The 55619-nt window shown below is 73.5% G+C and carries 52 protein-coding genes, 1 tRNA gene and 1 pseudogene (2 of these 54 only partly in view); 23 read left to right on the top strand and 31 right to left on the bottom strand.

Features of this window, described 5'->3' with window-relative positions; genetic code table 11:
* Positions 1–424, bottom strand: the start of a protein-coding gene (locus tag ACGFMM_RS10060; protein ID WP_393644973.1) for a thioredoxin-like domain-containing protein. 1394 nt of this gene lie to the left of the window's left edge; 424 of the gene's 1818 nt are visible here — the first part of the coding sequence; the start codon lies at positions 422–424; its stop codon lies beyond the left edge, outside the window.
* A 150-nt stretch (positions 425–574) separates the two neighbouring features.
* Between ACGFMM_RS10060 and ACGFMM_RS10055 the strand changes: the two genes are divergently transcribed.
* Genes ACGFMM_RS10055 through ACGFMM_RS10045 form a run of 3 tightly spaced genes read left to right on the top strand, consistent with a single transcriptional unit; the run spans position 575 to position 2662 of the window.
* Entirely contained in the window at positions 575–2014 is a 1440-nt protein-coding gene (locus tag ACGFMM_RS10055) for a hypothetical protein (protein WP_393644971.1), read from the top strand.
* Between the two features lie 22 nt (positions 2015–2036).
* Entirely contained in the window at positions 2037–2174 is a 138-nt protein-coding gene (locus ACGFMM_RS10050; protein WP_393644969.1) for a hypothetical protein, read from the top strand.
* The gene (locus ACGFMM_RS10045; RefSeq protein WP_393644968.1) at positions 2171–2662 is read left to right on the top strand and encodes an LURP-one-related/scramblase family protein; all 492 of its coding nucleotides are present in this window, start codon (positions 2171–2173) and stop codon (positions 2660–2662) included. Before ACGFMM_RS10050 ends, ACGFMM_RS10045 begins: the two co-directional genes overlap by 4 nt.
* A 41-nt stretch (positions 2663–2703) precedes the next feature.
* Here the strand turns inward: ACGFMM_RS10045 and ACGFMM_RS10040 are convergent, their stop codons facing one another.
* The gene (locus ACGFMM_RS10040) at positions 2704–3921 is read right to left on the bottom strand and encodes a trans-sulfuration enzyme family protein (RefSeq protein ID WP_393644966.1); all 1218 of its coding nucleotides are present in this window, start codon (positions 3919–3921) and stop codon (positions 2704–2706) included.
* Positions 3922–3985: 64 nt separating this feature from the next.
* Here ACGFMM_RS10040 and ACGFMM_RS10035 point away from each other — a divergent pair, with 64 nt between their 5' ends.
* Positions 3986–5500: a PLP-dependent aminotransferase family protein gene (locus ACGFMM_RS10035; RefSeq protein WP_393644964.1), complete on the top strand. Its 1515-nt coding sequence runs from the start codon at positions 3986–3988 to the stop codon at positions 5498–5500.
* A 44-nt stretch (positions 5501–5544) separates the two neighbouring features.
* Here ACGFMM_RS10035 and ACGFMM_RS10030 read toward each other — a convergent pair whose 3' ends face one another.
* Positions 5545–6240: a hypothetical protein gene (locus ACGFMM_RS10030; RefSeq protein WP_393644963.1), complete on the bottom strand. Its 696-nt coding sequence runs from the start codon at positions 6238–6240 to the stop codon at positions 5545–5547.
* Between the two features lie 244 nt (positions 6241–6484).
* A complete protein-coding gene (locus ACGFMM_RS10025; RefSeq protein ID WP_393644961.1) occupies positions 6485–7564 on the bottom strand; it encodes a hypothetical protein in 1080 nt (359 codons plus the stop codon).
* A 156-nt stretch (positions 7565–7720) separates the two neighbouring features.
* Between ACGFMM_RS10025 and ACGFMM_RS10020 the strand changes: the two genes are divergently transcribed.
* Complete coding sequence (locus ACGFMM_RS10020; protein ID WP_393644960.1) at positions 7721–8761, top strand: C40 family peptidase; 1041 nt, start codon at positions 7721–7723, stop codon at positions 8759–8761.
* Positions 8762–8790: 29 nt separating this feature from the next.
* Here ACGFMM_RS10020 and ACGFMM_RS10015 read toward each other — a convergent pair whose 3' ends face one another.
* Entirely contained in the window at positions 8791–9582 is a 792-nt protein-coding gene (locus ACGFMM_RS10015; RefSeq protein WP_393644958.1) for a carbon-nitrogen family hydrolase, read from the bottom strand.
* Between the two features lie 156 nt (positions 9583–9738).
* On the opposite strand from ACGFMM_RS10015, the gene ACGFMM_RS10010 reads away from it, so the two are divergent.
* Entirely contained in the window at positions 9739–10563 is an 825-nt protein-coding gene (locus ACGFMM_RS10010) for a maleylpyruvate isomerase family mycothiol-dependent enzyme (protein WP_393644957.1), read from the top strand.
* 31 nt (positions 10564–10594) lie between these two features.
* Here the strand turns inward: ACGFMM_RS10010 and ACGFMM_RS10005 are convergent, their stop codons facing one another.
* From ACGFMM_RS10005 to pdhA (ACGFMM_RS09985), 5 genes are all read right to left on the bottom strand, one after another.
* Positions 10595–11896, bottom strand: coding sequence for a nitrate/nitrite transporter (locus tag ACGFMM_RS10005; protein ID WP_393644955.1), 1302 nt, complete (start codon positions 11894–11896; stop codon positions 10595–10597).
* Positions 11893–12555, bottom strand: a complete 663-nt coding sequence (locus tag ACGFMM_RS10000) for a GntR family transcriptional regulator (RefSeq protein ID WP_393644953.1) — start codon at positions 12553–12555, stop codon at positions 11893–11895. Before ACGFMM_RS10000 ends, ACGFMM_RS10005 begins: the two co-directional genes overlap by 4 nt.
* 137 nt (positions 12556–12692) lie before the next feature.
* Positions 12693–14072 carry a dihydrolipoamide acetyltransferase family protein gene (locus ACGFMM_RS09995; RefSeq protein ID WP_393645505.1) on the bottom strand — a complete coding sequence of 460 codons (1380 nt, stop codon included), beginning with the start codon at positions 14070–14072 and terminating at the stop codon, positions 12693–12695.
* Positions 14073–14103: 31 nt separating this feature from the next.
* Positions 14104–15084 (bottom strand): alpha-ketoacid dehydrogenase subunit beta, encoded by a 981-nt coding sequence (locus ACGFMM_RS09990; RefSeq protein WP_393644951.1) that lies wholly within the window; start codon positions 15082–15084, stop codon positions 14104–14106.
* 2 nt (positions 15085–15086) lie between these two features.
* Positions 15087–16262, bottom strand: a complete 1176-nt coding sequence (gene pdhA / locus ACGFMM_RS09985; protein WP_393644950.1) for a pyruvate dehydrogenase (acetyl-transferring) E1 component subunit alpha — start codon at positions 16260–16262, stop codon at positions 15087–15089.
* Between the two features lie 315 nt (positions 16263–16577).
* On the opposite strand from pdhA (ACGFMM_RS09985), the gene ACGFMM_RS09980 reads away from it, so the two are divergent.
* The 3 genes from ACGFMM_RS09980 to ACGFMM_RS09970 all read left to right on the top strand — a co-directional run bounded on the left by ACGFMM_RS09980 (position 16578) and on the right by ACGFMM_RS09970 (position 18870).
* Entirely contained in the window at positions 16578–17237 is a 660-nt protein-coding gene (locus tag ACGFMM_RS09980) for a response regulator (RefSeq protein ID WP_393644948.1), read from the top strand.
* An 87-nt stretch (positions 17238–17324) separates the two neighbouring features.
* Positions 17325–17843: a pyridoxamine 5'-phosphate oxidase family protein gene (locus tag ACGFMM_RS09975; RefSeq protein ID WP_393644946.1), complete on the top strand. Its 519-nt coding sequence runs from the start codon at positions 17325–17327 to the stop codon at positions 17841–17843.
* Between the two features lie 10 nt (positions 17844–17853).
* Positions 17854–18870, top strand: a complete 1017-nt coding sequence (locus tag ACGFMM_RS09970) for a phosphotransferase (RefSeq protein ID WP_393644944.1) — start codon at positions 17854–17856, stop codon at positions 18868–18870.
* A gap of 55 nt (positions 18871–18925) precedes the next feature.
* Here ACGFMM_RS09970 and ACGFMM_RS09965 read toward each other — a convergent pair whose 3' ends face one another.
* The gene (locus tag ACGFMM_RS09965; RefSeq protein ID WP_393644942.1) at positions 18926–20527 is read right to left on the bottom strand and encodes a protein kinase; all 1602 of its coding nucleotides are present in this window, start codon (positions 20525–20527) and stop codon (positions 18926–18928) included.
* Between the two features lie 281 nt (positions 20528–20808).
* Between ACGFMM_RS09965 and ACGFMM_RS09960 the strand changes: the two genes are divergently transcribed.
* Positions 20809–22443, top strand: a complete 1635-nt coding sequence (locus ACGFMM_RS09960) for a protein kinase (RefSeq protein WP_393644940.1) — start codon at positions 20809–20811, stop codon at positions 22441–22443.
* A gap of 336 nt (positions 22444–22779) precedes the next feature.
* Here ACGFMM_RS09960 and ACGFMM_RS09955 read toward each other — a convergent pair whose 3' ends face one another.
* Positions 22780–23082, bottom strand: a complete 303-nt coding sequence (locus ACGFMM_RS09955; protein ID WP_393644939.1) for a hypothetical protein — start codon at positions 23080–23082, stop codon at positions 22780–22782.
* Positions 23083–23366: 284 nt separating this feature from the next.
* Here ACGFMM_RS09955 and ACGFMM_RS09950 point away from each other — a divergent pair, with 284 nt between their 5' ends.
* From ACGFMM_RS09950 to ACGFMM_RS09935, 4 genes are all read left to right on the top strand, one after another.
* Positions 23367–24020 (top strand): PadR family transcriptional regulator, encoded by a 654-nt coding sequence (locus ACGFMM_RS09950; protein WP_393644937.1) that lies wholly within the window; start codon positions 23367–23369, stop codon positions 24018–24020.
* 230 nt (positions 24021–24250) lie between these two features.
* On the top strand, positions 24251–25009 hold the full coding sequence (locus ACGFMM_RS09945) for an ABC transporter ATP-binding protein (protein WP_393644935.1): 759 nt from the start codon (positions 24251–24253) through the stop codon (positions 25007–25009).
* Positions 25006–27882, top strand: coding sequence for an ABC transporter permease (locus ACGFMM_RS09940; RefSeq protein WP_393644933.1), 2877 nt, complete (start codon positions 25006–25008; stop codon positions 27880–27882). Before ACGFMM_RS09945 ends, ACGFMM_RS09940 begins: the two co-directional genes overlap by 4 nt.
* Positions 27883–28043: 161 nt before the next feature.
* On the top strand, positions 28044–28580 hold the full coding sequence (locus ACGFMM_RS09935) for a bacterial proteasome activator family protein (protein WP_393644931.1): 537 nt from the start codon (positions 28044–28046) through the stop codon (positions 28578–28580).
* Between the two features lie 81 nt (positions 28581–28661).
* Here the strand turns inward: ACGFMM_RS09935 and ACGFMM_RS09930 are convergent, their stop codons facing one another.
* The 7 genes from ACGFMM_RS09930 to pdhA (ACGFMM_RS09900) all read right to left on the bottom strand — a co-directional run bounded on the left by ACGFMM_RS09930 (position 28662) and on the right by pdhA (ACGFMM_RS09900) (position 36752).
* Complete coding sequence (locus tag ACGFMM_RS09930; RefSeq protein ID WP_393644930.1) at positions 28662–29651, bottom strand: NAD(P)H-quinone oxidoreductase; 990 nt, start codon at positions 29649–29651, stop codon at positions 28662–28664.
* Between the two features lie 10 nt (positions 29652–29661).
* A complete protein-coding gene (locus ACGFMM_RS09925) occupies positions 29662–30714 on the bottom strand; it encodes a potassium channel family protein (RefSeq protein WP_393645504.1) in 1053 nt (350 codons plus the stop codon).
* A gap of 20 nt (positions 30715–30734) precedes the next feature.
* Complete coding sequence (locus ACGFMM_RS09920) at positions 30735–32195, bottom strand: molybdopterin molybdotransferase MoeA (protein ID WP_393644928.1); 1461 nt, start codon at positions 32193–32195, stop codon at positions 30735–30737.
* Complete coding sequence (locus ACGFMM_RS09915; protein ID WP_393644927.1) at positions 32192–33106, bottom strand: DUF6457 domain-containing protein; 915 nt, start codon at positions 33104–33106, stop codon at positions 32192–32194. The genes ACGFMM_RS09920 and ACGFMM_RS09915 overlap by 4 nt, the downstream gene beginning before the upstream one ends.
* An 84-nt stretch (positions 33107–33190) precedes the next feature.
* Positions 33191–34564 carry a dihydrolipoamide acetyltransferase family protein gene (locus ACGFMM_RS09910; RefSeq protein ID WP_393644925.1) on the bottom strand — a complete coding sequence of 458 codons (1374 nt, stop codon included), beginning with the start codon at positions 34562–34564 and terminating at the stop codon, positions 33191–33193.
* A complete protein-coding gene (locus ACGFMM_RS09905) occupies positions 34564–35595 on the bottom strand; it encodes an alpha-ketoacid dehydrogenase subunit beta (RefSeq protein ID WP_393644923.1) in 1032 nt (343 codons plus the stop codon). The genes ACGFMM_RS09910 and ACGFMM_RS09905 overlap by 1 nt, the downstream gene beginning before the upstream one ends.
* The gene (gene pdhA, locus ACGFMM_RS09900; protein WP_393644921.1) at positions 35595–36752 is read right to left on the bottom strand and encodes a pyruvate dehydrogenase (acetyl-transferring) E1 component subunit alpha; all 1158 of its coding nucleotides are present in this window, start codon (positions 36750–36752) and stop codon (positions 35595–35597) included. The genes ACGFMM_RS09905 and pdhA (ACGFMM_RS09900) overlap by 1 nt, the downstream gene beginning before the upstream one ends.
* A gap of 192 nt (positions 36753–36944) precedes the next feature.
* Between pdhA (ACGFMM_RS09900) and ACGFMM_RS09895 the strand changes: the two genes are divergently transcribed.
* The gene (locus ACGFMM_RS09895; protein WP_393645503.1) at positions 36945–37424 is read left to right on the top strand and encodes an Lrp/AsnC family transcriptional regulator; all 480 of its coding nucleotides are present in this window, start codon (positions 36945–36947) and stop codon (positions 37422–37424) included.
* Positions 37425–37511: 87 nt separating this feature from the next.
* Here ACGFMM_RS09895 and ACGFMM_RS09890 read toward each other — a convergent pair whose 3' ends face one another.
* On the bottom strand, positions 37512–38111 hold the full coding sequence (locus ACGFMM_RS09890) for a TetR/AcrR family transcriptional regulator (RefSeq protein WP_393644919.1): 600 nt from the start codon (positions 38109–38111) through the stop codon (positions 37512–37514).
* 2 nt (positions 38112–38113) lie between these two features.
* Positions 38114–39616, bottom strand: a complete 1503-nt coding sequence (locus ACGFMM_RS09885; protein WP_393644917.1) for a 3-hydroxyacyl-CoA dehydrogenase — start codon at positions 39614–39616, stop codon at positions 38114–38116.
* Between the two features lie 178 nt (positions 39617–39794).
* Between ACGFMM_RS09885 and paaN the strand changes: the two genes are divergently transcribed.
* Positions 39795–41492, top strand: a complete 1698-nt coding sequence (paaN, locus tag ACGFMM_RS09880; RefSeq protein WP_393644915.1) for a phenylacetic acid degradation protein PaaN — start codon at positions 39795–39797, stop codon at positions 41490–41492.
* A 94-nt stretch (positions 41493–41586) separates the two neighbouring features.
* Here the strand turns inward: paaN and ACGFMM_RS09875 are convergent, their stop codons facing one another.
* From ACGFMM_RS09875 to ACGFMM_RS09865, 3 genes are read right to left on the bottom strand one after another with little or no spacing between them, the layout of a single operon-like run.
* Positions 41587–42273: a TrmH family RNA methyltransferase gene (locus tag ACGFMM_RS09875; protein ID WP_393644913.1), complete on the bottom strand. Its 687-nt coding sequence runs from the start codon at positions 42271–42273 to the stop codon at positions 41587–41589.
* The gene (locus tag ACGFMM_RS09870) at positions 42270–43469 is read right to left on the bottom strand and encodes an HTTM domain-containing protein (protein WP_393644912.1); all 1200 of its coding nucleotides are present in this window, start codon (positions 43467–43469) and stop codon (positions 42270–42272) included. Before ACGFMM_RS09870 ends, ACGFMM_RS09875 begins: the two co-directional genes overlap by 4 nt.
* Entirely contained in the window at positions 43466–44266 is an 801-nt protein-coding gene (locus ACGFMM_RS09865; protein ID WP_393644911.1) for a DUF5819 family protein, read from the bottom strand. Before ACGFMM_RS09865 ends, ACGFMM_RS09870 begins: the two co-directional genes overlap by 4 nt.
* A 112-nt stretch (positions 44267–44378) precedes the next feature.
* Between ACGFMM_RS09865 and paaA the strand changes: the two genes are divergently transcribed.
* The 6 genes from paaA to ACGFMM_RS09835 all read left to right on the top strand — a co-directional run bounded on the left by paaA (position 44379) and on the right by ACGFMM_RS09835 (position 49213).
* A complete protein-coding gene (gene paaA / locus ACGFMM_RS09860; RefSeq protein WP_393644909.1) occupies positions 44379–45347 on the top strand; it encodes a 1,2-phenylacetyl-CoA epoxidase subunit PaaA in 969 nt (322 codons plus the stop codon).
* Positions 45344–45631 carry a 1,2-phenylacetyl-CoA epoxidase subunit PaaB gene (gene paaB / locus ACGFMM_RS09855; protein ID WP_393644907.1) on the top strand — a complete coding sequence of 96 codons (288 nt, stop codon included), beginning with the start codon at positions 45344–45346 and terminating at the stop codon, positions 45629–45631. Before paaA ends, paaB begins: the two co-directional genes overlap by 4 nt.
* Positions 45628–46383, top strand: a complete 756-nt coding sequence (gene paaC, locus ACGFMM_RS09850) for a 1,2-phenylacetyl-CoA epoxidase subunit PaaC (RefSeq protein ID WP_393644905.1) — start codon at positions 45628–45630, stop codon at positions 46381–46383. The genes paaB and paaC overlap by 4 nt, the downstream gene beginning before the upstream one ends.
* Positions 46377–46877, top strand: a complete 501-nt coding sequence (paaD, locus tag ACGFMM_RS09845) for a 1,2-phenylacetyl-CoA epoxidase subunit PaaD (RefSeq protein ID WP_393644903.1) — start codon at positions 46377–46379, stop codon at positions 46875–46877. Before paaC ends, paaD begins: the two co-directional genes overlap by 7 nt.
* Complete coding sequence (locus ACGFMM_RS09840) at positions 46878–47966, top strand: 2Fe-2S iron-sulfur cluster-binding protein (RefSeq protein ID WP_393644901.1); 1089 nt, start codon at positions 46878–46880, stop codon at positions 47964–47966.
* 113 nt (positions 47967–48079) lie between these two features.
* A complete protein-coding gene (locus tag ACGFMM_RS09835; RefSeq protein WP_393644899.1) occupies positions 48080–49213 on the top strand; it encodes an acyl-CoA dehydrogenase family protein in 1134 nt (377 codons plus the stop codon).
* Positions 49214–49275: 62 nt separating this feature from the next.
* On the opposite strand, the gene ACGFMM_RS09830 is transcribed toward ACGFMM_RS09835, so the two are convergent.
* From ACGFMM_RS09830 to ACGFMM_RS09815, 4 genes and pseudogenes are all read right to left on the bottom strand, one after another.
* Positions 49276–49620 carry a rhodanese-like domain-containing protein gene (locus ACGFMM_RS09830; protein WP_393644897.1) on the bottom strand — a complete coding sequence of 115 codons (345 nt, stop codon included), beginning with the start codon at positions 49618–49620 and terminating at the stop codon, positions 49276–49278.
* Positions 49621–49658: 38 nt separating this feature from the next.
* Complete coding sequence (locus ACGFMM_RS09825) at positions 49659–50471, bottom strand: J domain-containing protein (RefSeq protein WP_393644895.1); 813 nt, start codon at positions 50469–50471, stop codon at positions 49659–49661.
* 99 nt (positions 50472–50570) lie between these two features.
* Positions 50571–52025 (bottom strand): DUF2252 domain-containing protein, encoded by a 1455-nt coding sequence (locus ACGFMM_RS09820; RefSeq protein ID WP_393644894.1) that lies wholly within the window; start codon positions 52023–52025, stop codon positions 50571–50573.
* A gap of 134 nt (positions 52026–52159) precedes the next feature.
* Positions 52160–52756 (bottom strand): annotated as a pseudogene (locus tag ACGFMM_RS09815) (hypothetical protein); the annotation flags it as partial.
* Between ACGFMM_RS09815 and ACGFMM_RS09810 the strand changes: the two are divergent.
* Positions 52686–52892 (top strand): hypothetical protein, encoded by a 207-nt coding sequence (locus tag ACGFMM_RS09810; RefSeq protein WP_393645536.1) that lies wholly within the window; start codon positions 52686–52688, stop codon positions 52890–52892. The pseudogene ACGFMM_RS09815 and the gene ACGFMM_RS09810 sit on opposite strands and share 71 nt — an antisense overlap.
* Here ACGFMM_RS09810 and ACGFMM_RS09805 read toward each other — a convergent pair.
* The 3 genes from ACGFMM_RS09805 to ACGFMM_RS09795 form a co-directional block, all read right to left on the bottom strand.
* Complete coding sequence (locus tag ACGFMM_RS09805; RefSeq protein ID WP_393644892.1) at positions 52889–53557, bottom strand: response regulator; 669 nt, start codon at positions 53555–53557, stop codon at positions 52889–52891. The two genes, ACGFMM_RS09810 and ACGFMM_RS09805, sit on opposite strands and share 4 nt — an antisense overlap.
* Positions 53558–53596: 39 nt before the next feature.
* Positions 53597–55342 (bottom strand): histidine kinase, encoded by a 1746-nt coding sequence (locus tag ACGFMM_RS09800; RefSeq protein WP_393645501.1) that lies wholly within the window; start codon positions 55340–55342, stop codon positions 53597–53599.
* Between the two features lie 196 nt (positions 55343–55538).
* A tRNA-Leu gene (locus ACGFMM_RS09795) sits at positions 55539–55619 on the bottom strand (it continues 6 nt past the right edge of the window).

The raw sequence follows: 55619 nt of genomic DNA, 5'->3' as shown, positions 1-55619 counted from the left end.
CGACGACATACCCCTCCGGGTCGATCACCACGAGCGTCGGCCAGGCCCGCACGGCGTACTGCTTCCACGTCGCCAGCTCCGGGTCGTCCAGGACCGGGTGCTTCACCTCGTACCGCTCGACGGCGTCCACCACCGCCTGATGCTCCGCCTCATGCACGAACTTCGGCGAGTGCACCCCCACGATCACGACCGTGTCCCGATGCTTCTCCTCCAGCTCCCGCAGCTCGTCGAGGACATGCAGGCAGTTGATGCAGCAAAACGTCCAAAAATCGAGAATCGCAATCTTTCCGCGCAGGTCGGCGAGGGTGAGCTGCTCGCCGCCGGTGTTCAGCCAGCCGCCCTTGCCGATCAGCTCGGGGGCACGGACACGGGCACGGCGGGACGGCTTGGGCGCGGGGGTGGGCGCCGGGGCGGAGTCGTTCATGGTTCAAGGGTGCCGTACGGGACGGGGGTGGGCCCCGGGAGGGTGAAACAGGGGGTCGGGCGGCGGGGTGGGGCGTGTCTTGACGGTGGCGGGCGCCGGGGGGCTGGTGAGCATGGCGGGACGATCATCGGATCAACGGCGAGAGGTGCCATGAACGGTCGACGCGTGGCGGGGCCGCTGCTGGCGGGCCTGTTGCTGGGAGTGCTGCCGGTCGCGGGGGCGGGCGGGGACGCCGTGGCCGGTGGGGTGGGGGACGGGGCGCTGCGGCTGAGCGTCACCGTCAACGGGCGCGCCGGGGCGCCGGCCGTGCGGGTGGGCGGGGCCGTGGTCAAGCGGTACCGGCTGGTCAACCGGGGCGAAGCCCATCTGTACGGGGTCCGGGTCCTCGACCCCTCGGCCGGTGCTCCCGTCGTCTGTCCTACGCGGACGCTCGCCGCGCTGGCCGCCGTCGAGTGCCTGTCGCGGTTCACCGCGCGGGCCGGGCGGTCCACCGGGACCGCGACCGCCACCGGCGACGTGCCGTCGCTGCGTCGGCGGCTCACCGCCACCGCCCGGTCGGGGTACGTGGGCGTGGGCGGGGCGCTCACGCTCGCCGCGACGGTACGGACCATCCCGCCGCGCTCGCTGCCCTCGGCCGTCGTCGGGTACACGGTCACCAACCGCGGCAACCGGCCCGTGCACGGCGTCCGGCTCACCGACCGGGCGCTGCGGCCGGCGCGCATCGACTGCGCGGGGCGGGCGGGCGTCGTGCCCGTACTGCCGCCGGGGCGGTCCGTGCGGTGCACGGCGAGTGTCCGCCGGCCGCCGGGCGTCCACCGGAGCACCGGCGAGGCGACCGGCAGCGACCGCGTCACCACGGTCGGGACCGGCGGCGGGCGGGTCGCGCCGCCACTGCTCGTGGCCCGGGCGGCGGCGCGGTTCACGCTGACGGGGGCTGCGGCGACGTCGGCGGCCATGTCTTCTGCGCGGCCGAGGCCTAGGCCGGTACCGAGGCAGGAGCCGGTGCCGGTGCCGGTGCCGGTGCCGGTACCGAGGCCCGTGCCCACGCCGACGCTGCGGCCTCGACCGGCCGCGTCCGCGGCTGTGCCGGGGCCGACGAGTGTGTCGCGTGCGCCGGTGGCTTCGGCCACCGTGAGCGGGGCGGCTGTGCCGTCGGCGGGTGCGGGGGCCGACGCCGGTGTGCCGGCTGCGCCGCTGCTCGTCGCGCCCGCGCCCGCTCCGGCCGCCGGGCCTCTGGCCGCGCCAGGTGCGGCGGATGCGGCGGGGGCAGCCACCGGTGCTGCCGCGGGGGCTGCCGGGGCCGGTGCTGCCGCCGGGGCCGCCGGAGCCGTACCTCCCGCCGCCGTACCACCCCGAGCCGCGCCCCCCGCCGCCGTACCGCCCGCCTCCCGGCTGCAAGCGCAGCCGCAGCCTCAAGTCCAGCCGCCCGCCCGAACCGCCGCCGCCGCCAACGACGACGAAGGCGGGCTGTTGGGCCGGATTCGTCGCCGGTCCTCCGAAATCGCCGACATGGGCGTCGCCCTGACGCTTCTTCTGATCCTGATCCCCGGCGCCGTCGCCGCCGCCCTGCTGGGCTCGCGCCGCCCCTGACCCCGCCCCGGAGCCGGAGCCCATGCCTCACCTGTTCCTGTTCGGCAGTTTCATCGCCTTCACCGTGCTGCTCGTCCACCAGCTCGACTCGCCCTTCGGGGGCATGCTCAGCGCCTCCGCCGACCCCTTCACCCGCTACTTCGCGTTGGGACGGTCATGAAATACCTCGTACGGGACAAGATTTTCGCGATCGGCGACGACTACTGGATCGAGGACGAGCAGGGCCGGCACGCCTTCCTCGTCGACGGCAAGGCGCTGCGACTGCGCGACACCCTGGAGATCAAGGATCCCTCCGGGCGGGTGCTGATCGTGCTGCGGCAGAAGATGTTCAGTCTGCGCGACACGATGACGATCGAGCGGGACGACAGGGAGCTGGCCACCGTCCGTCGCAAACGGCTGTCGCTGCTGCGCAACCACTACCGGATCAGGCTCGTGGACGGTACCGAACTGGACGTCAGCGGCCGCATCCTGGATCGGGAGTTCACCGTCGAGTACGACGGCGAACTCCTCGCCCACATCTCGCGTCAGTGGTTCCGGGTCCGCGACACCTACGCGGTGAACGTCGTCCGGGACGACGCCGACCCGGCGCTGATGATCGCGGTCGCGGTCTGCGTGATCCGCATGTCGGAACGGGAACGCGAGGACTGACCCACCGTCACCCCTCCGTCATCCCGAGGGTCACTCCACCGTCACCCCTTCGCCGCGCGCTCCAGCGCCTGCTCCAGGTCCGCCCACAGGTCCTCGACGTGCTCGACGCCGACCGAGAGACGCACCGTCCCCGGCCCGATGCCCGCCCGCTCCAGCGCGGCGGCGTCGAGCTGGCGGTGCGAGGTGGAGGCCGGGTGCATGATCAGGGTCTTCACGTCGCCGAGCGAGACGCTCAGACTGGCCACCCGGACCGCCTCCATCAGCGTCCGCCCGGCCTCCCGGCCGCCCGCGAGGTCGAAGGAGATCACCCCGCCGCCGCCCGCCGGCAGCAGCCGGGCGGCGATGGCGTGGTCCGGGTGGCTCGGCAGCGACGGGTGGCGCACGGCCGCCACGGCATGGTGGTCCTCCAGGCGTCGCGCCAGCTCGGCGGCGTTGGCGCAGTGCCGTTCCATGCGCAGCGGCAGCGTCTGCATCCCGCGCAGGGTGAGCCAGGCGGCGAACGGGTCGGTGATCGCGCCCTGTTCGACGCGGGCGTGGCGGACCCGGTGGTACAGCTCCTCGTCCTTGAAGACGGCGACGCCGCCGAGGACGTCGGCGTGCCCGGCGAGGTACTTGGTCGCCGAGTGGACGACGACGTCCGCGCCCAGTGTGAGCGGGCGGCAGAGCAGCGGGGAGGCGAAGGTGTTGTCGACGGCGGTCGGCACCCCGGCCTCGGCGGCGACGGCGGCGAGCGCGGCCAGGTCGCTGACGCGGGCCGTCGGGTTGGCGATGGTCTCCAGGTACAGCAGCCGGGTCTCGGGGCGCAGGGCGGCGCGCACCTCGTCAGGGTCGGTGCCGGAGACGTACGTGACGTCGACGCCCCAGCGCTCGGCGAGGTCGGTGAGCAGGGCGTAGGTGCCGCCGTACACGCAGGTCTGGGCGACGATGTGCGCGCCGGAGCCGAGCAGGGTGAGCAGGACGCCGCTGATCGCGCCCATGCCGGAGGCGTACGAGAGGGCGGCAGCCCCGCCCTCCAGCCGGGCGACGGCCTGCTCCAGGGCGTGGACGGTGGGGTTGCCGACCCGGCTGTAGAGATAGGTGTCGGTGCGTTCGAAGCCCTCGGCGAGGGCGTCGGCGCTGTCGAACGCGAAGACGTGGCCCTGGTGGAGCGGGACGCCGAGCGGGCGGCTGCCGGTGATCTCGGGGACGGGCGGGTGGACGGCGAAGGTCTCGGGCCGGAGGGAAGTCGGGGTCGTGGTCTCGTCGCTCTGGTCGCTCATGGGTCCAGTGAACGGTTCAATTCCGTTGCCCCACAGAGCCAATCACCGGCAGATTGGTCTGCCGATGGAGCCAATACGGAGCACGACGACAGAGGCGGCTGAGGCCACGACGGACGCCCTGGTGGCCCGGCTCGGCCGGTGGTCGGCCGGGCGGGGGCCGCTGTACCTGCTGCTCGCCGCGCGCCTGCGCCGGCTGATCGACGAGGGGCTGCTGCCGCCGGGCGCGCCGCTGCCGCCGGACCGACGGTTCGCCGCCGCGCTGTCGGTGGGGCGGGCGACGGTCGTCGCGGCGTACGAGACGCTGCGTCAGGAGGGGCTGGTGGTACGCCGGCAGGGCAGCGGGACGCGGGTGGCTCCCGCGGCGGCGCTGCTGCCCGGGCCGCGGGTGCGGGAGACGTCGAACCCGCTGTTCCTGAACCTGCTCGAACCGTCCGACGGGGTGATCCTGCTGAGCTGCGCGGCCCCGCTCGCGCCGCCGCCGGAGCTGACTGAGGCGTACCACTCGCTGGTGCTGCCGCAGAACGACCTGGGCTACCACCCGGCCGGCCTGCCGGCGCTGCGGGCGGCGCTGGCGGAGCGGTACGCGCTGCGGGGCGTGCCGACGGAACCCGGGCAGATCCTGGTCACCACGGGCGGCCAGCAGGCGCTCTCGCTGCTGACCCGGCTGCTGCTCGCGCCCGGCGACGGGGTGCTGGTGGAGGCGCCGACGTACCCGGGGGCGCTCGACCTGTTCCGGGAGGCGGCCGCGGTGCCGCATCCGGTGGCGGTGGGGCCGGACGGGGTGGACGTGGCGGAGGCGGTGCGGGTGATGGAGCGTCACCGTCCCGCCCTCGCCTACGTCGTCTCCCGCTTCCACAACCCGACCGGCGCGGTGCTGCCGCCGCTGGCCGGGCGCCGCCTCGTCGAGGCGGCGAACGCGCTCGGGGTGCCGCTGATCGACGACGAGGCGCGCGCGGATCTGGGTTTCGAGGATGTGGGTTTCGAGGACCTGGGTTTCGAGGACCCGGGTTTCGAACCGGGTGCGGCACAGAAGCCGTGGACGACGCTGTGCGCCTACGGCGACGTCCTTTCCGCCGGATCGCTGAGCAAACCCGTCTGGGGCGGGCTGCGGATCGGCTGGATCCGCGGCCCGGCCCCGACGGTCGCGCGGCTCGCCCGACTGAAGGCCGTCCACGACCTCGGCTCGGACCTGCCGGGGCAGCTGGCCGCGGTCCGGCTGCTGGGCGGGTACGAGACGGTGCTGCGGAACAGGGTGCGCTCGATGCGCGCCGGCCACACGCACCTGGTCGCCGAACTCGCCCGGCGGCTCCCCTCCTGGACCCCCGCCCCGACGGCCGGCGGGCAGACCCTGTGGGTCCGCCTCCCGCACGGCGACGGCCTCGCCTTCGCGCAGGTCGCCCTGCGGCACGGGGTGGCGGTCCTGCCGGGCTCCACGACGGACGCCCTGGGCGGCAGCGTCCGCTGCCTCCGCCTGCACTTCCTGCTGCCGCCGGAGGTACTGACGGAGGCGGTCGGCCGGCTGGCCGCGGCCTGGCGGGAGTACGCGCCCGAGGCGACGGCGGCGTCGCTCGCCGCCTAGGCGCGCCGTACGCCGTACGCCGCTCGGGCGCGCCGCTCCTCAGGTCAGCGGCGGCTGCCCTTCGGGATCTTGGTGGCCTTGAACGCCTTCATCCAGGGCTTGTCGGCGGTCCCGGAGCCCTTCAGTCGCCACTGCGGCTTGTTGTACGACATGCAGACGAGGGAGTCGCCGTACCACTCGCGGAAGCCGATCTCCTCGTAGGCGTCGAAGCTGTACCGCTTGTAGATCATGCCCGCCTGGACGCGGTACTGGGCGCGCTCCTTCAGGTTCATCTCGGTCCGGTCGACCGCGGTCTGCGTCCGGTTGACCTCGAAGCCGAGGCCGACGCTGAGCACCTTGTCGGTCATGCCGAAGGTGGCGCTGACCTTGCTGGAGTACTCCAGCTTGTACTCGAAGACCTTCTTGCCCGGGCCGGTCATGCTGGTCATGGCGTCGGGGTTCTCGGGCCAGTCGTAGACCGTCCGCAGGAACGTCCGGTTCCGCGGCTCCACAAGCCCGGTACGGCACTCCAGCCCCCGTCCCTTGGCCTTCCCGGCCTTCTTGGACTTCTTGGCCTTCCCGGACTTCCCGGCCTTCGTGGCCTCCTGGGCGGAGCCGGCCTGGGCGATGGTGTCGGTGGACCGGGCGGGGGCGTCGGTGTCGAGGAGGTGCGTGCCGGCGGTGACGCCTCCCGTGAGGACGCCGGTGGCGACGGCGACCACGGCGAGCGTGCGGATCCTTCGCGAACGTGCGACGTGCATGGTGAAGCTCCTTCAGCAGTCGGAGAGTCTGAGCCCGCTGCGCGGGGCCTGTGCACCGGCCATGGCGGAGGGGCGGCCCGGCAGCACGCGGCGACGGCTGCGACGAAGGCGGCCGGGCGGCGGTGCGGGGCGGTGAAACAAGCGTTGCCCGGCCGGATGGGGCCGGGCAACGCTTGAGGCCGGGCGGGACAGTCCGGGGGTGTCCGCGCAGGTCAGACCTGGTGTCCGAACGGTGGAGCGGGCGTCACACGCACTCGTTGGTGGCGTCCCAGCACGTCTCTTCGGGGAACGGGTCGCCGCCGCCGGTCGGGGGCGGCGTGTACGTCGAGGTCGGCGGCTCGTACGGAGGCGGCGGCTCGTCCGGGTCGGGCGTCGGCGTCCACGGGGTCGTCCGCCCCGGCCCGGGCCCGGGCCTCTTCGGCGGCGGCGTCGTCTTCTGCTTCGACGGACGCGCGGAGGGCGGGGCCTCGGGAGTGGCGCCGGGGGCGGGCCTGTTCACGGCGGACCGGGTGGCGGGCCCGGGCGTCACGGCCGGCTCCGACACGGGAGCGTTCACCCGTGGGGACTTGTCCCGCGGCTCACCGGAGGGAGTCTCGCCCCCACGCAGCACGCCGGTGACCGAGGCCGCCAGCACCACCATCACGACGGCGGCGCCGACCACCACCCCGGGCCGCCGAACGCTCCGTACGACGCGCCGCTTTCGGGAGGGGGCGGGGCGGGCGGGCACGCGGACGGGATACGGGGCCGACGCCTCGGGACCGGCGGTCGCCGGTCCGGGAGGGGCGGAAGGTGGTCCGGCATCCGTCGCCGTGGGCACCAGTTCGGCGGTCACGTGCGAGAAACCCGCGCCCGCCTGCGCGGGGTCCGCATCCGTTGCAGGAGGCTGTGCTGAAGGCTGTTCGGAAGGCTGTTCAGAAGGCTGTTCGGGGAGCGGTAATCGCTCGCCGCCCGGGGGCGTCTCAGGCGCGGGGGGCTCGGGTGGCGCGGAGGTGCTCTGCTCGAGTCGCACCGCGAGACGGCGGCGGACGTTCACCCAGACGTCGACCGTGGCCGCGTCGCCTCCGCAGGCGCGGACGAAGGCGGCCAGGAGTTCCTCCCTCGGCAGCTCCCGTCTGCTCAGCGCGCCGGACAGCGTGGCGCGCGGCAGGACGTCGCCCGCCGCCGTCGCGCGGCGCTCCAGTTCGCGGTAGCTCAGGTCCGCCCACTGGCGTAACTGGCGCATGACCGCCACGAGTTGCTCGGGCTCTTCGACACCGCTCGGCTGCGGCATCCCCCCGTCCAGTCCCACTCCGTCCTCCTCGCTCGTCCGGGCTGAGTCGTCCACCCCGCGGAGCTTAGGCGGGTCCGCCCGTCCACGGGTGTCCGAGGAGGCAGGACGGTTCCGGACTGTCCCGGCCGGGCGGGGATCTTGCCGGACATCCGGGCCTCGCGAAGCCTCGTTCACCTGGGCCGCCCGGCCCCCGACCCGAGGAGTTCCGCCATGCCCCAGGTGATCGTGCGCACCGCCGCCGCGCGGACGCGGCCGACCCCCACCTCCCTGCCGTCCGCGCCGGCGCACCGGACCGCCGCCGGGGCGCCGCCGCGGGTCGTCTCGACGGCGTCGAGGCCGGCCGACGCCCCCCGCCGGGCCCCGGCGCCGATACCGTCCCCGCCGTCCCCGCCCCGCGCCCGGCGGCGGCACGGGGCGCCGGCGCGGTGGAGCGCGGCCGCGCCGGCGGCGCGGCTGCTGTCGCCGGAGGCGGCGTCGGTCGCGACGGCGGCGCTGCGCGTCGCGGGCGTCACGCTGCTGGGCGTCCTGGCGGTGCTGTTCGGCGTCGTCCTGGCGCAGCGGGCGCTCCCCGACGCCGCGCCGGCCGACCGCCCCGGCACCGTCCTCCAGCTGCCGCACCCGAAACCCGCCGACGGGCCCCGCGCCGATCCACCGCCCGCTGCCCGACCGAAGCCGGCGACGCCGGCCAAGCCCGCGACGCCGCCGCGCCCCGCGCCCGTACAGACGGTCCTGCTGCGTCCCGGGGACACGCTGTGGTCCCTGGCGCAGCGTCACCACACCACCGTGGCCGCGCTGCAGAAGGCGAACGGCCTGGGCGCCGCGACCACGATCTACGCGGGCGAGCGCCTGCGCCTGACGGCGGCGGCGCGGCAGCAGCCGCCCGCGACGACGCCCGGCACGGGCAGGGCCGACCGGGCCGTGACGTTCGCCCGCGCCCAGGTCGGCAAGCCGTACGTCTGGGGCGGGACGGGGCCGGCCGGGTACGACTGCTCGGGACTGGTCCAACAGGCGTGGCGGGCCGCCGGGGTGAGCGTCTCGCGCACCACGTACACCCAGCTCCGCGACGGCGTGCGCACGACCCGCGCCCGCCTCGTCCCCGGCGACCTCGTGATCACGAACCGCGGTCACCACGTGCTGCTGTACGCCGGGGACGGCACGGTGATCGAGGCGCCCCGGCCCGGGGCCAAGGTCCGCACCGCGCCGCTGCCGCCGCACGCGCAGGTGGTCGCCTACCGGCACATCGCGCGGTGAGGCTCAGTCCGCGAGGCCGCGCGGGAGGGTCACGAGCGCGGCGCCGCCAGGCCCAGTACGCGGTCCTTCAGGGCAGGGAACTGCTCGCGCGTCGTCGTCACCTTCGCCGGGTCCAGCTCGACGCGGAGGATCTCCTCGCCCGGGCCCGCCTCGGCAAGGACCTCGCCCCAGGGGTCGACGACGATCGAGTGGCCGGCCTGTTCGACGCCGGCGTGGGCGCCCGCGGTGCCGCAGGCGAGGACGTACGCCTGGTTCTCCACCGCCCGCGCCTGCGCGAGCAGCGTCCAGTGCGCGCGCCGCCGCGCCGGCCAGCCGGCGGGCACGACCAGCGCCTGCGCGCCGGCGTCGACGAGGCCGCGGAACAGTTCGGGGAAGCGGAGGTCGTAGCAGGTGGCGACGCCGAGCGTCAGCCCGGGCACGGGCACGGTCACGAGCTCCTCGCCGGCCGCCATCATCACGGCCTCGCCCTTGTCGAAGCCGAAGCGGTGGATCTTGCGGTACGTGCGGACGCGCGCGCCGTCGGGGGCGTACACGAGCGAGGTGTTGTACAGGGCGTCGCCTGCCGCCTCCACGATCGAGCCCGCGTGCAGCCAGACGCCCGCGTCCCGCGCCGCCGCCGACATCGCCCGGTGCGTGGGGCCGTCCAGCGGCTCCGCCTCGGCCGCGAAGGACTCGTACGCGAACGCGCCCACGGGCCACAGCTCGGGCAGGACGACGAGATCCGCGTCCCGTTCCGCCCGTACCAGTTCCGCCGTGCGCTCCCGGCGTGCCGTGACCGTTTCGTCCGGGTCTACTGCGATCTGGATCAGCGAGGCGTGCACACTACCACCGTCCTGGCATTCGAGCCGTCAACACGGGCCTACGATCGTCACACGAAAGCACTGCCGGGGTGCCTTCGGGCAGCGTAACTTAGCGTCCGAACCTCCCACGCCGACTTGTTTTCAGCCCGCGCACCAGCAGAACCGCCGAGGGGTCCCGTGACCGTCCATCCCAGCCTTCAGACCTACGTAGACGCCTGGACCCACTCCATCGAAGCGATATCCGAGCTGGTGCAGCCGCTCGTGGAAGGCGAATGGAACCGGGCGACGCCCTGCCCCGGCTGGTCGGTGCGCGACATGGTCTCGCACGTCATCGGCATGGAGTGCGAGATGCTCGGCGACCCGCGCCCCATCCACAGCCTGCCGCGCGACCTGTACCACGTGCGCAGCGAGTTCGCGCGCTACATGGAGATGCAGGTCGATGTGCGCCGGCACCACACCGCGCCGGAGATGACCTCCGAGCTGGAGTACGTGCTGATCCGCCGCGCCCGTCAGCTGCGCAACGAGAGCCGGCAGCCGGACCACAAGGTCCGCGCCCCGCTCGGCGCGGAGCAGACGCTGGAGCTGGCGTACCGGATGCGCGCCTTCGACGTGTGGGTGCACGAGCAGGACCTGCGGATCACGCTCAACCAGCCGGGCAACCTGGACTCGCCGGGCGCGCTGGTGGTCCGGGACATCCTGCTGGAGGCGCTGCCGAAGGTGGTCGCCAAGGACGCGGGCGCGCCGGCGCACTCGGCGGTCGTCTTCGACGTGAGCGGCCCGGTGGAGTTCCTACGGACGGTACGCGTGGACGCGGACGGCCGCGGCACGGTGGACGGCGCGCCGTCGCTGGGTCCGGCGGCGACGCTGGCGCTGGACTGGGAGACGTACGTGCGGCTGGCCTGCGGCCGGATCCGGCCGGCGGCGGTCGTGGACCGGGTCAAGGTCGAGGGCGACGCGGAGCTGGCGCAGGCGATCCTGGACAACTTCGCGGTCACCCCCTGACGGCGGGGCGGCGACCGCCCCGCCGCCGGCGTCACACCGGGACGTGCACCGCCTCGACCCGGCTGGCGACGAGGCGTTCGCGCTCCCGCCGGACGGTGCGGGCGCGCAGCCGCAGGATCTGGGCGATGCCCAGGGCCTGCAGCACGAAGACGGACGAGAACGCGATCCGGTAGTCGTCGCCGGTCGCGTCGAGCAGCACGCCCACTGCGAGCAGCGTCGTCATCGAGGCGGTGAAACCGCCCATGTTGACGATCCCGGAGGCGGTGCCCTGACGCTCGGGCGGGTTGGCCGGCCGGGCGAAGTCGAAGCCGATCATCGACGCGGGCCCGCACGCCCCCAGGACCACGCACAGCGTGACGAGCAGCCACAGCGGAGCGCGGTCGCCGGGGTACAGCAGCGTGGCGCCCCACAGCAGGGCCGTGGCGGCGACGGTGCCGAGCGCGAGCGGGGCACGGGCGGCGTGGTGCCGGGCGATGATCTGCCCGTACGCGAGCCCCACGACCATGTTGGACAGCACCACGAGGGTCAGCAGTTCGCCCGCGGCGCCGCGCGAGAGCCCCTGGTCCTCGACGAGGAACGGCAGCCCCCACAGCAGCAGGAACACCATCGCGGGGAACTGGGTGGTGAAGTGCACCCACATGCCGAGCCGGGTGCCGGGCTCGCGCCACGACTCGGCGATCTGGCGGCGGACGAAAGCGGCGCCCGCATGCACGGACGGCGCCGGCTCGTACCCCTCGGGATGGTCCTTCAGGAAGACCAGGAGCAGTACGAGGACGACGAGGCCGGCCAGGGCGCTGCCGGCGAACGTGGTGGTCCAGCCGAGGCCGTGCAGCAGCCGGGAGATCACGATGGTGGAGACGAGGTTGCCGGCCATCCCGAAGAGCGCGGCGACCTGGGCGATCAGCGGGCCGCGGCGGGCGGGGAACCAGCGGGAGCCGAGCCGCAGCACGCTGATGAAGGTCATCGCGTCGCCGCAGCCGAGCAGCGCCCGGGCGGCGAGCGCCGTGCCGTACGAGGGGGCGAGCGCGAAGCCCAGCTGGCCGGCGGTGAACAGGATCACGCCGAGGGTCAGGACCTTCCGGGCGCCGAGCCGGTCGACCATGAGGCCGACGGGTATCTGCATGCCGGCGTAGACCAGCAGCTGCAGGATCGAGAACGTGGACAGGGCGGAGGCGTTGACGTCGAAGCGCTCGGCGGCGTCGAGCCCGGCGACGCCCAGCGAGGTGCGGAAGATGACGGCGACGAAGTACACGGAGACGCCGACACCCCAGACGAGGGCGGCGCGCCGGCCGCCGGGCGGATCTCCTGGGAGGGCGACGGACGAGCCGCTCACCTGTCCTCACCCCGCACCAGCAGCTTGACCCAGCTGAGGTGCTGCCGGACGCAGTGGGCGGCGCCCTCCGCGTCCCCGGCCTCGATCCGCTCCAGGATCTCGGCGTGCTCGGTGATGTTCTTGGCGATGCGGTCCGGGTGGGACTGCATCACGGCCACGCCCATCCGCAGCTGACGGTCCCGCAGCTGGTCGTAGAGGCGGGCGAGGATCTGGTTGCCGGCGTGCTTCACGATCTCGGCGTGGAAGCACCGGTCCGTGGCGGCCACCTCGGCGAGGTCGCCGGCCTCGGCGCGCTGCGTCTGCTCCGCCAGGAGCTCCCTCAGCCGGGCGATCAGCGCGGGCGGGGCGGGGACGGCGCGGCGGACCGCGAACTCCTCGACGAGCAGCCGGGTCTCGACGACGTCGGCGATCTCCTGTGCGGAGACCGCGAGCACGAGGGCGCCCTTCTTGGGGTAGAGCTTGAGCAGCCCCTCCATCTCCAGCTTGAGCAGCGCCTCGCGCACGGGGGTCCGCGAGACCCCCACGGCCTGCGCCAGCTCCCCCTCGGTGAGCAGCGTCCCGCCCTCGTAACGGCGTTCGAGGACCGCTTGTTTGACATGCATGTAGACCCGGTCGGCGGCTGGTGGCTGCCTGACGGGGCTGAGGGGCGCTGATGGCATGCGCACAGCATAGATACAAGCGGTGTTCAACAAACAGGCCCGTCCGCATCGCGGACGGGCCTGTTTCACGTGAAACGTGGCGACTCGGGCATCACGCCCAGGTCATGTCGGGCATCACGCCAAGGTCACCCCGGGCATCACGTCCAGGTCATCAGGCGCTTCGGCTGCTCCAGTACCGCGGCGATGTCGGCCAGGAACTTGGAGCCGAGCGCGCCGTCGATCAGGCGGTGGTCGAACGACAGCGCCAGCGTCGTGACGTGACGCGGCTTCACCTTGCCGTTGTGGACCCAGGGCTGGAGCCTGATCGCGCCGACCGCGAGGATCGCGGACTCGCCCGGGTTGATGATCGGCGTACCGGTGTCGACGCCGAAGACGCCGACGTTGGTGATGGTGAAGGTGCCGCCCTGCATCGCCGCCGGCGTCGTCTTGCCCTCGCGGGCGGTGCCGACCAGCTCGCTCAGCGAGCCCGACAGCTCCGCCAGGGTCTGGGCGTGCGCGTCCTTGATGTTCGGCACGATCAGGCCCCGGGGGGTGGCCGCGGCGATGCCCAGGTTCACGTAGTGCTTGAGCACGATCTCCTGGTTCGCCTCGTCCCAGGCCGCGTTGATCTCCGGGTTGCGCTTGAGCGCGACCAGGACGGCCTTGGCGACGAGCAGCAGCGGGTTCACCCGCAGGCCGGCCATGTCCGGGTCGGCCTTGAGCTCGTCGACCAGCTTCATCGTGCGCGTGATGTCGAAGGTGATGAACTCGGTGACGTGCGGCGCGGTGAAGGCCGAGCCGACCATCGCCGCCGCCGTCGCCTTGCGCACGCCCTTGATCGGGACCCGGGTCTCCCGAGCACCCGGCTCGACGACCGGAGCGGCGGCCACGGGGGCCGGCGCCGGGGCCGCGGTCTCCACCACGGGGGCGGCGGGGGCGGCCGGGGCCGGAGCCGCGGCCTTGTGCACGTCCTCGCGGGTGATGATGCCGTCGGGACCGGTCGGGACGACCGTGGTCAGGTCGACGCCGAGGTCCTTCGCCAGCTTGCGCACCGGCGGCTTGGCCAGCGGCCGGTCGAGGACGGCCGTGTCGGCGCCGCCCCCGCCGTGCCCGTTCAGCTCGCCCTGGACCGCCGCAGCGGCCTGCGCGGGCACACCCGCCGTGCCCTTGCGGGCGCGGCGCTTGGTCGACGAGGCGGCGACGCCGTAGCCGACGAGGACCGGCTGGCGGCCCTCCGCCGCAGGCGCGGGCTCCGCCGCCGGGGCGGCGGCCGGGGCGGCCGCGGCGGCCGGCTCGGGAGCCTCGGCGGGCGCGGCGCCGCCGACGTTCACCGAGATGATGACCTCGCCGACGTCGACCGTCGTGCCCTCGGCGAAGCGCAGCTCGTGCACGGTGCCGTCGAACGGGATCGGCAGCTCGACGGCCGCCTTCGCGGTCTCGACCTCGCAGACGACCTGGCCGTCGGTGACCGTGTCACCGGGCTGGACGTACCACTTGAGGATCTCGGCCTCGGTGAGGCCCTCGCCCACGTCGGGCATCTTGAATTCGCGGATGGTCACGTGGCTCTCCTCAGTACGCCAGCGAGCGGTCGACGGCGTCGAGCACGCGGTCCAGGCCCGGCAGGTACTCCTCCTCCAGGCGCGCCGGCGGGTACGGCGCGTGGTAGCCGCCGACCCGCAGGACCGGGGCCTCCAGGTGGTAGAAGCAGCGCTCGGTGATCCGGGCGGCGATCTCCGCGCCGGAGCCGAAGAAGACCGGGGCCTCATGGACCACGACCAGCCGGCGGGTCTTCTCCACCGAGCTCTGGATCGTGTCGAAGTCGAGCGGGGAGATCGAACGCAGGTCCACGACCTCGATCGACCGGCCCTCCTCGGCGGCGGCCGCGGCGGCCTCCAGGCAGGTCTTCACCATCGGGCCGTAGGCGACCAGGGTGAGGTCCGTGCCCTCGCGGGCGACCCGGGCCTTGTGCAGCTCGCCGGGGAAGGCGTCGGTGTCGACCTCGCCCTTGTCCCAGTAGCGGCGCTTCGGCTCGAAGAAGATGACCGGGTCGTCGCTCTGGATGGCCTGCTGGAGCATCCAGTAGGCGTCGGAGGCGTTCGCCGGGGTGACGACCTTGAGGCCCGCGACGTGCGCGAAGAGCGCCTCGGGGGACTCGGAGTGGTGCTCGACCGCGCCGATGCCGCCGCCGTACGGGATGCGGATGACGACCGGCATCTTCACGGTGCCGAGCGAGCGGGCCCGCATCTTCGCCAGCTGGGTGACGATCTGGTCGTACGCCGGGAAGACGAAGCCGTCGAACTGGATCTCCACGACCGGCCGGTAACCGCGCAGTGCGAGACCGATCGCGGTGCCGACGATGCCGGACTCGGCGAGCGGGGTGTCGACGACCCGGTCCTCGCCGAAGTCCTTCTGCAGACCGTCGGTGATCCGGAAGACGCCGCCGAGCTTGCCGACGTCCAGGCCCATGATGACGACCTTGGGGTCGGTCTCCAGGGCCTTGCGCAGCGACTCGTTGAGCGCCTTGGCGAGGGAAAGGTTCTGAACAGCCATGATTACTCGGCCTCTCCGTTCGCGAAGGACGCCTGGTAGGCCGCGAACTCCGCGCGCTCCTCGTCGACGAGCGCGTGCCCGTCGGCGTACGTGTTGTCGAAGATCGCCATGTGCTCGGGCACGGGCATGGCGCGGACGACCTCGCGGACCTGCTTGCCGAGCGCCTCGCTCTCGGCCTCCAGCTCCTCGAAGTACGCCGCGTCGGCGTGCCCCTCGCGCTCCAGGTACGCCTTCAGACGCAGGATCGGGTCCTTGGCCTCCCACGCCTCGCGCTCCGCGTCACGGCGGTACCGGGTCGGGTCGTCGGAGGTGGTGTGGGCGGCCATGCGGTACGTGAACGCCTCCACCAGCGTGGGGCCCTCGCCGCGGCGGGCGCGCTCCAGGGCCGAGCGGGTGACCGCGAGGCAGGCCAGCACGTCGTTGCCGTCGACGCGGACGCCGGGGAAGCCGAAGCCGCGGGCGCGCTGGTACAGCGGGACGCGGGTCTGCTTCTCGGTGGGCTCCGAGATCGCCCACTGGTTGTTCTGGCAGAAGAACACGACCGGGGCGTTGTAGACCGCGGAGAACACGAACGACTCGTTGACGTCGCCCTGGCTGGAGGCGCCGTCGCCGAAGTACGCGAGCACGGCGGAGTCCGCGCCGTCCTTGGCGATGCCCATGGCGTAGCCGGTGGCGTGCAGGGTCTGCGAACCGAGCACGATCGTGTACAGGTGGAAGTTGTTGGTGCTGGGGTCCCAGCCGCCGTTGTTCACGCCGCGGAACATGCCCAGCAGGTTCGTCGGGTCGACCCCGCGGCACCAGGCGACGCCGTGCTCGCGGTAGGTCGGGAAGACGTAGTCGTCGTCGCGCAGCGCACGGCCGGAGCCGATCTGCGCGGCCTCCTGGCCCAGCAGCGAGGCCCACAGGCCCAGCTCGCCCTGCCGCTGCAGGGCCGTCGCCTCGGAGTCGAAGCGGCGGGTGAGGACCATGTCCCGGTAGAGCCCGCGCAGCTCGTCGGCGCTCAGGTCGATGTCGTACTCGGGGTGCTGGATGCGCTCCCCTTCGGGCGTCAGCAGCTGAATGAGCTCGGGCTCCGTGTTCTCCGAAGCCTGCGCCTTCTTCGCGCTCGCGCTGGTGGTGCGCTTGGTGCCGCTGCTGCGTCGCGTCGTCTTGCGCGCGGCAGTGCTTTCCACGGTCACGTGCGTGCTCCTCCGTCGGTCCGGCCCCCGGGTTCGCCGGGCAAGGCCAGTGCGGCTCCGCCTTGTCCGTGCCCTCGCACGGGGTGGGTGCGACGCGGCCGGGTCGGGCGTGACAGGTGCCCCGGCGAGCGCCCTGTCATAGGCACGTTACCCAGAGTCCCGCATTACTGCGAAACCCCATTTGACCTGCGATTTTGCTTGGATTTCCAAGTAAATCGAGAAACCACTGGTAACAGCCTTGCAGGCCGCCGGAACACCGGCACGTTATCCCGCGCACCCCGGGCGCGGGAAGAGCCAATATGTGAGACTGGCCCCGTGCGCGAAGAAGGAAAAATCACGGTATTCCTGCTGGACGACCACGAAGTCGTCCGGCGCGGCGTCCGTGAGCTGCTCTCCGTGGAGCCCGACATCGAGGTGGTCGGCGAGGCCGGCACGGCCGAGGACGCGCTGGTCAGGATCCCCGCGACACGCCCCGACGTGGCCGTGCTCGACGTGCGGCTGCCGGACGGCAGCGGCGTGGAGGTCTGCCGCGAGGTCCGCTCCCGGGACGAGTCCGTCAAGTGCCTGATGCTCACCTCGTACGCCGACGACGAGGCCCTCTTCGACGCGATCATGGCCGGTGCCTCCGGTTATGTCCTCAAGGCCATCCGGGGCAGCGAGCTGCTCACCGCGGTGCGCGAGGTGGCCGCCGGCAAGTCGCTGCTCGACCCGGTGGCGACCGCCCGGGTCCTGGAGCGGCTGCGGGACGGCGGCGCCCGCAAGGGCGACGACAAGCTGGCCGGCCTGACCGACCAGGAGCGGCGGATCCTGGACCTGATCGGCGAGGGGCTGACCAACCGGGCCATCGGCGAGCGGCTGCATCTCGCCGAGAAGACCATCAAGAACTATGTCTCCAGCCTGCTGTCCAAGCTGGGGATGGAGCGCCGCTCCCAGGCCGCCGCGTTCGTGGCCCGGCTGCAGGCCGAGCGGGGCTGAGGCTCCCCGGTTCGGGACCTACGTCCCGGCCCAACCGGGGCGAGCGCCCCTTCTGCGGCCCGCCGGGGCGGCGGGAAAGTGGGATCCATGTCCCCCGAGCCCTCCGACGCCCGGCCCCGCCGGCCGTCCCCGCGGCCGTCCCACCAGTCGTCCCCCCGGCCGGGACCGTCGTCCGACGCGCGCCGCGCGATCGAACTGCTGACCAGCGTGGCGTACGGCCGGGTCGCGACCAGCATGCGCGCGCTGCCCTTCGTCGCCCCCGCCCGGCACGTCGTGGACGACGGCCGGCTCGTGCTCCGGCTGCACCGCTGCCTCGGCTACCACGAGGCCTGCGACGGCAGCGTCGTCGCGTACGAGGCGGACAACCTCGGCTCCGGCGCGCAGGACGTCTGGTCGGTGCAGTTCACCGGGACCGCCGCGCTCGTCGAGCCCACCCGGGCCCAGCTCGCGGCCTTCGGACCGCCGCCGGCGGCGGCCGACGGGGCGCCCGTGGAAGCGGTCTATCTGAGCGTCGAGCCCCAGTTCGCGACCGTGCATCTGCTGGACGAGCCCCCGGTGCAGGGGCCCGTCCGGAGAGCGACGGAACCACCACTCCGGGTGATCTAACATCTGACGGGTGCCGCGCTCATCTGCAACACTGGCTCCGCCCGTCGGCGTACTCCTGCGCCGCTACACGGACGCCGGCGAACCGCTCTCCTGCGTCCCCGTCACCCAGGGCCTGCTCAACCGCGGCTACCGGCTCGCCACCACACGCGGCTCGTACTTCCTCAAGCAGCACCTCGACGCCCCCACCGCCGATCGCGACACCATCACCCGCCAGCACCGGGCCACCCAACGGCTGCACGACCTCGGCCTGCCCGTCGCCCCGCCGCTCGCCGACTCCGCCGGCCGCACCGTCGCCGTCATCGGCGGCCGCTGCTACGCCCTGCACCCCTGGATCGAGGGCCGGCACCGCGACGGCGCCCAGCTCACCACCGCCGGCTCACGCCGCCTCGGCGCCCTGCTCGGCCACGTCCACACCTGCCTGGACCAGGTGATGGAGGCCCCGCCGCCGGGCGGCGCGTACGAGAGCGCCGACCCCGAGCGCACCGTCGAGGTCATCGACGAGCTGCTCCGGCTGGCCCGCGCCCACCGCCCGCGCGACCGGGTCGACCACCTCGCCGAGCACCGGCTCACCGAGCGCCGCGCCCTGCTCGCCGAGCACGCCCACCGCCGGCCCCCGCCGGCCGCGGCGGGCGGCTGGGTGCACGGCGACTTCCATCCGCTGAACCTGCTCTACCGGGGCGCGGAACCGGCCGCGATCGTCGACTGGGACCGGCTCGGCGTCCAGCCGCGGGCCGAGGAGGCCGTCCGGGCCGCCGCGATCTTCTTCGTACGCCCGGCGGGCCAGCTGGCGCTGGCGAAGGTGCGGGCGTACGCGCGGGCGTACCGGCGGGCCGCCGGGGCGGACGCGGCCGAACTCGCCGCGGCGGTGCACCGGGTGTGGTGGGAGCGGCTCAACGACTTCTGGATACTGCGCTGGCGCTACCAGCTGCACGACCGAAGGGCCGACCCGCAGTTTCCCGCGGTGTCGGCCCTGGCGGTGTGGTGGACGAAGGAGTACGAGGCGGTCCGCGACGCCTTCACCGGCTGACGCGACGCCTTCGCCGGCTGACGGAACGCCTTCACTTTCGCCGGCTGACGAAGGCTCAGCCCGTCGCGCCGGTGGGCTCGCCGGGTCCGCCCGGCTGGCCCGTGTTGCCCGCCGTCGAACCGGAGTTGGCGCCGCCGTCGGCCGCGCCGTCGGTCGGCTCCGTGGGCTCCGTCGGCTCGTCGGTGGGCTCGCCCGTACCGCCCTGGTCGGCGCCCTCGGTGGTGCCCGGCTCGTCGGTGGCGGACGGCTCGCCGCTCGGCGACTGCGTGAAGCTGGGCTTCGGCGGCGGCACGTACGTCGGCGAGTTCCAGTTGCCCTGGTCGCCGCCCGTGGAGGTGTCCGGCTCGTCCGTGTCGTCGGACTGCTCGTCCGACGGCGACGGCGTGCTCTGCGGCGTGGACGGGGCGGTGGAGGCCGGCGGGTTGTCGGTCGTGCTGCCGCCCTTGTCGTTGGCCTTGTCGATCGCGTACACCACGCCGGCCACGATCGCGATCAGCGCGAGCGCGACGAACAGCAGCACCTTGCCGCGCCCGCCGCCGTTCCGCCCGCCGTGCGCGCCGTAGCCGCCGGTGTCGTAGCCGCCGACGCCGCCGTCGTCCGGGTTCCGCGGCGGCAGGAGCGTGCCCGGCGGGGTGTCGCCGTGCACCGGGTGGCCGTACGCGGCCGTGGCGGCCGTGCCGCCGCTCGGGGTGCGCGGGCCCTCGTGGACCGCGACCGGGCCGGTGTTCCACCCGCCCGTGTGCCCGCCCTGCTGCTGGAGCATCTGCAGGGCGTACTGGATGAGCCCGCGCATCTCCTCGGCGCTCTGGAACCGGTCGTCCGGGTCCTTCGCGAGCGAGCGCATGACCAGACCGTCGAGCTCCGGCGGCGCGTCGCCGGCGACCTCGGACGGCGGGATCGGCGCGTCCTGCACATGCTGGTAGACCACCGAGAGCGGCGTCTCGCCGGTGAACGGGGGCCGCAGCGCGAGGAGTTCGTAGAGCAGACAGCCCGTGGCGTACAGGTCGGAGCGGTGGTCCACGGCCTTGCCGAGCGCCTGCTCCGGGGAGAGGTACTGGGGCGTGCCCATGACCATGCCGGTCTGCGTCATCGTCGTGGACGCGCCGTGCAGGGCACGGGCGATGCCGAAGTCCATGACCTTCACGGCGCCGTTGTCGGTGATGATGACGTTCGCCGGCTTGATGTCGCGGTGCACGATGCCGTGCTGGTGCGAGTACGCCAGCGCCTCCAGGACGCCGGAGACGATGATGAGCGCCTGCTCGGGGCCGGGGGCCTCGGCGCTGATCAGCAGGTCGCGGATGGTGCGGCCCTCGACCAGCTCCATCACGATGTACGGCACGGACTGGGCGCCGACCACGTCCTCGCCGGAGTCGTACACGGCGACGATCGCATGGTGGTTGAGGCCCGCGACGGACTGCGCCTCGCGCGTGAACCGGGCCTTGGACACCGGGTCTTCGGCGAGGTCGGCGCGGAGCAGCTTGACGGCGACGGTGCGGCCGAGCCGCACGTCCTCCGCGGCGAACACCTCGGCCATGCCGCCGCGGCCGAGACGGTGCGTCAGCCGGTAACGGCCGTCACCGACCAGACCGCCGACGCCCCATGACTCCGCGGCAGCGTCCGACACTCCGTTGCCGCCAGCTTCGGGTTCGGGTGCCATCAGTCCTCGCCGTCGTGTGTTGCCGTGTGCCGCCGTGACGTTCTCTGTCCCGTCACGCTACAGGCTTCCTCGGACACCTCGGTCCGAGATGGACCGGCCATCCAACCGCTTCCGCGTACACCGATGCAAATTCCGTGCGGTTCCGGTAACGCTTCCGAGACGCTTTTCATGCGGAGCGTCACGGAACGGGCACCCGGCTTGACGTGTCCGAGCCCTCGGGCAGACTTGGCCAGTAAAATTCCGGATCATCGCCGCGACGCGCGCGTACGGGGGAGTCAGAAATGAGCCAGGACGGCGCACAGGGGCGCTACGCGGGCGGTTCGGTGGCCAACGGCCGCTACCAGCTGCGCGACCTGCTCGGCGAGGGCGGAATGGCGTCGGTGTACCTGGCGTACGACTCCGCGCTCGACCGGCAGGTCGCCATCAAGACCCTTCACACCGAACTGGGCCGCGAGCAGTCGTTCCGCGAAAGGTTTCGGCGCGAGGCCCAGGCTGTTGCGAAGTTGTCGCACACCAACATCGTCTCGGTCTTCGACACCGGTGAGGACGACCTCGACGGCGCCCTCATGCCGTACATCGTCATGGAGTACGTGGAGGGCCAGCCGCTCGGCTCGGTGCTCGCCGCGGACGTCCGCCAGCACGGCGCCATGCCGGCCGACAAGGCGCTGAAGGTCACCGCGGACGTGCTGGCCGCGCTGGAGACCAGCCACGAGATGGGCCTGGTCCACCGCGACATCAAGCCCGGCAACGTGATGATGACCAAGCGCGGCGTGGTCAAGGTCATGGACTTCGGCATCGCCCGCGCCATGCAGTCCGGCGTCACCTCGATGACGCAGACCGGCATGGTCGTCGGCACCCCGCAGTACCTCTCGCCCGAGCAGGCCCTGGGGCGCGGCGTCGACGCCCGCTCGGACCTGTATTCGGTCGGCATCATGCTCTTCCAGCTGCTGACGGGCCGGCTGCCGTTCGACGCGGACTCGCCGCTGGCGATCGCGTACGCGCACGTGCAGGAGGAGCCGGTCGCGCCGTCCTCCATCAACCGCTCGGTGACCCCGGCGATGGACGCGATGGTCGCCCGGGCGCTGAAGAAGAACCCGAACGAGCGCTTCCCGAGCGCGGCCGCGATGCGCGACGAGTGCCTGCGGATCCTCTCCGCGGGCCAGACCGGCGCGCCGATGATCGTCGCGGGCGGCCCGGTGGCCAGCGGCTCGGGCGTGGGCTCGGCGGTGTTCCCGCCGGTCGGCCAGCAGACCCCGGCACCGCAGGGCGTCCAGCAGCCGTACCAGGCGCCGCACACCCCGCAGCCCGGCCCGTACGGCCCGCCGACGCCCGCCCCGGCCCCCTCGTACGGCTACCCGCAGCAGGCCCCGACCCCGCCGCCGGCCCCGGCGTACCAGTCGCCGCAGCCCTCCCCGCAGCCGTACACGACGTCGCCGACGCCCGCCGCGAACCTCGGCGGCAGCAGCGGCGGCGGCCGGAACATGCCGGTGATCGTCGGCGCGATCGTGGTCGCGCTGGTCGCCATCGGCGGCGTGATCACCGCGATCCAGCTGAGCGGCGACGAGGACCCGGGCTCGTCCGGCGGCACGGGCGGCCAGAGCAGCGCCCCGCCGGTGGCCGGGCACAAGGGCCCGGACCTGAGCAAGACGATCGACACGAAGGAGTGCACCGAGCCGACCGAGTCGAGCGACGACCCGGAGAAGATCGAGCTGCCCGACTTCCGCTACAAGAACATCCAGTCCGTGAAGGCCTGCGTCCAGGCCGCGGGCTGGAAGATCATGAAGCAGCAGCCGATGGACGAGAACGCCTACGGCGAGGGCACGGTCATGAGCCAGTACCCGCCGGCCGACTCCGAGGTGAAGCAGGGGGAGGTCGAGCTCACGCTCGAGATCTCCACCGGCAACCCCGGCCTGTAGTAGCCCTCGTCGTCCGGACGGTTTGTCCGGGATGCCGCGTCCCTCCCGTTGTGTGACGCTGAGTCGAACGACTCGGCGGCTCGGTACGGGAGGGGGTCACGCGGTGACTCCAGGACTCCGCGGGGCGCGGACCTGGGCGGTCTGCGGGCCCCTGGTGGCGTGCTCGCTGCTGTCGGCCGCCGTCGCGCCGTCCGCGTACGCGGAGCGGGGGCCGTACGGGCATGGGTACGGGCGCCATGGGGCGTCTGCACCGGGGCCTTCCGCTGACACCTGGGCACCGTCGTACCGGCCGGGGAAGGCGCATCACGGGCCGTCGGAGGCGCCGTCCGCTGCGCCTCACGCCGCGCCGTCCGCCGTGCCGTCCGCGTCGCCCGTCGAGGCGGCCCGGCAGACCGGGCGCACCGAGGCCGCCGAGCCCAGCCCCGCCGCGTCGCTGGCCGGGCGGCCCGCCGGGGAGGGTCGGGAGCGGCCGGGTCGGCCCACCGGGCCGGAGAGCCCGCCGGCCGGCGAGAGCGTCTCGCCCAGCCCGTCGCCCACCGCATCGGAGACCGGGACGGAGCCGCCGGCCGAGTACGAGGCGGAGCGCGAGGAGGTACTCGGGGAGGAGTCCGTTCCGCCGCCCTCCTCCCCTGTCGCCACTCCCGCCACTCCCGCCGCCGCAGTCCGGCTGCCCGGCCCGCACACCGCCGTCACTGCCGCCGACCAGCGGATTCCCGTACTGACGCTGGGCGTTGGGCTCGCCCTCGTGGGGCTCGGGATCGGCTTCCTCGGGGTCCGGATGCGGCGGCGCTGAGCCCGTGTACGTCCCTCTGCCGTCCGTCTGACGTCCCTCTGCGGAATCGCCGTCCTCCTTGAGACGGACACCGCGGTTCCCTCTCAGGTCGCTTGTGGACGCCTCGACATACTCGGTATACATACTGAGTATGTCGATCCGCCACGGGCTGCTCGCCCTTCTCGAACGCGGCCCGCGCTACGGGTCCCAGCTCCGCACGGAGTTCGAGTCCCGCACCGGCCAGACCTGGCCGCTCAACGTCGGGCAGGTCTACACGACCCTGAACCGCCTGGAGCGCGACGGACTGGTCGCACAGGGCGGCGAGGACGACGCCGGGCACGCACTCTGGACGATCACCGAGACCGGCCGGGACGAGCTGCGGACCTGGTTCGAGCGGCCCGTCGACCGGACCAGTCCGGCCCGTGACGAGCTGTCCATCAAGCTCGCCATGGCGGTCGGCGCGCCCGGCGTCGACATCCGGGCCGTCATCCAGTCCCAGCGCCGGCACACCGTGAAGGCAATGCAGGACTACACCCGGCTCAAGCGCCAGGCCGTCGAGGCCGTGGAGCGCGGGCCGGGGGAGCGGAACGACATCGCCTGGCTGCTGGTCCTGGAGCAGCTGATCTTCCAGACCGAGGCCGAGGCGCGCTGGCTGGACCACTGCGAGGCCCGGCTCATCCGCCTGTCCCGCGCGGAGGCGAAGGAGCAGGGCCCCGGCCCGGGCTCCGAACCTCCGGACCCCGGCCCGTCGCCATCGGCCACCCGTCCCGGCGCCGCCGCACCCACCGCCCGCGGCACCGCCTGAACCGCTCCGGCTCCGCCGCGGCCCCAGGACCCGCGCAGGCCGCGGCGTCCCGACCACGCGGCCTGTGACAGGCCGCCGTTCAGACGACGCGGCCTTCCGAGCCGCCGCCGATCAGACCACGCGGCCCCCGTGCCGCACCACCCACCATTCCGTACGCGGCCACCGCTCCGTACGCCTCAGCCGCCGCGTCCGCGCACCCCTGCGCGTACGCCCGAGGGGGGAACCGTCCCATGTCCGCAACCACGCCCGACCCCGACCGCTCGGCGCAGCCCGTGCTGCAACTGCAGAACCTGACCCGGGTCCACGGCTCGGGGGCCACCGAGGTGCACGCCCTGCGCGGCATCGACCTCGACGTCCACGCCGGCGAACTCGTCGCCGTCATGGGGCCGTCGGGCTCCGGCAAGTCCACGCTGCTCACCATCGCGGGCGGCCTGGACGCCCCCACCTCCGGCCGGGTGCTGGTCGAGGGCCAGGACATCACCGTCGCCGACCGCAAGCAGCTCGCCGCCCTGCGCCGCCGCAGCATCGGCTACGTCTTCCAGGACTACAACCTGATCCCGGCGCTCACCGCCGCCGAGAACATCGCCCTGCCCCGCGAACTCGACGGCGTCTCCGCCCGCAAGGCCCGCGTCGAGGCGGTCGCCGCGCTGGAGGAGATGGAACTGGCGCACCTCGCCGACCGGTTCCCCGACGAGATGTCCGGCGGTCAGCAGCAGCGCATCGCGCTGGCCCGCGCCCTCGTCGGCGACCGTCGCCTGGTGCTGGCCGACGAGCCCACCGGCGCCCTGGACTCGGAGACCGGCGAGGCCGTGCTCTCCCTGCTGCGCAGCCGCTGCGACGCCGGGGCCGCGGGCGTCCTGGTCACCCACGAGCCGCGGTTCGCCGCCTGGGCGGACCGCGTGGTGTTCCTGCGCGACGGCGCCGTCGTCGACCAGACCGTCCGCAGCGAGGCCGACTCGCTCCTGTCCGGCCGGGCGGCCCAGCGGTGACGAACTGGTTCCACTCCTGGCGCGCCGCGGTGCGCATAGCCCGCCGCGACGCCTGGCGCTACAAGGGACGCAGCTTCCTCGTCCTCGCCATGATCGCCCTGCCGATCCTCGGCGTCAGCGCCGCCGACCTGACCCTGCGCAGCGCCGAGCTGTCCACCGAGGAGTCGGTGGCCCGTTCCATCGGCGCCGCGGACGCGCGCGTCAAGGACGCCGGCTACGGCGGGGAGCCCGTCTACCAGGACCCCCCGGGCGAGTTGAGCACCCCGGTCGCCGACGAGGACGACACGGCCCCTTCGACGGGCCCGCGCCCCGGCCCGGCGCAGCTGGCCACCGTGTTCCCCGCCGGGTCCACGACCCTCACCGACAGCACGGGCAGCGCCAAGCTCACCACCGAGTACGGGCTGCTGCAGGCGGAGATCCGGGAGCTGAAGGCGAGCGACCCGATGACCCGCGGCATGCTCACCCTGCTCGACGGCCGGTATCCGCAGCGGGCCGACGAACTCGCCGTCACCGAGCGCTTCCTGGAGGACAGCGGCCTGAAGTTGGGCTCGTCCCTCACCGCCCGCGGCTTCGAGCGCACGTACCGGATCGTCGGCGTGTACGAGCTGCCGGGCGAGCTGACGGCCCACCAGGTCAACGCCCTGCCGGGCGCGTTCCTCGCCCCGTACGCCAAGGCCGCCGAGAAGGCCGGCCTGCAGCACGTCGACATCTCCACCACCCACCTGGTCAAGGCGTCCGGTGGTTTCACGTGGAACATGGTCAAGGAGGCCAACGAGAAGGGCGTCACGGTGGTCTCCCGGGCCGTCCTGCTCGACCCGCCGGCCAAGTCCGAGGTCCCGCTCTACCAGAAGGACGGCTGGGACCCGTACGAGCAGAGCCTGCGCGCCCACGCCGAGGCGCTGGCCGTCGTCGCCACCGTCGTCGGTCTGGCGATGCTGGAGATCTGTCTGCTGGCCGGTCCCGCGTTCGCGGTCGGCGCCCGGCGCTCGCGCCGGCAGCTCGGCCTGGTCGGCGCCAACGGCGGAGACCGGCGGCACATCCGCGCCATCGTGCTCTCCGGCGGTCTGGTCATCGGCGCCGCCGCGGCCGTCGTCGGCACGGTCCTGGCCCTGGTGCTCACGTACGCCCTTCAGCCCGTCCTGGAGGGGTACGTCGGCCGCCGGTTCGGCAGCTTCGACATCCGCCCGCTGGAACTCCTCGGCATCGCCCTGCTCGCCGTCCTGACCGGCCTGTTCGCGGCGATCGTGCCGGCGATCACCTCCTCCCGGCAGTCCGTGCTGGCCTCGCTCACCGGCCGCCGCGGAGTGCGTCGCAGCAGCCGCGTGCTGCCGCTGGCCGGCCTCGGCGCGGTCCTGCTCGGCGGGGCGATCGCGCTGTACGGCGCGGTGGTCTCCGACCACTTCGCCCTCGTCGCGCTCGGCAGCGCCGTCGCCGAGCTGGGCGTCGTCGCCATGACTCCGGCGCTCGTCGGCCTGTTCGGCCGCACCGGCCGCTGGCTGCCGCTCTCCCCGCGCCTCGCCCTGCGGGACGCGGTGCGCAACCGGGGCCGTACGGCGCCCGCCGTCGCCGCCGTGCTCGCCGCGGTCGCCGGCACCGTCGCCGTCGCCACGTACGCGGCCGGCGTGGAGGCGCAGCGCCGCGCCGAGTACAGCCCCGCGCTGCCGCACGGCGCGGTCTCCGTGTCCGTCGGCGAGGAGGGCGGCCGGGACGCCCCGGCGGCCCGGGAGGCCGTGCAGCGGCTGTTCCCCGTCGAGGTCCGCGCGGACCTCGGCCGGGTCACGGCCGGCCGGGCCGGCTGCTCGATGTACGACGGCGCCAAGGGCTGCGGCCGCGCCGAGGCCGTCGTCCCCAAGGCCAACGAGTGCCCGCTGTGGATCTCGACCAAGGCGAACCCGGACCCCGTCCGGAACATGAGCCGTGAGGAGGCCTCCAAGCTCGCCAAGGACTGGCGCTGCAAGGTGTACGACGAACTCGGCGTCAACGTCGAGGGCGGGGTGGTCGTCGGTGACGCCAAGGTCCTGAAGGTCCTCGGCATCAAGGACCCGGCCGCCGAGCAGGCGCTCGCCGCAGGCAAGATCGTCGCCTTCCGCAAGCCCGTGGTCGACGCGTCCGGGAAGGTCGGCATCCGGCTGGTCACCGACACCGAAGCGGCCGACAGGGCGACGGAGGAGGGCACCGAGACCCCGGGCCGGGTCGTGTCCCTGCCCGCCCACCTCGCCGAAGGCGGGCGCAACTACGGGATGACGGCGCTCGTCAGCCCCACCGCCGCCAAGGCCGCCGGACTGACCACGGTCCCGTTCGGTGCGCTGTTCGACACCGAGCGGATCCCCGACTCCGAGCAGCGCCAGAAGCTCGACGCGGAGCTCGCCCGGCTCGGCAGCTCCGTCGACCTGCACGTGGAGGTCGGCTACGAGAACGAGAGCGGCATCGTGCTGCTGGCCCTCACCGTGTTCGCCGGCCTCGTCACCATCGGCGCCGCCGGCATCGCCACCGGTCTGGCCCAGGCCGACGCCGAGGCCGACCTGAAGACCCTCGCCGCGGTCGGCGCGCCCCCGCGGGTCCGCCGCACCCTGAGCGGCTTCCAGTGCGGGGTGGTCGCGGCCATGGGCGTCCTCCTCGGCTCCGCGACGGGCGTACTGCCGGCGATCGCCCTGCGGCTCACCGAGGCCCGCCAGCAGCAGCGCTGGTACGAGCAGGCCCTCGCGGACAACCCCGGAGGCGCCGACCTGGTCGGACCGCCCCCGCACGTGCCGATCGTCGTGCCGTGGGACACCCTCGGGGCGCTGCTGGTCCTCGTGCCGCTCGGCGCGGCGGTCCTGGCGGCCCTGGTCACCCGCTCGCGCGGCGCACTGGCCCGGCGCGCGGCGACGTGAGGCGGCGCGCGGCGACCTGAGAGGGGGCGCGCGGCGACCTGAGAGGGGGCGCGGACGGCCCCGCGCCCCCGCCCGCGCGAATGGGCCCTCGGAGAAGGGTGGATCACCCTCCTCCGGGGGCACACCGACTGGTGAGGCTGGTGTGCGAGAGAATGGGCGGCATGGAGATGCCGAGGAGTGAACGGTCGTCGCAGGAGAGCCCCCACATCCTGGTCGTGGGCCAGGACGGAATGGCGATCGGCGGCGCGGACGACGAGTCGCGCGAGGTTCCCGTGACGGACATGGTCGAACAACCGGCAAAGGTCATGCGGATCGGCAGCATGATCAAGCAGCTCCTTGAGGAAGTCCGCGCGGCTCCTCTGGACGAGGCGAGCCGGGTCAGGCTCAAGGACATCCACGCCAGCTCCGTGAAGGAGCTGGAGGACGGGCTGGCGCCCGAGCTGGTCGAGGAACTGGAGCGGCTCTCCCTGCCGTTCACCGACGAGGCGATCCCGTCCGAAGCGGAACTGCGCATCGCGCAGGCCCAGTTGGTGGGCTGGCTGGAGGGCCTGTTCCACGGCATCCAGACCGCGCTGTTCGCCCAGCAGATGGCCGCCCGCGCCCAGTTGGAGCAGATGCGCCGGGCGCTCCCGCCGGGCGCGCCGACCGACGACGAGGAGCGCGGACACGGCGGTGCGCGCTCGGGGCCGTACCTGTAGAACGGCGTTGAACGACGCGGCCCGTGCGCAAGGCCCGGCACCTCGTGGTGCCGGGCCTTCGCCATGCGGTCGTCCGGGGCGTCAGAGCGCCTGCGGGGCGAGGAGCAGCACCTTGCCGACGTGGCTGCCGGAGTCGAGCGCCCGGTGGCCCTCGGCGGCCTCCTCCATCGGCACCGTCGTGTGGATCACCGGACGGACCGTGCCCGCGGCGATCAGCGGCCAGACGTGCTCGCGCACCGCGGCCACGATGGCCGCCTTCTCGTGCAGCGGACGGCTGCGCAGCGTCGTCGCCGTGATCGCGGCGCGCTTGCCCAGCAGCGCCGCCAGGTTCAACTCGCCCTTCACACCGCCCTGGAGGCCGATGATCGCGAGCCGGCCGTTGACCGCGAGCGCCTGGACGTTGCGCTCCAGGTACTTCGCGCCGACGATGTCGAGGATCACGTCCGCGCCCGCGCCGTCGGTGGCCTTGCGCAGCTCCTCGACGAAGTCCTGCCGCCGGTAGTCGATCAGGATGTCCGCGCCCAGTTCGGCGCAGCGCTCCAGCTTCTCCGGGCCGCCGGCGGTGACCGCGACCTTCGCGCCGACCGCCTTGGCCAGCTGGATCGCCGTGGTGCCGATGCCGCTCGCGCCGCCGTGCACCAGCAGCGTCTCGCCGGGGCGCAGGTGGGCGATCATGAACACGTTGGACCAGACCGTGCAGATGGCCTCGGGGAGCGCCGCCGCCGTCACCAGGTCCACGCCCTCCGGTACGGGCAGCAGCTGCCCGACGGGGACGGCGACCTTCTCCGCGTACCCGCCGCCGACCAGCAGCGCGCACACCTCGTCGCCGACGGACCAGCCGGACACCCCCGGGCCGAGGGCCGCGATGCGGCCCGAGCACTCCAGGCCGGGGTAGCGGGACGAGCCGGGCGGCGGGTCGTAGAAGCCCTGGCGCTGCAGCAGGTCGGCGCGGTTGACCGCGCTCGCCACCACCTCGACGAGCACCTCGCCCTCGGCGGGCACGGGATCGGGCGCCTCGGCCCAGACGAGGGCCTCGGGGCCGCCGGGTTCCGGAATCGTGATCGCATGCATGTCGGCGAGGCTACTCCGGCGGCAGGGTGGTCCGCGGGCCGACAGCAGCGGCCCGGACGATCGTGATCACACGGTCCGTCAACTGCAGGGGGCTGGCCTTCGGATCGTCGTAGCCGAGCAGCCGGTGCCCGCGGAGCACGCTCACCACCAGGTCCTCGGTCTCCCGGACGCTCTTGCCCACCTCGGCCTTGGTGACCGGCCGCTCGACCAGGTCGAGACCTGAGCCCTGCTGGATCAGATCCTCCATGACCGTGCCCGCGCTGGGGCTGAGCACCGACAGGCCGAGCAGCCGGCCGGCGGCGCTGGCGCTGGTGATCACCGCGTCCGCGCCGGACTGGCGCAGCAGCGGCGCGTTCTCCTCCTCACGGACCGCGGCCACGATCTTCGCCCCGCGGTTGAGCTGGCGCGCCGTCAGCGTGACCAGCACGGCGGTGTCGTCCCGCTGGGTGGCGATGACGATCTGACGGGCCCTTTGCACCTCGGCCCGGAGCAGTACGTCACTGCGGGTGGCGTCGCCTATCACGCCGACGTACCCGTCCGCGTTCGCCGCCTCGATGACCTTGCTCGACGGGTCGACGACGACGATGTGGTCCTTGCCCAGACCGGTGGTGGAGAGCGTCTGGAGCGCGGACCGCCCCTTGGTGCCGAAGCCGACGATGACGGTGTGGTCGCGCAAGTGGGTCCTCCAGCGGTTCAGCCGCCATTCCTCCCGGGTCCGCTCGGTGAGGACCTCGAGAGTGGTGCCGACCAGGATGATCAGGAAGATCACGCGCAGCGGCGTGATCAGCAGAATGTTGGTGAGCCGGGCACTGTCGCTGTGCGGGACGATGTCGCCGTACCCGGTGGTGGACAGGGTCACCGTGGAGTAGTACGCGGCGTCGAGGAAGTCGACCGTCTCGTCGGCGTTGTCGTGGTAGCCGTCGCGGTCGATGTAGACGATGATCATGGTCAGCAGGAGCACGCCCAAGGCCATCAGAAGCCGCTTGGCGACCTGGCGCAGCGGCTTCTCGACGATCCGGCGGGGCAGTTTCACCCGGGCGTTCTCGTCGGCCTGGCGGGCCATGACGTCCTGTCCGGACAGTTTCACGTGAAACACCCTCCTGCGGCGGCGGTGCCCGCCTCAGGAGACAGCGCCATGGGCGCCGACCAGGGCAGATCGAGTACGTCCAGAGTGTCGCCGGCGCGTGCGCCGCCCGGCGGGACCACGGCCATGCCGTCCGCGGCGGCGATGCCGCGGAGCATGGCGGGCCCGTTGTAGTGCAGCGGCACGAGGTGGTCGCCGTGGTGGACGACGGGGACGAGCCGGGTGTCGTGCGGATGGCCCTGCACCTCGTCGCGCACCGGTCCCCGGTACGGCTCCGCGGCCGGCCGGCCGGAGCGGGCGAGCAGCAGCGGCTCGGCGAGCGTGAGCAGCCCGGAGACGGCCGCCAGCGGGTTGCCGGGCAGCCCCACGAGATGGCGGCCGTCGGCCAGCCGGGCGAGCAGCATCGGATGGCCGGGGCGCACCTTCACCCCGTCCACCAGCAGCTCCGCACCGGCCTTGGCCAGGACGGGGTGGACGTGGTCGACGGGGCCGGCGGCGGTGCCGCCGGTCGTGATCACCAGGTCCGCGGCGGAGCCGGTGACGGCGCCGTACAGGGCGTCGGCGTCGTCGCCGATGCGCCGGGTGCCGAGGACGTCCGCGCCGAGGGCCTGCAGCCAGGGGCCGAGGAGCGGGCCGAGGGCGTCACGGATCAGACCCTCGTGGGGGAGACCCGAGGTGAGCAGCTCGTCGCCGAGGACCAGGACCTCGACGGTGGGGCGGGGCAGGACGAACAGCTCGTCGTACCCGGCGGCCGCGGCCAGTCCGAGCACGGCGGGGGTGACCAGGGCGCCGGAGGGCAGCAGCGGGTCGCCGGTCCGGCACTCCTGGCCGCGCGGGCGGATGTCCTGGCCCGGGACGACCTCGCGGTCGGCGTGCAGCCGGCCCCCGGCGTCGGTGCGGGCGTGCTCGCTGCGGATCACGGCGGTGGCCCCGGACGGGATCCGGGCGCCGGTGGCGATGCGTACGGCGGTGCCGTCGTCGACGGCGCCGGCGGGGGCGTGCCCGGCGAGGACCGCGCCGTCCTCGTCGATCCGCCAGGGGCCGGGGCCCGCGACGGCCCAGCCGTCCATGGCGGAGGTGTCGAAGGACGGCAGATCGGTGAGCGCGGCGAGCGGCCCGCCGAGGAGCCGTCCGAGCGCCGCGCCGAGGGGGACCGGCTCGGGCGCCGGCCGGGCGGCGGCCGCGGCCTTGCGCGCCGTCTCCCGGGCATCGGGCCAGGGGGTGGCGCTGTGGCGGTCGTGGGGGGCGGGGGCCGGGGCGGCCGCGGGACCCGGGCGGGGCGGGCCGGGGGCGGCCGGGACCGGGGCGGGAGCCGGGGCCTGGAGGGCGAGGGCGTCGTCGAACGCGCCGGAGAGGCCGTCGGGATCGCCGGTACGGGCGGGGTCGCCCCTACGGGAGGGGTCGCCCGTACCGGCGTGGTTCCCGGCACCTGCGCCGGCGGCGGCGGTCGGCGGGGTCATCCGGCGTCGCCCTGCGAGGCCTCCGCGGCCCAGCGCTCGGCGAGCGCGGCGGCCCTGCGGGCCGCCTCGGCGACGGCTTCGGGGCCGCCGTTCGCCTGCGCCGCCGCGTATCCGACGAGGAAGGTGGTCAGCGGGGCGGCGGGCCGGGCCACCCCGTGGGCGGCGTCGCGCGCCAGGTCGAGCAGGACGCCGGTGTCGACGTCGAGTTCGATGCCCAGTTCGGCCTTGACTGCGGTGATCCATTCGTCCAGCACGTTCCCATGCTCCCTGATCCGTGCCCGGGCCGCGGCGAGGTCCTCCCAGGTGTCGCAGTCGAAGGAGGCCAGCGGGTCCGCGGCGATCCGGGCGGTCCGCAGCCCCTGGGTGAGCCGTCGCAGCGGCAGCCCGGCGAGCCCGCCGTGCTCCTCGGCCACCGCCGCGAGCACCCGCCGTACGGACGCGCTCCGGTACGCCGCCACGAGCGGCTGGTCGCGCCCGCCGGCGTCGACGGCGAGCACCGCGTCGACCTCCGCGGCGCCGGCCGTGCCGGCGGCGGTGTCGCCGGCCGTGTCGTCGGCCAGGGCGTCCACGAGCCGGCGCACCATGGTCTCGCCGAGGAACGGCAGGTCGGCGGAGAGCACGAGCACGACGTCGGCGGCGGTCTGCCGCAGCCCCGCGTCGAGCGCGGCCAGCGGGCCGCCGCCCGGCGGCTCCTCGCGCGCCCAGGCCACCGCCCGGACGGTCGGGCGCGGATCGCCGACGACGACGGTCCGCCCCGCGGTCCGGCATCCGGCGAGCACGCGGTCGAGCAGCGCCCGCCCGCCGACGCTCAGCGCGGGCTTGTCCGCCCCGCCGAGCCGGGTGGCGGCACCGCCGGCGAGCACGATGGCGTCATACGAGGTCGTCACCCCAGCAGTATGGTCCGCGCCCATGACGACGCCCGGACCGAGGCAGGGGAAGAGCCTCGGCCCGGGCGTCCGGGGCGGTGTCCGCCGTACGGAGACGGCCGGTAGGGGTCAGAGCGTGCGGAGCAGCACCGCCGGGTTCTCCACGCAATCCGCGACGTAGCGCAGGAAGCCGCCGGCCGTGCCCCCGTCGCAGACCCGGTGGTCGAACGTGAGCGACAGCTGGACGACCTGCCGGACGGCCAGCTCGCCCTGGTGCACCCACGGCTTGGGGACGATCCGGCCCACGCCCAGCATCGCGGCCTCGGGGTGGTTGATGATCGGCGTGGAGCCGTCCACCCCGAACACCCCGTAGTTGTTCAGCGTGAACGTGCCGCCGGTGAGGTCCGCCGGGGTGAGCGTGCCCTGCCGGGCGGACTCGGTGAGCCGGGCGAACTCGGCCGTCAGCGACTCCGCCGACCGGGTGTGCGCCTCGCGAACCACCGGCACGACCAGACCGCGCTCGGTCTGCGCGGCGAAGCCGAGGTGCACGGACGGCAGCCGGACGATCTCCCGCGCGGCCGTGTCCACGGTCGAGTTCAGCTCCGGGAACCGGGCGAGCCCGGCCGTGCAGATCCGGGCGAGCAGCGCGAGCACGGAGATCTTCGGGCCGCCCGCCGCGTTCATCGCGGCGCGGGCCGCCATGAGCTCCGTGGCGTCCGCGTCGACCCAGGTCGTCGCGTCGGGGATCTCGGTACGGCTGCGGGACAGCTTGTCCGCGACCGCGCCCCGGACCCCGCGCAGCGGCACCCTCTCACCGACGGCGGCAACCGAGCGGGCCGCCGCGGCGGGCTGGGCGGCGGGAACGGCCGCGGGGGCCTCCGCCTCGCGCACGGCGCGCTCCACGTCGGCGCGCAGGATCAGCCCCTCGGGACCCGAGCCGCGCAGCGCCCGCAGGTCCAGGCCCTTCTCCCGGGCCAGCTTCCGCACCAGCGGCGAGATGACCGGCACCGGCCCGTCGACCACGGCGGGCGCCACGGCGACGGGAGCCGCCGGAGCCGCCGCGACCTGAGCCGGCTGTGCCGCGGGGCTGTCGCGGCGGACCCGGCGGCGTCGAGCTGCGGGGCCCGCCGTGCCGTAGCCGACGAGCACGTTCCCGGAGTACTCCGAGGACTCCGCGTCCTTCGCCTCGGCCTTCGCCGGAGCCGCAGCCGCGGCCGCCGCCGGAACCGGGGCCGCCGCCCCCGCGCCGTCGGCGGGCTCCCCCACGGCGACCGTCAGCAGCGGTGCGCCGACGGGGAGTTCGGTGCCCTCCTCGCCGAACCGGGCGGTGACGACACCGCCGTACGGACAGGGCACCTCGACCATCGCCTTGGCCGTCTCGACCTCGACGACCGGCTGGTCGATGGCGACCACGTCGCCGACGTTCACCAGCCAGCGCACGATCTCCGCCTCGGTCAGTCCCTCGCCGAGGTCGGGCAGCTTGAACTCGAGCACCTGGGCCATCAGCTCTGCGCCTCCCACTGCAGGCGCGCCACCGCGTCGAGGATCCGGTCCACGCCCGGCAGGTGGTGCCGCTCCAGCATCGGCGGCGGGTACGGGATGTCGAAGCCGGCGACCCGCAGCACCGGGGCCTCCAGGTGGTGGAAGCAGCGCTCGGTCACCCGGGCGGCGATCTCCCCGCCGGGCCCGCCGAAACCGGTCGACTCGTGGACCACGACGGCCCGGCCGGTGCGCCGCACGGACGCGCAGACCGTCTCGTCGTCGAACGGCACCAGCGAGCGCAGGTCCACGACCTCCAGGTCCCAGCCCTCGGCCTGCGCCGCCTCGGCCGCCTCCAGGCAGACCGGCACGGACGGGCCGTAGGTGATCAGGGTGGCGCTCGTTCCGCTGCGGCGCACGACCGCCTTGCCTATCGGCTCGACGGCGGCGGGCGATTCCGGCGACCAGTCGGACTTCGACCAGTAGAGCCGCTTGGGCTCCAGGAAGATCACCGGATCGTCGGAGGCGATCGCCGCCCGCAGCAGCCCGTAGGCGTCCTCCACCGAGGACGGGGTGACGACGTGCAGGCCCGGGGTGGCGATGTAGTACGCCTCGGAGGAGTCGCTGTGGTGCTCGACACCGCCGATGCCGCCGCCGTACGGCACGCGCACCACCAGCGGCATCGGCATCGCGCCGCGGGTCCGGTTGCGCATCCGGGAGACATGGCTGATCAGCTGCTCGAACGCCGGGTAGGCGAAGGCGTCGAACTGCATCTCGACGACCGGGCGCAGCCCGTACATCGCCATGCCGACCGCGGTGCCGAGGATGCCGGCCTCCGCGAGCGGGGTGTCGGTGACGCGGTCCTCGCCGAACTCCTTCTGGAGTCCGTCGGTGACCCGGAAGACGCCGCCGAGCGTGCCGACGTCCTCGCCGAGCACGTGCACCGACGGGTCCTCGGCCATCGCGTCGCGCATGGCGCGCTGCAGCGCCTGCGCCATGGTGGCCGGGCGCGGCTTGGCCGCCACCGTCTTCGCCACCGTCGTCGCCCTCGTCATCACGCCTCGCTCTCGGCGTCGAGCTCGGCGCGCAGCTGCGCCGCCTGCTCGCGCAGCTGCGCGGTCTGCTCCGCGTACACATGGGCGAACAGGTCCATCGGGTCGAGCACCGGGTCCGCGTTCATCCGCTCGCGCAGCTGCGCCGCCATCGTCTCGGCGGCCTCGGCCGCCTCCCGTACGCCGTCCTCGTCGAGCACGCCGCGCTCCGTCAGGTCCCGCTCCAGAATCCGGATCGGATCGTGCGCCCGCCAGGTCTCGACCTCGCTCTCCCCGCGGTAGCGGGTGGCGTCGTCGGCGTTGGTGTGGGCGTCGATCCGGTAGGTGACCGCCTCCACTAGGGTCGGTCCGCCGCCGCGCCGGGCACGGGCCACCGCCTCGGTGAGCACCTGGTGCACCGCCACGGCGTCGTTGCCGTCGACCAGCCGGCCCGGCATGCCGTAGCCGACGGCCTTGTGGGCCAGCGAGGGGGCCGCGGTCTGCTTGGCGAGCGGCACGGAGATGGCGAAGCCGTTGTTCTGCACGAGGAAGACCACGGGGGCCTGCCAGACGGCCGCGAAGTTCAGCGCCTCGTGGAAGTCGCCCTCGCTGGTGCCGCCGTCGCCGACCATGGCCAGCGCGACCACGTCGTCGCCCTTCAGGCGGGCGGCGTGCGCCAGGCCCACGGCATGCGGCAGCTGGGTGGCCAGCGGGGTGCTGAGCGGGGCTATGCGGTACTCCCGCGGGTCATAGCCGGTGTGCCAGTCGCCGCGCAACAGCGTCAGGGCCTGCACGGGGTCGAGCCCGCGGGCGACGGCGGCGAGGGTGTCGCGGTACGAGGGGAAGAGCCAGTCCCGCTCCTCCAGCGCCAGCGCGGCCGCGACCTCGCTGGCCTCCTGGCCGGTGGTGGAGGGGTAGACGGCGAGCCGGCCCTGCTTGGTCAGGGCGGTGGCCTGGGCGTTGTACCGGCGGCCGCGCACCAGCTCCGCGTACAGCCGGCGGAGCAGCTCGGGGTCGACTTCGGCCATCGCGTCCGTGCCGATCACCCGGAAGGGCGAGGCGTCGGGCAGAAGCGGCGCGGGGTCGGTGCGCGGCTGCCAGGCGGGCGGCGGGGTGGGCCGGTACGCGACGGCGGCGGGCGGCGCTTGGACTGTCGAACTGCGCTGTTGCAACGAGTCCACCTCCTCGTGGGAGCGGGCACAAGACCCGATGGCGGGGGGCGCGAATGTGGCGCGCCTCACCTACCGATTGTTCGGTCGTGGACGCATTTTGGCTACAGGCGGCCCGAGCCTGTGGACAATCGGTTCTCCACAGCCTGGGATGGAGACAGGTCGTCCAATCGAGAGAGGCGGGGGGACATGGTGGATGAACAAATGGCCGACGGCGGAGAGGACGCGCTCGCCGCGCGCCCGCTGGACGCCGTGGACAAGGCCATCCTGCGCATCCTGCAGACGGACGGGCGCGCCTCGATACGCTCGGTGGCCGAACGGGTGCACGTCTCCCGGGCGAACGCCTACGCCCGGATCAACCGGCTGATCGACGACGGGGTGATCCGCGGCTTCAGCGCCCGGCTCAACCACGAACGGGCCGGCCAGGGCGCGTCCGCGTACATCACCCTCAAGATCGTCCAGAATTCCTGGCGCACCGTGCGCGAACAGCTCCAGGCCCTGCCCGGAGCCGCGCACATCGCCCTGGTCAGCGGGGACTTCGACGTGCTGCTCCTGGTGCACACGCCGGACAACAGGACGCTGCGCGAACTCGTCCTGACGAGGATCCAGGCCATCCCCGAGGTGCTGTCGACGCGCACCCTGCTGGTCTTCGAGGAGACCGACCTGGACCCCGACGGGCCATAGGACCCGCCGGAGACGGCTCAGTGCGCCGTGCGCAGCCGGCTCGGTGTGCCGTGCACGCCCGGTTCAGTGCGCCGTGCGCAAGCCAGTTCAGGGCGCCGTGCGCAGCCCGTCGAACGCCAGGTGCACCACGGTGTCGGCGAGCTGCGCGCGGTCCGCGTCGCCGCCCGCTCCCGGATGCGGCCGGTACCACTCCACCAGCGAGTTCACCATGCCGAAGAGCAGCCGGGTGGCGAGCCGTATGTCCACGTCGGCCCGCAGGTCCCCGTCGGCGACGGCCGCCTTCAGCAGGTCCGCCACCCGCTGGTCGAACTCGCGCCGGCGCTCCAGCGCCCACCGCTCCGTCGAGGTGTTGCCGCGCACCCGCAGCAGCAGCGTCACGTACGGCAGCTCCGCCGTCAGCACCTCGACCGTCCGCCGCGTCACGTACTCGACCCGCTCCACGGCCCGGCCCTGCTGCGCCCCGGACTCGTCCAGGATCGCGAACAGTCCGTCCAGCGCCCGGCTCACCGCCCGCCGCAGCAGCTCCTCCTTGCCCGCCACATGGTGGTAGATCGAGGACTTGGAGATGCCGGCGGCCTTGGACAGGTGCTCCATGGAGGTGCCGTCGTAGCCGCGCTCGTTGAAGACCCGCACCGCGACCGAGAGCAGCGTCTCCGGGGTGTACGTGTCGCGCTTCGCCGTCGTCACGGTCACTCGCCCCCCTGCGAGTAGGCCTGGCGGTACAGGGCCAGGGAGGGCGCGTAGCGGCTGCCCGGGATCCGCGCGTCCAGCTCTTCGAGCAGGTCGTACACCCAGCCGGCGCCGAGCCGGCGGCCCCATGCGACGGGCCCGATCGGATAGTTGACGCCCAGGCGCATCGCGGTGTCGATGTCCTCGGCGGAGGCGACGCCCTTGGCGACGGCGTCGGCGGCGAGGTCGACCAGCATCGCCACGGTGCGGGCCACGATCATGCCGGGGACGTCCCCGATGACGCTGACCTTCTTGCCGAGCGCCTGGAACAGGCCTATGGACTCCCGCAGGGTCTCCCAGGGGGTGTCCTGCGAGGCCGACAGCGCGATCCGGGTCGCCTCGCGGTAGTCGAGCGCCAGGTCGAAGAAGACGACGTCGCGGAACTCGATCGAGGTCTGGCCGTCCGCGAGCACCAGCTGCCCGCCGCTCGGCAGCACGATGCGGGTGCCGCGGTCATCCTCCGTCTCGTGCACGCGGATCCCGGCCTCGCGGACCATCGCGACCAGCTCCTGCGCAGGCCCCAGATCGCCCTCGACGGTGATCTCCGCGGGCGGCTCGGTCAGCGGGGCGGTGTGCGGCTCGGGGGCCGCGGCGCCCTCCCCGTACGCGTACCAGCCCCGGCCCGACTTACGGCCAAGCCGGCCCGACTCGACCAGGCGGCGCTGGGCGAGCGAGGGGATGAACTTCGCGTCCTGGTGGAAGGACTCCCAGACCGAGCGGGTGACCGCCTCGTTCACGTCCTGGCCGATCAGGTCGGTCAGCTCGAACGGGCCCATCCTGAAGCCGCCGCACTCGCGCAGCACCGCGTCGATGGTGGCCGGGTCCGCGCCGCGCTCCTCATGGACGGCCAGCGCCTCGGCGTAGAAGGGGCGGGCGATCCGGTTGACGATGAAGCCGGGGGTGTCGGCGCAGCGCACCGGCGTCTTGCCCCACGCCTTCGCGGTGTCGTACGCGGCCCTGGCCGCGTTCGCGGCCGTGGCGTGCCCGCTGACCACCTCGACCAGCGGCAGCAGCGGCGCCGGGTTGAAGAAGTGCAGCCCGACGAAACGCTCCGGCAGCCGCAGCGCCCCGGCGACGGCCGTGACGGAGAGGGAGGAAGTGTTGGTCGCGAGGAGGCAGGAGTCGTCGACGACCTTCTCCAGCGCGGCGAAGAGCTCCTGCTTGACGTCCAGACGCTCGACCACCGCCTCGACGACGAGGGCGCTGTCGGCCAGCTCGGCGAGCTGCCCGGCCGGGTACAGACGCGCGACGGCCGCGGCGCGCGCGTCCGCGTCCATCCGGCCCTTCTCGACCAGGCGGTCCAGCCGGGCGGCGATCGCCGCGACGGCGGACTCGGCCCGCCCCGGAACGGTGTCGTGGAGCCGGACCGGATGGCCCGCGACCAGCGCCACCTGGGCGATCCCCTGGCCCATGGTGCCGGCGCCGACGACGGAGACGGTTCGGCTGTGCTCGATGGCGGTCATGTCGGTGATCCTCCCCTACTCGGTCATCCACAGGTTCTGCGGACCCCCTTGTACCGACCGATCGTTCGGTTACTCTAACTCTGTCCGCGCATTCCTGCCCACCCGTCTCCCACCACCACCCGCTGGGGAGCGCTTCGCGCGCTGTATTCAATTGAGCTCACCGAGGAGTTGGTCCTAGATGGCCGCCGCTCAGCTGACCACCGACACCCTGGCCGAGAGGCACCGGCCGACGCTCGACCGGGCACTCGAGACCATCCGCAGCCGCGCCTACTGGTCCCCGCATCCCGAGCACCCGAAGGCCTACGGGGAGAACGGCTCGCTGAGCGCCGCCGACGGCCTCGCCGCCTACCAGGCACTGCTCGACGGCCGCTTCGAGCTGGACCAGCCCGGCACGGACGGCTGGACCGGCGGCGAGATCTCGCCCTACGGCCCCGTCCTCGGCGTCGAGTACCCGCACGCCGACATCGACGTGCTGCTGCCCGCGATGCGCGCCGGTATGACGGCCTGGCGCGAGGCCGGCCCCGAGACCCGCGCCCTGGTCTGCACGGAGATCCTCGCCCGGATCTCCGCCCGCACCCACGAGTTCGCGCACGCGGTCATGCACACCAGCGGCCAGGCGTTCATGATGGCGTTCCAGGCCGGCGGCCCGCACGCCCAGGACCGCGGCCTGGAGGCCGTGGCCTACGCGTACGCCGAGCAGACCCGCACCCCGGCCGGCCCGGCCGCCTGGTCCAAGCCGCAGGGCAAGAAGGACCCGCTGGAGCTGACCAAGCAGTTCACCCCGGTCGCCCGCGGCATCGCCCTCATGATCGGCTGCAACACCTTCCCGACCTGGAACGGCTACCCGGGCCTGTTCGCCTCCCTCGCCACCGGCAACCCGGTCCTGGTCAAGCCGCACCCGCGGGCCGTCCTGCCGCTGGCGCTCACCGTGCGGGTCGCCCGCGAGGTGCTCGCCGAGGCAGGCTTCGACCCGAACCTGGTCGCGCTGGCCGTGGAGCGGCCGGGCGAGGGCATCGCCAAGACGCTCGCCGTCCGCCCCGAGATCAAGATCATCGACTACACGGGTTCGACGGCCTTCGGCGACTGGCTGGAGGAGAACGCCCGGCAGGCCCAGGTCTACACGGAGAAGGCCGGCGTCAACACCGTCGTCGTCGACTCCACCGACGACTACAAGGGGATGCTCTCCAACCTGGCCTTCTCGCTCTCGCTCTACAGCGGCCAGATGTGCACCACCCCGCAGAACCTGCTGATCCCCCGCGACGGCATCACCACCGACGCCGGCCCCAAGTCGTACGACGAGGTGACCGCCGACCTCGCGGCCGCGGTCGGCGGGCTGCTCGGCGACGACGCCCGGGCCAACGCGCTGCTCGGCGCCCTGGTCAACCCCGATGTGAAGGCCCGCCTGGAGGCGGCCGCGGGGCTCGGCGAGGTCGCCCTGGAGTCCCGTGAGGTGGCGAACCCGGACTTCCCCGGCGCGGTCGTCCGCACCCCGGTGATCGTGAAGCTGGACGGCAACAAGCCGGAGGCGCAGGCCGCGTACTTCTCGGAGTGCTTCGGCCCGGTCTCCTTCGCCGTCCGCGTCGACTCCACGGGCGACGCGCTGGAGCTGCTGCGGCGCACGATCCGCGAGAAGGGCGCGATGACCGTCGGCGCGTACACGACGTCCCCGGACGTCGAGCGGGACGTCGAGGAGGTCTGCCTGGACGAGTCGGCCCAGCTCTCGCTGAACCTGACCGGCGGCGTCTTCGTCAACCAGACGGCGGCGTTCTCCGACTTCCACGGCTCCGGCGGCAACCCGGCCGCCAACGCGGCCCTGTGCGACGCCGCGTTCGTCGCCAACCGCTTCCGGGTCGTCGAGGTCCGTCGCCCGTCCTGACGATCAGGCCCCGCGGCCTGACGATTGCCGGGCCCGCGGCCTGACGATGTGGGTCCCGCGGCCCGTCCGGTGCGCCGGACGGGCCCGGGGCCCGCTACGCCTCGGGAACGTCCGGGATCTCGGCGTACCGCTGGACCCAGGCGTGCATGGCGATCGCCGCCGCCGCGCCCGCGTTGATCGAGCGGGTCGAGCCGAACTGGGCGATCGAGCACACCGTCGTGGCGTGCTTCCGGGCCTCCTCCGTGAGGCCCGGCCCCTCCTGCCCGAACAGCAGCACACAGCGGCGCGGCAGCACGGTCCGCTCCAGCGGCACCGCGCCCGGCAGATTGTCGATCCCGATGATCGGCAGGCCCTCGGCCAGCGCCCAGGCCGTCAGCGACTCGGTGTCCGGGTGGTGGCGGACGTGCTGGTACCGGTCGGTGACCATCGCCCCGCGCCGGTTCCAGCGGCGCCGGCCCACGATGTGGACCTCCTTGGCCAGGAACGCGTTCGCGGTCCGCACCACCGAGCCGATGTTGAAGTCATGGCCCCAGTTCTCCACCGCCACGTGGAAGTCGTGCCGCCGGGTGTCCAGGTCGGCGACGATCGCCTCCCGCGTCCAGTATCGGTAGCGGTCCACGACGTTGCGCCGGTCGCCGCCGGCCAGCAGCTCCGGGTCGTACCGCTCGCCTCGCGGCCGCGGCTCCGGGTGCGGCCCGACGCCGACCTCGATCCCGTACCCGTCGTCGTACTGGAGGGGCTCGTCGGGACTGCTCGGCTGTTCGGCGGTACTGGTGCTCACCCGACGAGGGTACGGGCAGGGGGCTCCGTCCCGGCGGCCCGCGGCTTCGACGCCGCACCCCGGCCCAGCCGCGCCAGCGTACGGTCCCGGCCGCCCGCGGCCCGCGCGCCCAGCCACAGCAGGAACGCGGTGGGCAGGAAGACGGCGTCCGCGGCGATCATCGCCAGCGAGAAGAACGGCAGTCCCAGCAGCACCGCGATGCCCGCGTGCTCCAGCATCATCGCGACCAGCAGGACGTTCTTGACCTTGCGGTTGAACAGCGTGAACGGGAACGCGACCTGCACCAGGACCGTTCCGTAGGTGAGCAGCATCACCATCACGCCGCCGGACGCCAGCAGGTCCGAGAGCGCCGGCCAGGGCGTGAAGTAGTCCAGCTTGAGGGGGTAGTACAGGGCGGTGCCGTCCTGCCAGCGCGAACCCTGGATCTTGTACCAGCCGGCCGTGGCGTAGATCAGACAGACCTCGGCCATGATCACCAGCAGTGCGCCGTTGTGCACGAGGTTGGCCACCACGTCGAGCAGCGTGCGCGGCTCGCCCGGGGCGTATCGGCAGGCCAGCCACCACAGCGCCTGGCCCAGCCAGAGCGCCCACAGCAGCGTCAGGAACCAGACCTCGCCGGTACGGCCGGAGAAGTACGTGGCCGCCAGCACGAAGCCGCCGAGCACCGTCCACAGCAGCGGTCCGACGACGTCCCGGCGCTGCGGCCCGCCGGCCTCGAGGGCGGCCCGCCGGGCGTCGAGCGACCAGACCTGCCCGCACCGGGTCAGCACGAGGTAGAGCGCCATGATGTGGATGACGTTGTCGCCGCCGTCGCCCATGAAGATGGAGCGATTCTGCAGCGACAGCACCCCGGCCATGAAGACCGCCGACATGGCGCGGGTGCGCCAGCCGACCAGCAGCAGGGCGCTGGAGAGCACGGCGAGCGCGTAGACCAGCTCGAACCACAGGCGCCCGTCGGACCACATCAGGGCCGTGAAGGAGCCGTTGTCGGCTATCAGCCGGCGGCCCATGTCCCAGGCCCAGGGGCCGTCGGGGCCGTAGAGCTCGTGGCGGTGCGGCAGCTCGCGCAGCAGGAAGAGCAGCCAGGTCAGCGAGAAGCCGATGCGGACGATCGCGGTCTGGTACGGGCCCAGGGCGCCGGCGGTGACGCGCTGGACGGCGCGCCCGAGCCGGCGGTCGAGCGGCGTGCCGGTCACCGCGCGGCCTCCGTCCCGGTACGGTCCCGGCCCGCGCCGGCGGGCAGGTCGGCGGCCGTCACGGTCCACCACGGCAAGATGCGGTACTCGGTCGGCCGGCTGCTGCTGTCCTTGCTCCACGGGGGCTTGGCGACCCAGCGGGTCTCGGAGCGCACCTGGATCCGCTCGACCCGGCCGCCGACCCGCTCCTCGTCGAGGCGGAGCATCACCATGCGGCGGACGTACTGCTCGGAGAGCCGGCCGCGCAGCCCGAGGGGCACGTTGTCGGCGTTGTGGGAGTTCACGAAGAAGTCCCAGCCGCGGCGGAGCTCGTTCTGGAAGGCGTGGCTGGGCAGCGGGTTCCCGCGTATGTGCTCGGCGTCCTGGGCGGAGAGGTCGATCCAGCCGGTGGTGCGCCGCCCGCCGTCGCCGCTTGCGACGACAGCGCGGACCTGGACGGCGATGTTGGTCTGCAGCGGGTTGGGAGCGAAGAGCTTCCAGTTCTGCTCGAACTCGGGGTAGATCCAGTCGTCCATCGCCTCGCCGTTCTGCTTGGTCAGCGTGTTCGACGGCGCGACGTGCAGGAACACCATCGACAGGTGCCAGCAGGCGAGGACCGCGACGACGGCCAGGGACACGGCGGCCGCGACCTGGTATGGCAGGGACAGAGCGGCCATGCCGGTGCGGGCGTCGGCTCGCGGAACCGGGGGCGCAGCGGGCGCGGGGGCCGTGTCGACGGGGGCGGAGGCCGTGGCGGCGGGGGCCTCGGGGGCCGGTCCGTACCGGTCGCGCCCGCCCGTGTCGTCGTACGAGTCCATCCCCGCCCCGATCCCGATCGACCCCGTCAGTCATCCACAGGGTTGACACCTTACGGGCCTGCGACCCACCATTGAAGTCATTCAACCGAACGATCGGTCGGTAGGGGATCCGATGACCACAGGGACGTCAGCGACAACAGTGACCGTGGACGAGTCCGTCCTCGAGGCGGTGTTCGACGCCGCGGTCGCGGCAGACGAGCGCATCGAGCCACGCGACTGGATGCCGGACGCCTACCGCGCCACGCTCGTCCGCCAGATCGCCCAGCACGCACACTCCGAGATCATCGGCATGCAGCCGGAGGCCAACTGGATCACCCGCGCCCCCTCGCTGCGGCGCAAGGCCATCCTGATGGCCAAGGTGCAGGACGAGGCGGGCCACGGGCTGTACCTGTACAGCGCGGCCGAGACCCTCGGCACCAGCCGCGACGAGCTGCTCGACAAGCTCCACGCCGGCCGCCAGAAGTACTCCTCGATCTTCAACTACCCCACGCTGACCTGGGCCGACGTCGGCGCCATCGGCTGGCTCGTGGACGGCGCGGCGATCACCAACCAGGTCCCGCTGTGCCGCTGCTCGTACGGCCCGTACGCGCGCGCCATGGTCCGGGTCTGCAAGGAGGAGTCCTTCCACCAGCGCCAGGGCTACGAGTCCCTGCTCGCCCTCTCCCAGGGCACCCCGGAGCAGCACGCCATGGCGCAGGACGCGGTGGACCGCTGGTGGTGGCCCTCGCTGATGATGTTCGGCCCGCCGGACGACGAGTCGTCCCACTCCGCCCAGTCCATGGCCTGGAAGATCAAGCGGCACTCCAACGACGAGCTGCGCCAGCGCTTCGTCGACATCGCCGCCCCGCAGGCCGAGGCCCTCGGCCTGACCCTCCCCGACCCCGACCTGCGGTGGAACGAGGAGCGCGGGCACTACGACTTCGGCGCGATCGACTGGACGGAGTTCTGGGAGGTCCTGAAGGGCAACGGCCCCTGCAACGAGCAGCGGCTGAGCAAGCGACGCCAGGCGCACGAGGACGGCGCCTGGGTCAGGGAAGCAGCGGCGGCATACGCCGGGAAGCACGGGGAGGCGCAGCGATGAGCACCGACGGATGGCCGCTGTGGGAGGTGTTCGTGCGCTCGCGCCGCGGACTGTCCCACACGCACGCCGGCAGCCTGCACGCGCCCGACGCCGAGATGGCCCTGCGCAACGCCCGGGACCTCTACACCCGGCGCAACGAGGGCGTGTCGATCTGGGTGGTCCCGTCCACCGCGATCACCGCCTCCTCACCCGACGAGCGCGACCCGTTCTTCGAGCCGTCGGCCGACAAGCCCTACCGGCACCCGACCTTCTACGAGATCCCGGACGGGGTGAAGCACCTGTGACCGCCGAGACCGGGACCCCCACCCCCGAGACCGCCGCGACCCCTGCGACCACCACGGCCGCACTGGCGCTCGGCGACGACGCCCTGGTGCTCTCCCACCGGCTGGGGGAGTGGGCCGGCAGCGCGCCCGTCCTGGAGGAGGAGGTCGCACTCGCCAACATCGCGCTCGACCTGCTCGGCCAGGCCCGCGTCCTGCTCTCGCTCGCCGGCGACGAGGACGAACTGGCCTACCTGCGCGAGGAGCGCGCCTTCCGCAACGTGCAGCTCGTCGAGCAGCCCAACGGCGACTTCGCGCACACCATCGCCCGGCAGCTGTACTTCTCCACCTACCAGCGCCTGCTGTACGCGGAGCTGGCCGCCGGCGACGGCCCGCTGGCCGGCCTCGCGGCCAAGGCCGTCAAGGAGGTCGCCTACCACCAGGACCACGCCGAGCACTGGACGCTCCGGCTCGGCGACGGCACCGAGGAGAGCCACGCCCGGATGCAGCAGGCCGTGGACGCCCTGTGGCGGTACACCGGCGAGCCGTTCCAGCCCGTCGACGGCCTGGACATCGACCGGGAGGCCATGGACGCCGCCTGGCTGGAGTCCGTCACCGCCGTACTGCGGCGCGCCACACTGACCGTGCCCGAAGGGCCGCGCCTCGGCGCCTGGAGCGCCGGCGCCGGCCGCCAGGGCCTGCACACCGAACCGTTCGGCCCGATGCTCGCCGAGATGCAGCATCTGCACCGCAGCCACCCGGGGGCGACATGGTGACCATGACCGCGCTCGAAGAGGAACTGAGCCGCATCGCGGGCGCCGTTCCCGACCCCGAGCTGCCCGTGATCACCCTGCACGAGCTCGGCGTGCTGCGCGGCGTGCACTACCTGGGGCCCGGCAGCGTCGAGGTCGAGCTCACCCCCACGTACACCGGCTGCCCGGCGATCGAGGCGATGTCCTCCGACATCGAGCGCGCCCTGCACGACCACGGCGTGCCCGAGGTCTCCGTGAAGACCGTCCTCTCCCCCGCCTGGTCCACGGACGACATCACCGAGGAGGGCCGGCGCAAGCTCGCCGAGTTCGGCATAGCCCCGCCGCGCCCGCAGTCGGCGACGGCCGGCGGACCCGTGCCGCTGACCCTGGCGATCCGCTGCCCGCACTGCGGCTCCGCCGACACCGAACTGCTCAGCCGCTTCTCCTCCACCGCGTGCAAGGCACTGCGCCGCTGCGTCGCCTGCCGCGAACCGTTCGACCACTTCAAGGAGTTGTAGATGCAGACCTCACGCTCCGGACGGGCTGAGTTCCATCCGCTCCGGGTGAGCGCGGTCGAGCAGCTCACGGACGACGCGGTGGCCGTGACCTTCGCGGTCCCGCCCGAGCTGCACGACGCCTACCGCCACGCCCCCGGCCAGCACCTCGCCCTGCGCCGCAGCGCGCAGACCGGCGAGGAGATCCGGCGCACCTACTCGATCTGCGCCCCGGCCGCCGGGCCCGGCGAGACGCCGGTGCTGCGGGTGGGCATCCGGCTGGTGGAGGGCGGCGAGTTCTCCACGTACGCGCTCAAGGAACTGGCCGTGGGCGACACGGTCGAGGTCATGGAGCCGATGGGCCGGTTCGTCCTCGAACCGCGGCCCGGGCACTTCGCCGCCGTGGTCGGCGGCAGCGGCATCACGCCGGTGCTGTCCATGGCCGCCACCCTGCTGGCGCGGGAGCCGCAGGCCCGGTTCTGCCTGATACGCAGCGACCGCACGGCCGCCTCCACGATGTTCCTCGACGAGGTCGCGGACCTGAAGGACCGCTTCCCCGACCGCTTCCAGCTGATCACCGCGCTGTCCCGCGAGGAGCAGCAGGCGGGCCTGCCGTCCGGCCGGCTCGACGAGGAGCGGCTCGCCGCGCTGTTGCCGGCGCTGCTGCCGGTCGGCGAGATCGCGGGCTGGTTCCTGTGCGGACCGTTCGGCCTGGTCCAGGGCGCGGAGCGGGCCCTGCGCGGGCTCGGCGTGCCGCGCGACCGGGTCCACCAGGAGATCTTCCACGTCGACGACGGCTCCGCTCCCCGGCCCGCCCCGATGGCCGGCGCACCCGTGCACGCGACGCTGACGGCGACGCTGCACGGCCGGTCGGGCAACTGGCCGGTCCAGGAGGGCGAGACGCTGCTCGACACGGTGCTCCGGGCCCGCGCGGACGCGCCGTACGCCTGCAAGGGCGGGGTCTGCGGCACATGCCGGGCGTTCCTGGTGCAGGGCGAGGTGCGGATGGACCGGAACTTCGCGCTGGAACCGGAGGAGACCGACGCCGGCTATGTACTGGCCTGCCAGTCCCACCCGGCCACGGCGGACGTGGAGCTCGACTTCGACCGCTGAGTCCACGGCGGACGGCGGACCACTGGGTCGCGCCTGTTCCCTTCCCCTAGAACCTGTTCTATCTTGACGCTCCGTCAGCACAAGCGTCAGGACGGCAACAGGAGGGCAGGGCTGTGGACTTCACCTTCACCGAGGAGCAGCAGGCGGCCGTCGAGGCGGCCCGGGGCGTCTTCGCCGACGTCCCGCCCGACGGCGTGCCCAGCCCGGCGCTCACCCCAGTCGCGGTCTCCGAGGAGTTCGACCGGCCGCTGTGGGCCCGGCTCGCCGACGCCGACCTGCTCGGACTCGTCCTCGACCCGCGGCACGGCGGCGCCGGCCTCGACGTGCTGGCGCTCTGCCTCGTCCTGCGCGAGTCCGCCCGCGTCCTGGCCCGCGTCCCCCTCCTGGAACACTGCGCCGTCGCGACGACCGTCGAACGGTACGGCAGCCCCGCCCTCGCCGCAGCGCTGCTGCCCGGCGCCGGCCGCGGCACCCCCGTACTCACCGCCGGCGCCCACGGCCGCACCGGCCACGACCCCGCCGAACTCGCCGCCACCGCCCGCCGCGACGGCGACTCCTGGATCGTCGACGGCCTCCACTCCACCGTCCCCTGGGCCCACTCCGCGGACCTGATCGCGCTGCCCGCGCACACCCCCGAGGGCCGCGCCGTCATCGCCCTGGTCCCCCGCGGCCACGAAGGCCTCACCCTGGCCGCGCAGTACTCCACCAGCGGCGAACTGCTCGCCGAGGCCCGGCTCGACGCGGTACGCCTCGACGGCGACCGGGTCATCGACGCCGACGGGGCCTGGGACTGGCTCCGCGACGTCCTCGCCACCGGCACCTGCGCGCTCGCCCTCGGACTCGGCGAGAACGTACTCGAGATGACCAGCCGGTACACCGGCAAGCGGGAACAGTTCGGCTTCCCCGTCGCGACCTTCCAGGCCGTCGCGGTACAGGCCGCGGACCGCTACATCGACCTGCGTGCCATGGAGGTCACCCTCTGGCAGGCCGCCTGGCGGCTCGGCAGCGGCGCCGGCGGGGCACTGCCCGTCACCGGCGACATCGCGGTGGCGAAGATCTGGGCCTCGGACGGGGTACGCCGCGTCGTGCAGACCGCTCAGCACCTCCACGGCGGCTTCGGCGCGGACACCGACTACCCGCTGCACCGCTACCACGCCTGGGCCAAGCACCTGGAACTCTCGCTCGGCCCGGCAGCCGCCCACGAGGAGACCCTCGGCGGCTTGCTCGCCGCCCACCCCCTGACCTGACGACTACACGACAGCCGAACAGGCAGGACGGCGCGACACCGCCACAACAGCTACAGGTGCAGCTACAGCACGTAGGCGGCGCTGCCGCCCTCGCTGACCATCGGACGGTCCGCGCCGTCCCAGGCGAGCATGCCGCCGTCGACGTTGACCGCGTCGATGCCCTGCTGCACCAGGTACTGCGTGACCTGCGCCGAGCGCCCGCCGACCTTGCACATGACGTACGCGCGACGGCCCTCGGCCACGGCCTCGGTCACCTCGCCGAAGCGCGCCACGAAGTCGCTCATCGGCACGTGCAGCGCACCCTCGACATGCCCGGCCGCCCACTCGTCGTCCTCGCGGACGTCGACCACCAGGGCGTCGGCCGGCACGGAGGCGGCATCCACCGAGGGAAGCGGGGCGAAGTTCATGGGTCAGACCTTTTCTCGTCGACAGGGATACCGAAAACCTACTGCACCGGACGCGTCAGCGCGGAGAGCTCCGCCTCACGCTCGGCGACCTGGGCGAGCAGCTGCTCGGCGATCTCCTCCAGCAGCCGGTCCGGGTCCTCGGGCGCCATCTTCAGCATCTGGCCGATGGCGCTGTCCTCCAGGTCCCTGGCCACAAGGGCCAGCAGCTCCTTGCGGCGCGAGAGCCACTCCAGGCGCGCGTACAGCTCCTCGCTCCCGTCGGGCTCCTCGCTCTTCGGCGCCGGCCCGGCCGCCCACTCCTCCGCCAGCTCCTGGAGCAGAGGGACGTCGCCGCGCCCGTAGGCGGCGTTGACGCGGGTGATGAACTCCTCGCGGCGGACCCGCTCGGCCTCGTCGCGGGCAAGGTCGGGGTGGGCCTTGCGGGCGAGCTCGCGGTACAGCTTGCGGGCCTCCTCGCCGGGCCGCACCCGCTTCGGCGGCTGCACGGGCCGGCCGGTGAGCATGGCGGCGGCCTCGGGGGACAGGCCGTCGGAGTCCAGCCAGTCGTGGAACAGCTCCTCGACCCCGGGCATCGGCATGACCGCCGCCCGCGCCTCCCGCGCCTTGCGCAGATCCTCCGGATCACCGCTGCGCGCGGCCCGGGCCTCGGCGACCAGCGCGTCCAGCTCGTCGAGCCGCGCGTACATCGGGCCCAGCCTCTGGTGATGCAGCCGGGAGAAGTTCTCGACCTCGACCTTGAAGGTCTCGACCGCGATCTCGAACTCGATCAGCGCCTGCTCGGCAGCCCGCACGGCCCGCTCCAGCCGCGCCTCGGGCCGTTCCTCGGGCCGCTCCTCGTTCACACCGCTCACGTTCCCGCCATCACTCACCAGCACGACACCCCCACCCTACGGCCGCCGGGGGGAGGGGCCCCTCCCCCTCCCCTCCCCACCCACCCCGCCCCCGGTCGTTCACACCCCCAGTTCGGCAGCCAGACGGCCCGTGCGGACGGCCGTCAGGAGGTCGGCGTGGTCGGCCTCCGTGCGGTCGGCGTAGGCGACGGCGAAGGACGCGACGGCGTCGTCGAACTCCTCGTTCTTGCCGCAGTAGCCCGCGAGCAGCCGGGGGTCGACGCTGTGGGCGTGGGCGCGGGCCAGCAGCGCGCCGGTCATGCGGCCGTAGTCGTCTATCTGGTCCACGGTGAGCGCCGCCGGGTCCACGCTGCCCTTCCGGTTGCGGAACTGCCGCACCTGGTACGGCCGGTCCTCGACCGTCGTCCAGCCGAGCAGGATGTCGCTGACCACCTGCATCCGCTTCTGTCCGAGCACCACGCGCCGCCCCTCGTGACCGGCCTGAGGCGCCTCGAAGCCGACGGCCGGCAGATACGGCAGCAGCGCCGACGGCCGCGCCTCCTTCACCTGCAGCACCAGCGGCTCGCCCCGGTGGTCCAGCAGCAGCACCACGTACGAGCGCGTGCCCACGCTGCCGGTGCCGACGACCCGGAACGCCACGTCGTGGATCGCATACCGGGCGAGCAGCGGCAGCCGGTCCTCCGACACGGTCTCCAGGTATCCGCCCAGCGCGGCCGCTACGGCCGCCGCCTCCGCGTCGGACACACGCCGCAGCACCGGCGGAGCGTCGACGAAACGCCGGCCCGCCGTGCCGTCGGCGTCCGTCACCGCCTCCGTCGACTTCGCGGCGAACCGGGCGCTGGTGTTGTTCCGCGCCTTCTCCGCCACCCGCTCCAGCGTGCCCAGCAGATCCCGCGCGTCGGTGTGCGAGACCAGTTCCTCGTCGGCGATCGCGTTCCAGGCGTCCAGCGCCGGCAGCTTGGCCAGCAGCCGCATCGTCCGCCGGTACGCGCCGACCGTGTCGAACGCCGCCGACCGGCACATGTCCTCGCTCGCCCCCGCCTCGCGCCCGGCGAGCACGAGCGAGGTGGCGAGCCGCTTGACGTCCCACTCCCACGGCCCGACGACCGTCTCGTCGAAGTCGTTGAGGTCGATGACCAGCCGGCCCCGCGCGTCGCCGTACAGGCCGAAGTTGGCCGCGTGCGCGTCGCCGCATATCTGCGCCGGGACGCCGGTCACCGGCGAACCGACCAGGTCGTGGGCCATCAGCCCCGCGCTGCCGCGCAGGAAGGCGAAGGGTGTGGCGGCCATCCGGCCGACGCGTATCGGCGCCAGCTCCGGGACCCGGCCGCGGCTGGACTCCTCGACCGCCCGCACCGCGTCCGGCCGCCCGTCCGCGAGCACCAGGTCCGCGTGCGCCGACCGCGGCACGCGCTCCCGCAGCCGCTTGCCGTACTCCTTCGGGGAGTCCGCCGACCCCGCCGCCGTCCGGTGCGCGAACCCCGGCACGACCGGAACGCGCCCGTCGCCCCCGGCACTTCGCTGTTCCGGCACCGCCACCCGGACCTCGCCCATCGGACGCCCTCCCCGCTCTCGTACAGCGTCGCGCGACGCGGGCCGCGCAACATCAACTGCGATGACGGTACCGGCGCTGCCGATCAGCCGTCTGCCCCTGTGGACAGCGGGTTCGCTGGGGATAACTCCGTCACTCACACGGCGACGGCGGCCTCCTCCAGCTCCTCCACGATCTGGGTCTGGGTCTCCTTCTCGTTCGCGCCTCCGCTCCCGATCCCGATCCCGATCCCGCTCTTTCCCCCTTCGTCGGCGCGCTTCCGCTCCGCGCGTCCCGCGACGGCCATCAGCACCACGCCCGCCAGCAGCCAGCAGCCCAGCACGGCCACGCTCCGGCCGACGCCCTGCCCGTCGAAGTACACGTGGCCGCGCAGCCCCTCCACGAACCCGGCGCCGTTCCAGAACGCGTGCAGCGAGCCGAAGAAGCCGGGCTGCAGCTCGGGCCGGTAAATACCGCCGGAGCTGGTGAAGTTGAGCATCACGAACAGCACCATCACACCGAGCGTCGTCCACCGCTTGAGGAACGTGTGCAGCCCGACCCCGATCAGCAGCACGCCTGACGCGTACAGCCAGGACATCGCCCACAGGCCGGCCAGGCCGCGGTCGACGAGGTGGAACACCGGTCCCGCGAAGGCCGTTCCGATCAGGCTGACGACGAAGGACATGCCGAGGGCCAGCACCGCCCGGATCCGCAGCGGCAGCGCCCCGCCCGAGGAGGGCGGCGCGATGCTCGCCGCCGCGCAGGTCAGCCGCATCGCCGCCTACCAGGAGCGGCTCAGGGACTGGTCCACCGACGACCTCGCCCGGTTCGCCGACCTGCTCCTGCGCTACAACGCCGCCGAGGCCGCGCCGGCCGCCCGGCGGGACTAGGCCCCTTCCAGCCCCGCGTCCCGTGCCAGCAGCGCCGCCTGCACCCGGTTCTCGCAGCCGAGCTTCGCCAGGATGCGGCTCACATACGTCTTCACCGTGCCCTCGCTCATGTGCAGCCGCCGGCCCGCGTCCGCGTTCGACAGCCCCTCGCCGAGCAGCGCGAGCACCGCATGCTCCCGTTCGCTCAGCGCCTCGATACGCACCCGCGCCTCCTCGGCCCGCGCCGCCTCCCGGCCCGACGCCAGCCGGTCCACCACATGCCGGGTCGCCGCCGGGGAGAGATAGGCGTCCCCCGCCGCCGTCGCCCGCACCGCCCGGATCAGCTCGGCCGGCGCGGTGTCTTTCAGCAGGAACCCGACGCTGCCGTGCTCCAGCGCCCGCAGCACGTTCTCCCGCTCGCCGAAGGTGGTCAGCACGACCACCCGCGCCGACGGCGCGGCCCGCCGCAGCTCGGGCAGCGCGGCGAGCCCGTCCAGTACCGGCATCTGGATGTCGAGGAGCACCACGTCCGCCGCGTGCGCCCGGGCCGCGTCGACGGCCTCCCGGCCGTTCGCCGCCTCCGCGACCACCTCGATCTCCGGGTCGGAGGTGAGGATCATGCGGATTCCGGCTCTGATCAGCGGTTCGTCGTCGGCGACCACGACCCTGATGCGCCGTCCCGTCACGGCCTCCCCCTTCTCTGCGGCCTCCGGGCCTCCCGGCTGCTACCGCCTGACGTCGTACGCCTTCTTCTCGATCAGCTTGCCGTCCTTGAAGCAGAACCGGAACACCGGCTCGGTCTCGACGGTGATGTCTTCCGGCACGTCCGAGGACATCAGCACCAGGCACGTGGAGCCCTCGGGCTCCTTCGGCCCCTTGCCGTGCAGCCCCGACGTCGCGACCGAGTCGCCGGTGGGCAGCCGGTCGCGGACCTCCTTCTCCGTCATGCCGACGGATATCGCCTCGTACTGCGCCGGATCGATCATCGCCTTGTCCACGGCCTGCACCAGGAAGAACGCCCCGAATCCGACCGCGAGCACCAGCAGCACCCCCGCCGCGGCCGCGATGCCGCAGCCCAGGGCCACCCCGCCGCCCCTGCTCCTCGTCCCGCCCTCGCGCAGTGCCATCGCCAACTCCCGTTCCGTGAAACTCAGATCGGACAGCGGGTCCGACCGCCAGTCCATGACGGGTTCAGGTTCGCTCCACGGAGGGCTCGTCGACTGCTGCCGGAAGTCGTCGGCCGCATCAACGAAAGGCGCGGCCTGCGGCACGCTCTCGCCGCCGTACGGCAGGACGCCCGCGACCCGGAAGCCGCCGCCGTCCACCGGGCCCGCGTGCACCATCCCGCCGACCAGCCGGGCCCTTTCGTGCAGGCCCGTGAGGCCCTGGCCGCCGCTGACCGCGTCCGCGGCGGGCCGCGCCGGGGCCGCGTTGACGACCTCCACGACGAAGGCGTCGGGCTCGTACCGCAGTTCCACGCCGATCGTCGCTCCCGGCGCGTGCTTGTACGCGTTCGTCAACGCCTCCTGCACGATCCGGTACGCCGCGTGGTCCGCCGCCGCCATCAGCGGCGGCCCGTCGCCGGTCCGCTTCAGCCCGACGGTCTTCCCCGCGCCCCGCCCGGCCTCCACCAGCGCCTCGATGCCGGCCGTACCGCGCCGCGACTCGTCCACCGCGCCCACAACACCCGTGCCGCCCGGGCCGGCGTCCACCGGCGCCTCGATCCCGTCGCGCAGGATGCCGACGACTTCACGCAGCTCGTGCATCGCCGTCACCGAGGCGTTCCGCAGCACGCTCACCGCCTCGCGCTGGCGGCCGGTCAGCTCGGGGTCCACCTCCAGCGCCCCGGTGTGCACGGAGATCAGCGCCAGCTGGTGGCCCAGGCTGTCGTGCATGTCCTGTGCGATCCGCTGCCGTTCCCGCAGCCGGGCCTGCAGCACGATCATCGACCGCTCCCGCAGCAGCCGGCGGTTGCGGTCCTGCAGCGCGTGCAGCAGCGTCCGCCGCTGCACCCAGTACCGGTGGGCCAGGCCGGGGACGACCGTGGTCGCCAGGAAGTAGATCGTGTTCACGAAGGCCAGCCGCAGCGCGCCCTGCCAGTCCCAGGCGTCCAGCAGCGTCGTCGCCACGTACAGCACGTACGAGCCCGTGAACGCGCCCAGCGCCCGCCCGACGTCGGCGATGTGCCGCCCCGCCGACCAGCCGACGAGCATGAGGAGCACCACATATCCGGGCAGCAGCGGTGCGAGGGCGCCCGTGACGACGAGCACACTCGCGGGGAACCTTCGGCGCAGCAGCGACAGCACCGTGGCGCTCAACGCCACGGCCGCGGGCCACCAGCCGTCCCGGCCGATGAGTTCCTCGGTGCCGGCCGCGAGCACCGCCATCAGCAGCGCGAGGACGGCTTCGCCCGCGGTCCGCCGCTTCGTCCACCGCTCCGGGCCCGCCAGCCACCGCCAGGTGTCGGCCATCACGCCCCTGGTCTTCGTCGACGCTTCCACGCCCGCAATCTAGGCAGTCCGGCGCCCCGGCCGCGTCCCACTTTCGTCCCGCCCCACCACGACGAAGGTCTCAACCCGGCCCGCAGCCACCGCCGGAGGCCAGCGCACGAGCGTCCGGGCACAACGCAGAAGCCCCGTAGGTCTTTCGACCTACGGGGCTTCCGTCTGGTGCGCGAGGGGGGAGTTGAACCCCCACGCCCTTGCGGGCACTGGAACCTGAATCCAGCGCGTCTGCCTATTCCGCCAC

It is taken from the genome of Streptomyces sp. NPDC048604 (assembly GCF_043199435.1).
Classification (GTDB): Bacteria; Actinomycetota; Actinomycetes; order Streptomycetales; family Streptomycetaceae; genus Streptomyces.
This window is presented reverse-complemented; position numbering and strand designations above follow the sequence as displayed.

Excerpts from the sequence above, each read along its gene's own strand:
- ACGFMM_RS10055 (WP_393644971.1), top strand. The coding sequence starts at position 575 with ATGAACGGTCGACGCGTGGCGGGGCCGCTGCTGGCGGGCCTGTTGCTG.
- ACGFMM_RS10050 (WP_393644969.1), top strand. The coding sequence starts at position 2,037 with ATGCCTCACCTGTTCCTGTTCGGCAGTTTCATCGCCTTCACCGTGCTG.
- ACGFMM_RS10045 (WP_393644968.1), top strand. The coding sequence starts at position 2,171 with ATGAAATACCTCGTACGGGACAAGATTTTCGCGATCGGCGACGACTAC.
- ACGFMM_RS10040 (WP_393644966.1), bottom strand. The coding sequence starts at position 3,921 with ATGAGCGACCAGAGCGACGAGACCACGACCCCGACTTCCCTCCGGCCC.
- ACGFMM_RS10035 (WP_393644964.1), top strand. The coding sequence starts at position 3,986 with ATGGAGCCAATACGGAGCACGACGACAGAGGCGGCTGAGGCCACGACG.
- ACGFMM_RS10030 (WP_393644963.1), bottom strand. The coding sequence starts at position 6,240 with ATGCACGTCGCACGTTCGCGAAGGATCCGCACGCTCGCCGTGGTCGCC.
- ACGFMM_RS10020 (WP_393644960.1), top strand. The coding sequence starts at position 7,721 with ATGCCCCAGGTGATCGTGCGCACCGCCGCCGCGCGGACGCGGCCGACC.
- ACGFMM_RS10000 (WP_393644953.1), bottom strand. The coding sequence starts at position 12,555 with ATGCCATCAGCGCCCCTCAGCCCCGTCAGGCAGCCACCAGCCGCCGAC.
- ACGFMM_RS09995 (WP_393645505.1), bottom strand. The coding sequence starts at position 14,072 with ATGCCCGACGTGGGCGAGGGCCTCACCGAGGCCGAGATCCTCAAGTGG.
- ACGFMM_RS09990 (WP_393644951.1), bottom strand. The coding sequence starts at position 15,084 with ATGGCTGTTCAGAACCTTTCCCTCGCCAAGGCGCTCAACGAGTCGCTG.
- ACGFMM_RS09975 (WP_393644946.1), top strand. The coding sequence starts at position 17,325 with ATGTCCCCCGAGCCCTCCGACGCCCGGCCCCGCCGGCCGTCCCCGCGG.
- ACGFMM_RS09965 (WP_393644942.1), bottom strand. The coding sequence starts at position 20,527 with ATGGCACCCGAACCCGAAGCTGGCGGCAACGGAGTGTCGGACGCTGCC.
- ACGFMM_RS09960 (WP_393644940.1), top strand. The coding sequence starts at position 20,809 with ATGAGCCAGGACGGCGCACAGGGGCGCTACGCGGGCGGTTCGGTGGCC.
- ACGFMM_RS09950 (WP_393644937.1), top strand. The coding sequence starts at position 23,367 with ATGTCGATCCGCCACGGGCTGCTCGCCCTTCTCGAACGCGGCCCGCGC.
- ACGFMM_RS09945 (WP_393644935.1), top strand. The coding sequence starts at position 24,251 with ATGTCCGCAACCACGCCCGACCCCGACCGCTCGGCGCAGCCCGTGCTG.
- ACGFMM_RS09935 (WP_393644931.1), top strand. The coding sequence starts at position 28,044 with ATGGAGATGCCGAGGAGTGAACGGTCGTCGCAGGAGAGCCCCCACATC.
- ACGFMM_RS09930 (WP_393644930.1), bottom strand. The coding sequence starts at position 29,651 with ATGCATGCGATCACGATTCCGGAACCCGGCGGCCCCGAGGCCCTCGTC.
- ACGFMM_RS09925 (WP_393645504.1), bottom strand. The coding sequence starts at position 30,714 with ATGGCCCGCCAGGCCGACGAGAACGCCCGGGTGAAACTGCCCCGCCGG.
- ACGFMM_RS09920 (WP_393644928.1), bottom strand. The coding sequence starts at position 32,195 with ATGACCCCGCCGACCGCCGCCGCCGGCGCAGGTGCCGGGAACCACGCC.
- ACGFMM_RS09915 (WP_393644927.1), bottom strand. The coding sequence starts at position 33,106 with ATGGGCGCGGACCATACTGCTGGGGTGACGACCTCGTATGACGCCATC.
- ACGFMM_RS09910 (WP_393644925.1), bottom strand. The coding sequence starts at position 34,564 with ATGGCCCAGGTGCTCGAGTTCAAGCTGCCCGACCTCGGCGAGGGACTG.
- ACGFMM_RS09905 (WP_393644923.1), bottom strand. The coding sequence starts at position 35,595 with ATGACGAGGGCGACGACGGTGGCGAAGACGGTGGCGGCCAAGCCGCGC.
- ACGFMM_RS09895 (WP_393645503.1), top strand. The coding sequence starts at position 36,945 with ATGGCCGACGGCGGAGAGGACGCGCTCGCCGCGCGCCCGCTGGACGCC.
- ACGFMM_RS09885 (WP_393644917.1), bottom strand. The coding sequence starts at position 39,616 with ATGACCGCCATCGAGCACAGCCGAACCGTCTCCGTCGTCGGCGCCGGC.
- paaN (WP_393644915.1), top strand. The coding sequence starts at position 39,795 with ATGGCCGCCGCTCAGCTGACCACCGACACCCTGGCCGAGAGGCACCGG.
- ACGFMM_RS09865 (WP_393644911.1), bottom strand. The coding sequence starts at position 44,266 with ATGGACTCGTACGACGACACGGGCGGGCGCGACCGGTACGGACCGGCC.
- paaA (WP_393644909.1), top strand. The coding sequence starts at position 44,379 with ATGACCACAGGGACGTCAGCGACAACAGTGACCGTGGACGAGTCCGTC.
- paaB (WP_393644907.1), top strand. The coding sequence starts at position 45,344 with ATGAGCACCGACGGATGGCCGCTGTGGGAGGTGTTCGTGCGCTCGCGC.
- paaD (WP_393644903.1), top strand. The coding sequence starts at position 46,377 with ATGGTGACCATGACCGCGCTCGAAGAGGAACTGAGCCGCATCGCGGGC.
- ACGFMM_RS09840 (WP_393644901.1), top strand. The coding sequence starts at position 46,878 with ATGCAGACCTCACGCTCCGGACGGGCTGAGTTCCATCCGCTCCGGGTG.
- ACGFMM_RS09830 (WP_393644897.1), bottom strand. The coding sequence starts at position 49,620 with ATGAACTTCGCCCCGCTTCCCTCGGTGGATGCCGCCTCCGTGCCGGCC.
- ACGFMM_RS09820 (WP_393644894.1), bottom strand. The coding sequence starts at position 52,025 with ATGGGCGAGGTCCGGGTGGCGGTGCCGGAACAGCGAAGTGCCGGGGGC.
- ACGFMM_RS09810 (WP_393645536.1), top strand. The coding sequence starts at position 52,686 with ATGCCGAGGGCCAGCACCGCCCGGATCCGCAGCGGCAGCGCCCCGCCC.
- ACGFMM_RS09800 (WP_393645501.1), bottom strand. The coding sequence starts at position 55,342 with ATGGCCGACACCTGGCGGTGGCTGGCGGGCCCGGAGCGGTGGACGAAG.